Source organism: Psychrobacter sp. GW64-MNA-CIBAN-0177 (assembly GCF_040309585.1).
Taxonomy (GTDB): Bacteria; Pseudomonadota; Gammaproteobacteria; order Pseudomonadales; family Moraxellaceae; genus Psychrobacter; species Psychrobacter okhotskensis.
Genome location: NZ_JBEOOY010000003.1, coordinates 115,343 through 173,013, shown reverse-complemented (window position 1 = coordinate 173,013; position 57,671 = coordinate 115,343). Strand labels below are relative to the sequence as shown.

The 57,671-nt window shown below is 44.7% G+C and carries 46 protein-coding genes and 3 tRNA genes (1 of these 49 cut by a window edge); 11 read left to right on the top strand and 38 right to left on the bottom strand.

Annotated elements, in window-relative coordinates; translation table 11 throughout:
- The 11 genes from lpxA to rimO all read right to left on the bottom strand — a co-directional run.
- Positions 1-232, bottom strand: partial view of an acyl-ACP--UDP-N-acetylglucosamine O-acyltransferase gene (gene lpxA, locus AAEY79_RS03705; protein ID WP_352287291.1) — the 5' portion only. It extends 548 nt beyond the left edge of the window; only the first 232 of its 780 coding nucleotides appear in the window; the start codon lies at positions 230-232; its stop codon lies off the left edge, out of view.
- A gap of 175 nt (positions 233-407) precedes the next feature.
- Positions 408-917 (bottom strand): 3-hydroxyacyl-ACP dehydratase FabZ, encoded by a 510-nt coding sequence (fabZ, locus tag AAEY79_RS03700; RefSeq protein WP_173238943.1) that lies wholly within the window; start codon positions 915-917, stop codon positions 408-410.
- 98 nt (positions 918-1,015) lie between these two features.
- Positions 1,016-2,032, bottom strand: coding sequence for a UDP-3-O-(3-hydroxymyristoyl)glucosamine N-acyltransferase (gene lpxD, locus AAEY79_RS03695; protein ID WP_352287310.1), 1,017 nt, complete (start codon positions 2,030-2,032; stop codon positions 1,016-1,018).
- Between the two features lie 179 nt (positions 2,033-2,211).
- A complete protein-coding gene (bamA, locus tag AAEY79_RS03690) occupies positions 2,212-4,635 on the bottom strand; it encodes an outer membrane protein assembly factor BamA (RefSeq protein WP_101211695.1) in 2,424 nt (807 codons plus the stop codon).
- Positions 4,636-4,898: 263 nt separating this feature from the next.
- Positions 4,899-6,275, bottom strand: coding sequence for an RIP metalloprotease RseP (rseP, locus tag AAEY79_RS03685; protein WP_025650528.1), 1,377 nt, complete (start codon positions 6,273-6,275; stop codon positions 4,899-4,901).
- Between the two features lie 351 nt (positions 6,276-6,626).
- The gene (gene ispC, locus AAEY79_RS03680) at positions 6,627-7,835 is read right to left on the bottom strand and encodes a 1-deoxy-D-xylulose-5-phosphate reductoisomerase (RefSeq protein WP_025650529.1); all 1,209 of its coding nucleotides are present in this window, start codon (positions 7,833-7,835) and stop codon (positions 6,627-6,629) included.
- Positions 7,836-8,020: 185 nt separating this feature from the next.
- Positions 8,021-8,830, bottom strand: a complete 810-nt coding sequence (locus tag AAEY79_RS03675; RefSeq protein WP_025650530.1) for a phosphatidate cytidylyltransferase — start codon at positions 8,828-8,830, stop codon at positions 8,021-8,023.
- Positions 8,831-9,097: 267 nt separating this feature from the next.
- The gene (gene uppS / locus AAEY79_RS03670) at positions 9,098-9,850 is read right to left on the bottom strand and encodes a polyprenyl diphosphate synthase (protein WP_101211692.1); all 753 of its coding nucleotides are present in this window, start codon (positions 9,848-9,850) and stop codon (positions 9,098-9,100) included.
- A 322-nt stretch (positions 9,851-10,172) separates the two neighbouring features.
- Positions 10,173-10,727 (bottom strand): ribosome recycling factor, encoded by a 555-nt coding sequence (frr, locus tag AAEY79_RS03665; protein ID WP_352287286.1) that lies wholly within the window; start codon positions 10,725-10,727, stop codon positions 10,173-10,175.
- Between the two features lie 138 nt (positions 10,728-10,865).
- Positions 10,866-11,591: a UMP kinase gene (gene pyrH / locus AAEY79_RS03660; RefSeq protein WP_010200240.1), complete on the bottom strand. Its 726-nt coding sequence runs from the start codon at positions 11,589-11,591 to the stop codon at positions 10,866-10,868.
- A 257-nt stretch (positions 11,592-11,848) separates the two neighbouring features.
- A complete protein-coding gene (gene rimO, locus AAEY79_RS03655) occupies positions 11,849-13,459 on the bottom strand; it encodes a 30S ribosomal protein S12 methylthiotransferase RimO (protein ID WP_101211691.1) in 1,611 nt (536 codons plus the stop codon).
- 134 nt (positions 13,460-13,593) lie between these two features.
- Here rimO and AAEY79_RS03650 point away from each other — a divergent pair, with 134 nt between their 5' ends.
- The 3 genes from AAEY79_RS03650 (at position 13,594) to AAEY79_RS03640 (ending at position 17,283) form a co-directional block, all read left to right on the top strand.
- Positions 13,594-15,015 carry an ATP-binding protein gene (locus AAEY79_RS03650; protein ID WP_352287282.1) on the top strand — a complete coding sequence of 474 codons (1,422 nt, stop codon included), beginning with the start codon at positions 13,594-13,596 and terminating at the stop codon, positions 15,013-15,015.
- Between the two features lie 57 nt (positions 15,016-15,072).
- Positions 15,073-16,980, top strand: coding sequence for a sigma 54-interacting transcriptional regulator (locus AAEY79_RS03645; RefSeq protein WP_352287279.1), 1,908 nt, complete (start codon positions 15,073-15,075; stop codon positions 16,978-16,980).
- Between the two features lie 218 nt (positions 16,981-17,198).
- Positions 17,199-17,283: transfer RNA gene (locus AAEY79_RS03640), tRNA-Leu, on the top strand.
- Positions 17,284-17,365: 82 nt separating this feature from the next.
- Here AAEY79_RS03640 and AAEY79_RS03635 read toward each other — a convergent pair.
- Entirely contained in the window at positions 17,366-18,376 is a 1,011-nt protein-coding gene (locus tag AAEY79_RS03635; RefSeq protein ID WP_227691661.1) for a protein kinase domain-containing protein, read from the bottom strand.
- 67 nt (positions 18,377-18,443) lie between these two features.
- On the opposite strand from AAEY79_RS03635, the gene AAEY79_RS03630 reads away from it, so the two are divergent.
- Positions 18,444-19,442, top strand: coding sequence for an ATP-binding protein (locus tag AAEY79_RS03630; protein WP_227502409.1), 999 nt, complete (start codon positions 18,444-18,446; stop codon positions 19,440-19,442).
- Positions 19,443-19,468: 26 nt separating this feature from the next.
- On the opposite strand, the gene AAEY79_RS03625 is transcribed toward AAEY79_RS03630, so the two are convergent.
- From AAEY79_RS03625 to AAEY79_RS03590, 8 genes are all read right to left on the bottom strand, one after another.
- Entirely contained in the window at positions 19,469-20,581 is a 1,113-nt protein-coding gene (locus AAEY79_RS03625) for a ribonuclease Z (protein WP_201615775.1), read from the bottom strand.
- A gap of 43 nt (positions 20,582-20,624) precedes the next feature.
- Positions 20,625-20,888, bottom strand: a complete 264-nt coding sequence (locus AAEY79_RS03620; protein ID WP_025650539.1) for a hypothetical protein — start codon at positions 20,886-20,888, stop codon at positions 20,625-20,627.
- 92 nt (positions 20,889-20,980) lie between these two features.
- On the bottom strand, positions 20,981-21,649 hold the full coding sequence (locus AAEY79_RS03615; protein ID WP_350587935.1) for a glutathione S-transferase: 669 nt from the start codon (positions 21,647-21,649) through the stop codon (positions 20,981-20,983).
- 199 nt (positions 21,650-21,848) lie between these two features.
- Positions 21,849-22,919: an EamA family transporter RarD gene (gene rarD / locus AAEY79_RS03610; RefSeq protein ID WP_201615777.1), complete on the bottom strand. Its 1,071-nt coding sequence runs from the start codon at positions 22,917-22,919 to the stop codon at positions 21,849-21,851.
- Between the two features lie 272 nt (positions 22,920-23,191).
- Entirely contained in the window at positions 23,192-24,262 is a 1,071-nt protein-coding gene (gene rarD / locus AAEY79_RS03605) for an EamA family transporter RarD (protein WP_025650542.1), read from the bottom strand.
- A 250-nt stretch (positions 24,263-24,512) separates the two neighbouring features.
- Positions 24,513-27,362, bottom strand: a complete 2,850-nt coding sequence (gyrA, locus tag AAEY79_RS03600; protein WP_350587934.1) for a DNA gyrase subunit A — start codon at positions 27,360-27,362, stop codon at positions 24,513-24,515.
- Between the two features lie 302 nt (positions 27,363-27,664).
- Complete coding sequence (locus AAEY79_RS03595; protein ID WP_227502410.1) at positions 27,665-27,880, bottom strand: hypothetical protein; 216 nt, start codon at positions 27,878-27,880, stop codon at positions 27,665-27,667.
- A gap of 86 nt (positions 27,881-27,966) precedes the next feature.
- Entirely contained in the window at positions 27,967-29,601 is a 1,635-nt protein-coding gene (locus tag AAEY79_RS03590; protein WP_025650545.1) for a S9 family peptidase, read from the bottom strand.
- A gap of 424 nt (positions 29,602-30,025) precedes the next feature.
- On the opposite strand from AAEY79_RS03590, the gene AAEY79_RS03585 reads away from it, so the two are divergent.
- Positions 30,026-30,880 (top strand): methyltransferase domain-containing protein, encoded by an 855-nt coding sequence (locus AAEY79_RS03585; RefSeq protein ID WP_407074169.1) that lies wholly within the window; start codon positions 30,026-30,028, stop codon positions 30,878-30,880.
- 43 nt (positions 30,881-30,923) lie between these two features.
- On the opposite strand, the gene AAEY79_RS03580 is transcribed toward AAEY79_RS03585, so the two are convergent.
- The 7 genes from AAEY79_RS03580 to AAEY79_RS03550 all read right to left on the bottom strand — a co-directional run bounded on the left by AAEY79_RS03580 (position 30,924) and on the right by AAEY79_RS03550 (position 41,528).
- Complete coding sequence (locus AAEY79_RS03580; RefSeq protein WP_025650547.1) at positions 30,924-32,264, bottom strand: ABC transporter ATP-binding protein; 1,341 nt, start codon at positions 32,262-32,264, stop codon at positions 30,924-30,926.
- A gap of 126 nt (positions 32,265-32,390) precedes the next feature.
- Positions 32,391-34,085, bottom strand: coding sequence for an iron ABC transporter permease (locus AAEY79_RS03575; protein WP_352287273.1), 1,695 nt, complete (start codon positions 34,083-34,085; stop codon positions 32,391-32,393).
- A gap of 158 nt (positions 34,086-34,243) precedes the next feature.
- The gene (locus AAEY79_RS03570) at positions 34,244-35,368 is read right to left on the bottom strand and encodes an extracellular solute-binding protein (protein ID WP_101211684.1); all 1,125 of its coding nucleotides are present in this window, start codon (positions 35,366-35,368) and stop codon (positions 34,244-34,246) included.
- Positions 35,369-35,625: 257 nt separating this feature from the next.
- Positions 35,626-36,402, bottom strand: coding sequence for a 16S rRNA (uracil(1498)-N(3))-methyltransferase (locus AAEY79_RS03565; RefSeq protein WP_352287270.1), 777 nt, complete (start codon positions 36,400-36,402; stop codon positions 35,626-35,628).
- The gene (locus AAEY79_RS03560) at positions 36,399-38,093 is read right to left on the bottom strand and encodes a 3-deoxy-D-manno-octulosonic acid transferase (protein WP_352287267.1); all 1,695 of its coding nucleotides are present in this window, start codon (positions 38,091-38,093) and stop codon (positions 36,399-36,401) included. The genes AAEY79_RS03565 and AAEY79_RS03560 overlap by 4 nt, the downstream gene beginning before the upstream one ends.
- 131 nt (positions 38,094-38,224) lie before the next feature.
- Positions 38,225-39,778 carry a tetratricopeptide repeat protein gene (locus AAEY79_RS03555; RefSeq protein WP_352287263.1) on the bottom strand — a complete coding sequence of 518 codons (1,554 nt, stop codon included), beginning with the start codon at positions 39,776-39,778 and terminating at the stop codon, positions 38,225-38,227.
- A gap of 112 nt (positions 39,779-39,890) precedes the next feature.
- Complete coding sequence (locus tag AAEY79_RS03550; RefSeq protein ID WP_201565772.1) at positions 39,891-41,528, bottom strand: cardiolipin synthase; 1,638 nt, start codon at positions 41,526-41,528, stop codon at positions 39,891-39,893.
- A 375-nt stretch (positions 41,529-41,903) separates the two neighbouring features.
- Between AAEY79_RS03550 and AAEY79_RS03545 the strand changes: the two genes are divergently transcribed.
- Together AAEY79_RS03545 and AAEY79_RS03540 are read left to right on the top strand one after the other, a co-directional pair.
- Positions 41,904-41,979 (top strand) — tRNA-Val (locus AAEY79_RS03545).
- 52 nt (positions 41,980-42,031) lie between these two features.
- A tRNA-Asp gene (locus AAEY79_RS03540) sits at positions 42,032-42,108 on the top strand.
- 436 nt (positions 42,109-42,544) lie between these two features.
- Here the strand turns inward: AAEY79_RS03540 and AAEY79_RS03535 are convergent.
- Positions 42,545-44,818: a nitric-oxide reductase large subunit gene (locus AAEY79_RS03535; RefSeq protein ID WP_201576031.1), complete on the bottom strand. Its 2,274-nt coding sequence runs from the start codon at positions 44,816-44,818 to the stop codon at positions 42,545-42,547.
- Between the two features lie 535 nt (positions 44,819-45,353).
- Here AAEY79_RS03535 and AAEY79_RS03530 point away from each other — a divergent pair.
- From AAEY79_RS03530 to AAEY79_RS03520, 3 genes are all read left to right on the top strand, one after another.
- Positions 45,354-45,737, top strand: coding sequence for a DUF1971 domain-containing protein (locus AAEY79_RS03530; RefSeq protein WP_101211678.1), 384 nt, complete (start codon positions 45,354-45,356; stop codon positions 45,735-45,737).
- A gap of 279 nt (positions 45,738-46,016) precedes the next feature.
- A complete protein-coding gene (locus tag AAEY79_RS03525; protein ID WP_173238957.1) occupies positions 46,017-47,018 on the top strand; it encodes a D-cysteine desulfhydrase family protein in 1,002 nt (333 codons plus the stop codon).
- Between the two features lie 241 nt (positions 47,019-47,259).
- Positions 47,260-48,225, top strand: a complete 966-nt coding sequence (locus AAEY79_RS03520; protein ID WP_173238958.1) for an acyltransferase — start codon at positions 47,260-47,262, stop codon at positions 48,223-48,225.
- A 113-nt stretch (positions 48,226-48,338) separates the two neighbouring features.
- Here the strand turns inward: AAEY79_RS03520 and AAEY79_RS03515 are convergent, their stop codons facing one another.
- Positions 48,339-49,247, bottom strand: a complete 909-nt coding sequence (locus AAEY79_RS03515; protein ID WP_201576034.1) for a pirin family protein — start codon at positions 49,245-49,247, stop codon at positions 48,339-48,341.
- A gap of 463 nt (positions 49,248-49,710) precedes the next feature.
- On the opposite strand from AAEY79_RS03515, the gene AAEY79_RS03510 reads away from it, so the two are divergent.
- Entirely contained in the window at positions 49,711-50,181 is a 471-nt protein-coding gene (locus AAEY79_RS03510; RefSeq protein ID WP_201565724.1) for a hemerythrin domain-containing protein, read from the top strand.
- 57 nt (positions 50,182-50,238) lie between these two features.
- On the opposite strand, the gene modB is transcribed toward AAEY79_RS03510, so the two are convergent.
- From modB to glp, 9 genes are all read right to left on the bottom strand, one after another.
- On the bottom strand, positions 50,239-50,937 hold the full coding sequence (gene modB, locus AAEY79_RS03505) for a molybdate ABC transporter permease subunit (RefSeq protein WP_201565726.1): 699 nt from the start codon (positions 50,935-50,937) through the stop codon (positions 50,239-50,241).
- 238 nt (positions 50,938-51,175) lie between these two features.
- Positions 51,176-52,018, bottom strand: coding sequence for a molybdate ABC transporter substrate-binding protein (gene modA / locus AAEY79_RS03500; protein ID WP_201583311.1), 843 nt, complete (start codon positions 52,016-52,018; stop codon positions 51,176-51,178).
- An 18-nt stretch (positions 52,019-52,036) separates the two neighbouring features.
- Positions 52,037-52,528, bottom strand: a complete 492-nt coding sequence (locus AAEY79_RS03495) for a molybdenum cofactor biosynthesis protein MoaE (protein WP_025650562.1) — start codon at positions 52,526-52,528, stop codon at positions 52,037-52,039.
- A 50-nt stretch (positions 52,529-52,578) separates the two neighbouring features.
- Complete coding sequence (locus AAEY79_RS03490) at positions 52,579-52,860, bottom strand: MoaD/ThiS family protein (RefSeq protein ID WP_025650563.1); 282 nt, start codon at positions 52,858-52,860, stop codon at positions 52,579-52,581.
- A gap of 239 nt (positions 52,861-53,099) precedes the next feature.
- Positions 53,100-53,606: a cyclic pyranopterin monophosphate synthase MoaC gene (gene moaC / locus AAEY79_RS03485; RefSeq protein ID WP_025650565.1), complete on the bottom strand. Its 507-nt coding sequence runs from the start codon at positions 53,604-53,606 to the stop codon at positions 53,100-53,102.
- 62 nt (positions 53,607-53,668) lie between these two features.
- Entirely contained in the window at positions 53,669-54,397 is a 729-nt protein-coding gene (locus AAEY79_RS03480) for a molybdenum cofactor guanylyltransferase (RefSeq protein WP_201583314.1), read from the bottom strand.
- Positions 54,398-54,403: 6 nt separating this feature from the next.
- On the bottom strand, positions 54,404-54,934 hold the full coding sequence (moaB, locus tag AAEY79_RS03475; protein WP_025650567.1) for a molybdenum cofactor biosynthesis protein B: 531 nt from the start codon (positions 54,932-54,934) through the stop codon (positions 54,404-54,406).
- A 57-nt stretch (positions 54,935-54,991) separates the two neighbouring features.
- A complete protein-coding gene (gene moaA / locus AAEY79_RS03470; RefSeq protein WP_201583315.1) occupies positions 54,992-56,104 on the bottom strand; it encodes a GTP 3',8-cyclase MoaA in 1,113 nt (370 codons plus the stop codon).
- A gap of 122 nt (positions 56,105-56,226) precedes the next feature.
- On the bottom strand, positions 56,227-57,522 hold the full coding sequence (glp, locus tag AAEY79_RS03465) for a gephyrin-like molybdotransferase Glp (protein ID WP_201583317.1): 1,296 nt from the start codon (positions 57,520-57,522) through the stop codon (positions 56,227-56,229).
- Between the last annotated feature and the right edge of the window lie 149 nt (positions 57,523-57,671).

Sequence of the window (57,671 nt, the reverse complement as noted above, 5' to 3'; positions counted from 1 at the left end):
TATGCTCACCAGCATACTTTAAATCCTGTGGATCCTCACCAATGCTAGCAAACTGATAAAATTGATTATGGCTGCCAATACGCGTCAGTCTTGCCACGACGACATGGCGATGCAGCGTGGTATGTGCACCAATCGTTACTTCGTCACCGACAATACAATAAGGACCAATGATAGCAGTCTCATCAATCTGAGCGGACGGTGAGATGAGTGCTGTTGGATGGATCTGACTCATAATTTGGACCTTTGTATCATCTGATGCAAGTAAATAGTAAAACAAATACCACTAATGTAGCGTTATAAATTAAGCCAATACCCGTTCAGATTATAAGTGAGTTTTGCTATTAACAATATGGGCGGCAATCTTTACGCAGTTTAGCCAGTGGTTATCTCGAAATAATAACGATAAGCTACTGCTCTTGACGGGCAATCATCACCTGAGCACTCGCTGCAAGCTCATTTTCGACATGAACCGTACAATCAAACTTATAGATACCACGCTTTTGCATAACTGTTTTGGCTCGGATAATCAGCTGATCGCCAGGAATGACGCGGCGTTTAAAACGAACCTTATCCACCCCTGCAAACAGATATAAATAACCATCTTCGGCGGTCAGTCCCGCGCTAATAAAGCCCAATACACCTGAAACTTGCGCCATACATTCTACCATCAATACCCCTGGCATAATCGGCTCATCCGGAAAATGACCATTAAAAAACTCTTCATTAATGGTCACGTTTTTGATACCGGTAATGCATTCGCCAGGCTGGCAGGCAATAATCTTATCTACCAACATAAAAGGATAACGATGCGGCAAATAATGCTTAAGCGTATGATAAGTTAACGGCAACGTGAGACCTTGCTCTGCCAAGCTTTTAATGTCTTCATCCGTCGGTATATCGATATGGCTGCTGCTCATAATGACGCTTCCTTGCTCTATTTAAAAAACTCTATTTAAAAAGCTGTGTTTAAAGATGATCTGTTTAAAAATTTATGGCTAAAGGACTTGCATGAACGCTACTCATTACCAAGCTGACGAAAGCGCACAGCGGCACGGCGCCATTTAGCAGTCGGCATTGCCGCTGTTCCAGAAGAATATGACCCAGCGATCTTGATAGATTTGGTCACCATGGTCATTCCGGATAATGTCACATCATCGGTGATATTGATATGGCCAGTGATACCGACTGCGCCGCCGATGATACAGCGTTTACCAATACTTGTGCTACCTGCGATTGCTGTTTGGGCAGCGATTGCCGTGCCATCACCGATGTGCACGTTATGAGCGACTTGTACAAGATTATCAATAATAACATTATTACCAATCACTGTATCATCAATGGCACCGCGATCGATACAGGTTTGGCTACCAATGCGTACATGATCACCAATGATGACGCGACCGAGTTGCGCAATGCGTTCCCAGCCCGTGATGCTAGGATTGTTGGTGGGAGCAAAACCAAAACCTTCCGCACCCACACTCACTCCTGCATGTAGTCTCACATGATTACCGATGACACAATCATGCCCGATGACCACTTGTGATTTGATAACACAATCACGCCCGATATTAGTATTTGCTTCGATTACTACATGAGCATCCAGACAACTGCGATCGCCAATACTTACATTGTCACCGATAACACAAAATGGACCAATATTGATCTGTTCACCAAGGAGCGCACTATCAGCAATGACTGCACTAGGATGGATGCCACTACCTAGAGTTTGACGAGCAAATACCTGACTGGCACTGGCATAAGCCAAGTAAGGTGATGCCACTACCAATGCTATAGAAGTTGCTGGTACTTGGTCGCGATATTCAGCGGTGACCAACACAGCGGCTGCCTGACTATTGGTCAGGCTAGAGAGGTAATGAGGATCTGCCAAAAAGCTTAATTGAGCATCGTTAGCAGTGGTTAAACTACCAATACTATTAAGTGTTAGCTTTAACTGTGTATCGCTCAGTTCTGCCTTATTAATAATAGGCTGACGCTGCTCAATCCGCGTGATAAGTTGCTCAATCGTTATCATAGTTGGCATTAATATTAGTATGAATAAGAGAGTCGTCAAATTGAAGTATCAACTCAACGACCTGTGAAGATCTGGCTTTTTATTGATTGATGGTATTGGTTTAATATAAGCCATCAAACCAATCTAAAAAGTGCTGGCAACTTAAGAGGTACTAGATGACTTAAAGCATACTAAGCTCTTTAGAACGTACTACCAATCTGGAACTGTACTTTCTCAGTCTGATCACCTTCTTTGTCACCAATCGGTACCGCATAACTCAGTGAAATTGGACCGATTGGTGTGTACCACGTTATACCTGCACCCGCACTAAAGCGTAAGCTATTATCTTGCGTCAATAATGGCACGCCGGTATCAGTCCCGTTATTAGGGTTGATAAAGGTACGATCTTCTTTATCAGTAGTGTCAAATACCTGACCACCTTCGGCGAACAGTACTGGACGTACTTGATCTGCCCAGTCACCCTTAAATGGTACTGGTAAAATCAATTCACTACCGAAGCTGACTAAAGCATTACCACCAATTTCTTCATCTCTAAAGCGTCTGTCATCATTGATCGCATCAAAATAGCCTTGCGACTTAGGACCCAATGTCGATGCCTCATAACCACGCACCGAACCATAACCACCAGCATAGAAGTTCTCGTAGAATGGCAAATCATTACCATAACCGAGTTTGGTATAACCGCGTGCTATTACATCTTTATAGATAGGATAATATATGTTGCCGCGATAGATAAGCTTCTGGTAGCTGGTATCACCCAGACCAATCGTTGCATCGACCGTATGACTCATCCCTTTAGTCGGAAATACTGGACGATCTAGCGTGCTGTAATCCCAGCCAAATAGCAAGTTATAGGTTTGATAGTCATTTTTGAAGCCAGTACGACCCGAGTCGGCCCCTTCGTTATTGACGAAGTTTTCATACGTGCCGCCATCATCGATGATTTGCTGGACGTTTGACACGCCTAGGAAGCGACCGCCACGTACTGAAGTTTTATCGACGTTTAGACCGGCACTAACCCGCTTGGTTTCATCAACAGGATAGCTATAGTTCAGCGTGGCACCATAAGAGTCGGTGACATAGTTACTAACGTTTCTATCATCGAATTTGGTCTCACGATAATAACCACTTAGACCCTGCGAAACACCATTTTCCGTAAAGTACGGATCGGTATAACCTAAGCTATAAGAGTCGCGGGTTTCTGAACGCGATAGCGCTGCTTTAACACGGTTACCGGTACCCATGAAGTTATTTTGCGTCAAGTCTAACTGGAACGTGACACCGCCACTCTGTGAGTAACCGGCGGCAATCGTTGAGCTACCAGAAGGCTGCTCTTCAACCGTAAAATTTACATCCATTTGATCTGGCTGATTGGGTACTGGCTTGACATCGACGTTGACTGCTTTAAAGAAGCCGGTACGCATCAGACGCGTACGTGACAGCTGAATTTTTTCGCTAGAGGCAAGCGCGCCTTCTAACTGACGCATTTCACGACGCAGCACGACATCCTGAGTTTTGGTGTTACCCGTGAAGTTGATACGGCGTACGTAGATAGGGCGTGCTGGATCGATATAATAATCGACATCGACCATTCTCGTCTCGTCATTGATACGTGGTACCGGTCGAATTTGTGCTAAATAGTAACCTTCGTTACCATAACGGCTCTTTAAAGAGGCAGTCGTTGCATCAAGCTTGGCTTGTGAATATTTTTCATTGGGTGCAAAAGTAACCAGTTCTTTAAGCTCATTGGTCTCAAATGTCGGCTTGCCTAGGAAATTCACTTCCCCAAACTGATATTGCTCGCCTTCACTCAAGCTGACTTCGATAAAGACGCTGCGCTTGTCTTCACTGATATTAAGGACTGCATTGTCAACGTTAAAACGCACATAACCATCATTTTGATATAAGGCTTTTAAATTCTCTAAGCTGGCGGCCAGCTTTTCTTTAGCGTAGCGGTCAGACTTAGACAGCAAACGCGTCCATGACGATTCTTTGACAGCAAAAACGTCTTTAATCTCTTCATCACTAAAGTGCGTGTTACCAATGACATTGATATCGACAACTTTGGCCGGCTTACCTTCGATAAAGCGCACGTCAAGCTTGACGCGGTTGCCATCTAGCAGCGTCTGATCAACTTCGATATTACTGTTGTAATATCCTTGGCTAATATACTGCTGCTGCAGCTCGTTGGCGACGCCTTGCAATGTTGCTTGCTTAAGCACATCACCGACTGACAGACCAGCGTTGCCAAGCCCTTGCTCTAGACCTTCTTTTGGAATGAGCTTATTGCCTTCAAAATTGACCTCAGCAATAATTGGACGCTCGACGACGTCAAATCGTAGCTGACCGCCTTCGACACGGCTTTGAATATCGGCAAAGTTATCAGTCGCATATAGCGCCTTAATACTGGCTGCCAGATTACTGTCATTTACCGTATCACCTACCGAAATAGGTAGAACCGGATAGAGACTATCAGGAGTTAGTCGTTGTAGACCATTGAAACCGATGTCAGTGACCACAAATTCTGCAGCCTGTACTGGCATACTCATCATCGCTACAACTAACGGCAACCCAGCCGCGCTCATAAATAAAGGCGTACGCATAAACACTATCCGTCAATAAAAAACTTGCTTAAGTTAAGTTAAAAAGCGCATGTTGTCTAGCCCAATTCGAGTAAAGTGATTCACTCACTCGCGGGAGACTCAGGACACTTTATATAAAACGCATCATAAAATAAACTAAAAATTACGATTAGTACAGAGACAGCGATACAAAAGAGCGCAGCACGCCTACCAAGAATCAGCGCACGATACGCGCAAAACCATTAGTGTATCGCGGCTTACCCTTTAGGTTGCCCTGCGATTCATCAAAACAGCCGACTGATATCATTACCAATTGCTAACACCATGAAACCTGCCAGCAAGAGTAAGCCGATATTTAGCCCTACCATTTGTACCCCTTCCGACAGAGGCTTACCGCGTATCAGCTCTATGAGATAATACACAATATGACCACCATCTAACACTGGAATCGGTAAAAGATTGAGTACGGCGAGGCTCAGGCTAATCAAAGCCGCGGTGGACAATACCATCTGCCAACTGATATCAAAGCTTTGTTTGGCGACTTTAGCAATCGTAATCGGCCCTGATAAATTGTCTAGACCAATCATACCTGAGAGCATCTTGCCCATTGAGCTAACCGTCATCACTGCCAATTGTTCCGTCTTTTCAAACGACTTAACCAATGACTCACCCGGGCCATATACGATGGTGGTTTTATAGGCATCGGGAATGACAATCTCAGACTGCGCCACCATAGCACCAATCTGTCCAAAGTCATTACCTAGATTGTCTTTTTTACCTTGCGGCATAATCTGAAGCTGTACGGGTTTACCCTCACGCAATACGGTGAAATTAAGCAAAGTCTCAGGATTGTCACGGATGATACGGGTGACACTGATCCAATCTTTGATTTCTGTATCATTGATAGCCGTAATGAGATCACCAACTTGCAGACCTTGACGACTGGCAGCACCATCAGCACTCAAATCGCTAACGATTGGTTCAATCTGCGGCTGCCATGGTAGCATGCCAAAGCTGGTTAGCGCGTCTTTACCTTGCGATGCGCCTTGCATAAATGCTTGGACAGGTGCTTGATAAGTTTTCGTTGTATTGGAAGCCTGTGACTCTGATTGCAAGGTAATGCTGACATTATCAGTCTCGCCCATTCGTCCAGCAAGGCGATAATTGATACCTTCCCACGTTTGTACCTCATGGCCGTCAATCGCGACGATTTTATCACCAACGGGTAACTGCGCCATAGCCGCTGGTGTATCGGGTAATACTTCACCAATCTTCGTCGCCAACTGCTCTGATGGCGTCATAAATAACACCCAAAACAACGCAATCGCGATAACAAAGTTCATGATAGGGCCAGCGGCAACGATGGCAATCTTTTTTAGTGGATGTTGACGATTAAAGGCCAAATGTAGCTCATCTTTGGCTACCGCGCCTTCACGCTCATCCAGCATCTTGACATAACCACCCAACGGCAGCGCTGAGATACGATAATCAATACCGCTCTTTTTGCTCGTCCAGCCAAAAAGCTTGGGGCCAAAGCCGATAGAGTATGTCAGCACCTTGACGCCGCAGAGCCTTGCGACAATATAATGACCCCATTCGTGTAAGGCAATAAGCGGACCTAAGACAAATATTGCCGCAAGCAGCGTTAATAAAAACGTCATGATCTTTTCTCAGTGTTTTCTCTTAGCATCTTCTATTAATATCGTTTTTAAACTAGGGTCTGTTGAACATTCAAATGTGGTACTGGCAGCGTCTATTTTTTAGACAATACGCAGTGAAATTTTTGACGCCTAGTCGTTCTAGGGTAGATAATTTCGCCATGTATTGGCAAAAAATAGTCCTGCCCTGAAAGGCTGATGCTAAAATCACCCCAAACGTTGTTGTAAACCTAGCTAAGGTCTCGACATTATCGTCGGTTTACGCCTGATTTGATAAAAGGTTTGGGACGATTTTAGCAATCAGCAGTCCTGATATTTGAATGTTCAACAGACCCTAAGAAACTCTTGCTACGATTATGCCAACTTTGCCACAAGTTTGTCAGTAAGATGGCGCGCTATCTTATCAATTGTTAATATATCTTCTATGTCAGCCGTGTCGCTTAATGGTGGTACCTGTATATCATCTAAGGCTTGCTCATTAATATCGGCAATATCCGTCAAACGAATCTGACCGTCCAAAAATGCAGCGACGGCAATCTCATTAGCAGCATTGAGTACAATCGTTGCCTGTGTGCCTGCTTGCATAGCTTGACGGGCAAGACGCAAGCACGCAAACTTCTGCAAATCAGGCTGAATAAACTCTAGAGCACTTAACGCAAACAAGTCTAAAGGCTGTGAGCCGCTCTCGATACGATCAGGGTAACTGAGCGCATGGGCAATCGGGGTTTTCATATCTGGGCTGCCGAGCTGCGCTAAAAAGCTGCCATCGCTATATTCTACCATTGAGTGGATGATACTTTGTGGATGAATGACGACATTTATCTTATTTTCTGGTAGATCAAATAAATGACAAGCCTCTATCAACTCAAGCCCCTTATTCATCATCGTTGCTGAGTCGACCGATATCTTTTGGCCCATCGACCAGTTGGGGTGTTTGACCGCTTCAGCGACGCTGGCTTGCTGCATCTGGGCAAATGACTGCTGCAAAAATGGCCCGCCTGATGCGGTTAACCATAGCTTACGAACACCATGGTTTGGCTGATGAATTTGAGTGTTGTCTTGTTGAATAGCGAGCGGCAAACACTGAAAAATCGCATTATGCTCAGAATCGAGCGGTAGCAAGGTAGCATTGTGCATTTTAACGGCATTAATCATTACCTGACCAGCCATGACCAGCGCTTCTTTATTTGCCAGTAAAATACGCTTACCTGCCCGTGCGGCGGCTAAGGTAGAAGGCAGACCAGCTGCGCCAACAATAGCAGCGACAACGGTATCGGTTTGCGTATCAGTAGCAATATCGACCAGTCCTGCTGCCCCGCCTACCACATCGATATCAAGACCTGCTGCGCTAAGACGCTCAGCAAAATCATCGACTGCAGCTGTCGGCACGCTGACACGCTTGGGCAAAAACTGCTGGCAAAGCGCAAACAATTTGTCTAAGCGGTGATAGCCTGATAGCGCATAGACTTGATAATTAAGCGGTTGCGCCGCCAAAATTGCTAGCGTGCTATCGCCAATCGAGCCTGTTGCGCCTAGTACGGCGATGCGTTGTGTCATAACCATCAGTGCCCACAATATTGTTACTGTTAAAATTTAAATAAAAAATCAGGAAAGTTAATAAGGTATGAATGATAGAAAAGCATCGATGCTAGATTATGTCGATGCTTTATTATAATAATAATTAATAAGACTGAGCTATTGGCAAAAACCAATTCATTCACGTGTACCAATTAGCCTGCATTAGTTTCTTAAACGACGATGAAGCCCAGCTGCTGTATCGCCCAAAAGCCAAGCGCAAATATTGGCGTCGCAGATAATAGCGAATCAATACGGTCAAGTATCCCGCCATGCCCCGGTAATATCGTTCCTGAGTCTTTTACATCAGCGCGGCGCTTGAGCATTGATTCAAACAAATCACCGAGTACAGAGGCGAGAATAGTGATGGCTGATAGCGACACAAATGCGATTAACGGTACACCAGTTAATTGTAGTTTGAAGACACTAATAACAACAACCACGAGCAGACCAGTCACAAGACCGCCAGCCAGCCCTTCCATACTCTTATTGGGAGAGACATTCGGTGCCATTTTGCGGCGACCGAGCTTACGTCCAACAAAATAAGCACCACTATCGGCACACCATACCAGCAAGAATACGTAGAGTAGCCACCATGCTGATAGCTGCCACAAATAAAACATAGCAGTGATCGATGCTGTCAGAATCACAGCGCCCATCAGTGCTAGCTTCCTACCATACCAATTGGTATGGGTTGGGAAAACGCGCACCCAAGATAGTGCCATCAGCCATATAGCCAGTGAAGCCACCCACCAAAACAGCCAAGTCACTTTAAACATTAGCGACACTAAAGTCAGTACCAATACCAATACCACAAACACCGCAGGCTGGCGCCACTTTGGCATCAGCTTGGTCCACTCATGCGCCGCGATAATCACACCAATGGCCAATAATGGAGCAAACAAAATAGGAGTTTGGCTCGCAAACATTGCAATACCAACGATAATAACGAGAACAATTGCCGTCTTAATTCGTTGCCACATACTTGTCGAACCTTATAATAATGAAAAATGTCTGGTCAAAGAGTGCATTATAGCAGCTAATCTACATTAGCCTACTAATCGCGATCGAGGCTAATTAAAGCGCTTTGTCATTTCACAAGCAAGTAATACTAATGGCTTGGTAGATTTTTGAGCATCTATTCTTTGAACACAGTAATTATCTGAATCAATAAATGCCAGCGAGTATTCTACTGATTTAATCATGAGCCACTTGACAGTGAGCAATGTAATACTGATAAATGAATAACGCTAGCGCTGCTCTGTCACTATCTGCTCGCTGGTTTTGCCAAAGCGCCGTTGGCGCTGAGCGAACTCTGCAACCATCGCTGCCAACTCATCGGCGGCAAAGTCTGGCCATAGGGTTTGAGTAAAGAACAGCTCAGCATAAGCTGATTGCCATAATAAAAAGTTAGAAATTCGATATTCACCGCCCGTCCGCACCAGCATATCGACTGCGGGTGCATCCGCTAATTGCACATATTCGCCAAGCATTTCTTTACTGATATTTTCAGCACGCAACTCCCCTGCTGCTACTTGCTGCGCCAGTTGTTTTGCCGCATTGGCAATGTCCCACTGACCACCATAACTGATGGCAATTACCAGTGTCATAGCATCAAAATGAGCCGTTTCGGCTTCTGCATCTGCCATCAATGTCTGTAAATCATGACTCAACTGGCTACGATCACCGATGAAACGTAAGCGAATGCGGTACTCGTTCATACGCGGCATTTGCTCATGAATGGTCGATGTTAATAGTTGCATCAATAGCGCCACCTCACTGGGTGGGCGTTGCCAGTTTTCGCTAGAAAAAGCAAATACCGTTAGCACCTCAATACCCGCATCGACACAATACTCCACGATAGGATCTAGCGCATCTTTACCCGCCACATGTCCTTGACCTTTGCCGAGCGCATTGGCTTTACCATAGCGATTATTACCATCCATAATGATGGCGATATGGCGAGGAATGAGGGCAGGAGCCAAAACGGTGGGAGTAGACATGGGCGATACGACTTATTGTTGAGGTAGAATAATATGCTGAAGTAAAACAATCATAACGCGCTCTATCGCATTAAAAAAGCATAATGCCAAATATTCATAAACTTATCATAAACCAGTCTAGCAATTGGGCTAATGACGATTGGCAAATAATTAAAACAACTCTGTAATGCTTAGTGTTTTTATCATCACAGTCTATATAGCAATAGACAGCCAATAGTGATTGACCATTAGCTGTCTATTATTATGATATTGTCTGCATTAAAAGACTTAATTTTTAAGCGCTTGGTTTATTTTTATAAAAAAAATAAACCAAAGACGGTACTTATACGTCCATCAAATCGCTTTCTTTTTTGCTCAAGCGACCATCGATAGTTTCGATGTATTTATCAGTGATTTTTTGAATCTCATCACTAGCGCGGCGCTCGTCATCTTCTGAGATTTCTTTTTCTTTAGCCAGCTCTTTGATGTCATTCATCATATCGCGGCGAATATTACGGATAGAAACACGGCTGTTCTCAGCTTCTCCGCGCGCAAGCTTTTGCATATCGCGGCGCGTGTCTTCGGTCAATGCTGGCATCGGTACACGAATCACATCGGCCGTCATTGGGTTCAGACCCAAATCAGCCTCACGAATGGCTTTATCGATCGCTTGTACCATGGTACGGTCAAACGGCTGTACCAATAACGTGCGCGAGTCTTCAACGTTGACACTAGCAACTTGATTAAGGGGTGTAGGAGCACCATAGTAGCTGACCATCACCCCTGACAACATACCTGGATGCGCACGACCAGTACGAACTTTACTAAAAGTGCTCTCAAGCGCTTCCAAGGTCTTTTGCATACGCGCTTCGCCGTCTTGCTTAATCTCTTTGATCATCATGTATCCTTATTTATCGCTATCGACAAATCATTCATTATTGTTAGTTATAAAAATTTATTAAGGTAAAAATTATTAAGGTGTTTGCTGTTATATGAATTATCACTTCATATAGCAGTCATGCCAACGCTTGCTATATTAATGAAAAACGCGTGTGCCTTCGTTTTCGCCCATAATGACATTTAATAACGCATTAGGCTTGGTCATATCGAACACTTGTAGCGGCACGTTGTGCTCACGGCATAAGGCAATGGCAGTTAAATCCATAACGCCAAGCTTTTGTTCTAACACTTCATCAAAGGTCAGGCCATCATACTTAACCGCGTCGTCATGTAAGCTTGGGTCTTTATCATAAACCCCATCTACTTTGGTGGCTTTTAAAATCAAACCTGCTTCGATTTCAATACCGCGCAGGCAAGCAGCCGTATCAGTGGTAAAGAAGGGATTGCCCGTACCTGCGACAAAGATACACACTTCGCCATTTTTTAGGTAGCGAATCGCATTACGGCTGCTATAGCTTTCAGTAACTTCACCAATAGGTAAGGCTGACATCAAGCGTGTTTTAATATTGCGACGCTCAAGCGCATCACGCATTGCTAGACCGTTCATAACCGTCGCTAGCATACCCATTTGATCGCCAGTGACGCGGCCAACCAAGCCTTCTTTTTGCAGCTGGGCACCGCGATATAAGTTACCACCACCGACCACGATACCGACTTGCACCCCAAGCCCTCGCAAATGCGCGATAGACAAGCTCATCTTATCGAGCACTTCGGTATCAATACCCATGTCTTTGCTACCGGCTAAGGCTTCACCAGAGAGTTTCAGCAAGATACGAGAGTAACGCGGGTTTTTGTCAGACATGAGGTCACCTTATTTCGTTAAATTATAATTAAAATTATCGGTAAAACACAAATACAGTTAGCCTTGCAATTTACCTACCGCCCCATACTGGGTGATCAGTGTGTAAAAAGGCTAAATTGCGCTAATTGTAGCAAAAACTGCCTATCATTGGGCAATTTTCACTCACCTATTATCGTAGTCATTTAACCTGTATAGCGGTTGTCTAACTTTTATATTAGTCACCTAATCTTTTTAGCAGTCAGTTAAATAACAGTCATCTAACCTTTATAACTGGCAAACAAATCGTATTCGCTAGCATCGTCAATCGTTACGGTTAGGAACTGCCCGACTTTAACTTGCGCATTGATATCGTCCACATAGACATGACCGTCAATCTCAGGGGCGTCAGCGTAGCTGCGACAAATCGCAATCCCTTCTTCACTATCAATTTCATCGACCAACACCATCAAGGTTTTGCCGATTTTCTCTTGTAGCTTTTGCGCTGAGATGTCTTGTTGTAGTGCCATAAAACGCTCATAGCGTTCTTGCTTGACGGCTTCAGGGACGTGGTCTGGCAAATCATTGGCGACTGCGCCTTCAACTTCTGAATAGGTAAAGGCACCCACGCGATCAAGGCGCGCTTCAACCAACCAATCAAGCAAGCACTGGAAATCTTCTTCCGTCTCACCAGGGAAGCCAACGACAAAGGTCGAACGAATGACGATATCTGGACAAATCTCACGCCACGCTTTGATACGCGCCAAGGTGTTTTCGCTGTGCGCCGGACGCTTCATTGCCTTTAGGATGCGATGGCTGGCATGTTGAAAAGGAATATCCAAATAAGGCAGCAGCTTCTTCTCGCCCATGAGTTCAACGACTTTATCGACGTGCGGATACGGATAGACATAATGCAGACGTACCCAAATACCCAAATCGTTCAATGCTTGGCATAAGTCATAAAACTTCGACTTAAGCGGCATACCGTTCCAAAAGCTAGTCTTATACTTCAAATCCAGCCCATAAGCAGAGGTATCTTGCGAGATAATTAGCAGCTCTTTCACGCCAGCGTTTTTTAGCGCCATGGCTTCATTCATAACATTATCAATCGGGCGCGAGACCAAATCTCCGCGCAAGCTTGGAATAATGCAGAAGGTACAACGATGGTTACAGCCTTCAGAGATTTTTAGATAAGCATAATGGCTTGGGGTTAATTTGATACCCGCTTCATTGATTAAATTTATCTTTGGATCATAGTTTGCGTCCAAACTGCGGTTCGGCTTGGGTACATGCTGCGCCACTGCCGTAATCACTTCATCATACGCATGCGCACCGGTCACGGCTAGCACGGCTGGGTGCATGGCGCGGATTTTGTCCGCCTCTTTACCCAAGCAACCAGTAACGATCACCTTGCCGTTTTTGCTAATCGCTTCACCGATGGCGTCCAGTGACTCTTGCACTGCAGATTCAATAAAGCCGCAAGTATTGACCACGACCAAGTCTGCGCCTTCATAATCACTGGCAACCTGATAACCATCACGGCTAAGTTCTGTGATGATGCGCTCACTATCCACCAAGGCTTTTGGACAACCCAGTGACACAAAGCCAATCTTTGGTGCTGTGCTAACGGGTGCATTAGCAGTCGCTGCTGTTGTTTTATTTGATGTCGATGAAACCACATTGCTGCTTTGTTCAATGCTACGGTTTTGATTGTGATTGGCTTTATGGTGGTAAGGTTCACTACTATCCGTTGAGCTTTGCGCAGGCGTTGCTGGCGGCTTGGCAGGATTAAAAATAGTGGCAGTGTCTTTGGACATAGAAGCTGTTGGCGTGGAAGCTGGCTGTGGGGTGGTAATAGTCGTATTAAGCGACTCGGTAGAAGTTTTAGGCATGGCTGACCTTGCTAGAGAAAAATGGCTGTGCGCATTGTACGTTTTTTTTGCAAAAACCGCCAGTTTTGCCGCTCTAGTGTGTTGATTTATGGTTAAATATTAAATCTAGCACCTCTTTATTCTAGGCTTTAGTCATGACAGCTGATTTAACCACCAAAAAACCAACCCCGAACTTAGCATTTATATCTCAGCATTTATTCACCGCTATCTTGTGGGTCAGTGATGAGCTGGTCATTACGTGGCTAAATGCCCAAGCTGAGCAACTACTGGCTATTAGTAATGGACGCTTGCTCAATCAATCTATATTGACTCTGCTTGCGTCCGAAAAATTAAAGAGGGATGAGCGCACGGCTCTGACTCTGGATAACGACAATAATAACACCGACCGTGACAAGCCAGACAATCACTGCGCCTTGACCGAGCGATTTCATCAGGCAAAGCAATATCAACAGCCCTTTATCGACCACGATCACATCATCAATACCCCACTCAATGGCAATTTACCACTCTCAATCGATTATAGCGTGACGCCTGTCATCTATGAGCAGCAACCTTATTTTATTATCGAGATGTGGGGTAAAGACCGCCAGAGTCGCATCTCAGAAGAGCAACGTCAGCAGCAACAATACAACGTTGCCCGTCATATGCTGCGTTCGGTTGCCCATGAAATCAAAAATCCATTGGCAGGTATTCGCGGCGCGGCGCAGTTATTACAGCGACAATTTATCAAGTTCAGCGAAGCGACTACTTTGCATCATCCTCTGTCTGCTGTTATTAGCGACATAAGCTCTGGCACAAACTCAGCTTCGAATAGCGATAAGCAGTTGCAAAAGACAGCGCAGAAGCTCCGCAGCTATACCGACATTATCATCTCAGAGACCGATCGATTGACCCATCTTATCGGTCAATTTCTTGGCTCTAATCAGCTGCCAAATTGGCAAATGCTGAATATTCATGAGCCGTTAGAGCATGTCTTGTCTTTGGTCGTTAATCAATATCCGCAAGTGCTGCTACAGCGCGACTATGATTTGTCGTTGCCCGAGCTATGCGCTGATAGAGATCAATTGATTCAAGTGTTTTTAAACCTCATTAATAATGCCTGTGAATCGATGACTGAGCTTGAGCAAGCGCTGCAACAAAGCGCGCCAGCCGCCGCTCATCAATTGCCCTTAGATACTTTGCATAGTCATCTTGATATTGAGGCCAAGTATCAACCAAAACTGCATATTCAAACGCGCATTGCTTTTCAGCATACGATTGGCAGCCAACAGCACAAACAAGCATTGCAAGTCAGCATTACCGATAATGGCTCAGGGATAGATCCTGCGCTGATTGGACAGATATTTTTCCCGATGGTAACCAGCCGTGCCGCCGGTACTGGTCTTGGCCTATCGATTGTGCAAGATATCATCAGCTGTCATCATGGTATGATTGACGTCAGCTCGAATCAAACACAAGGCGCCAATGCAAACTATAATCCCAGTTATAATGACAATAACAGTCAGACACGCTTTACGCTGTACTTGCCTTTTAATCAGCCCGCAACCGATGCGTAAATACGACTGAATCTATCAAACAACAACCCTGAATCACTTGCTCATTAGGCCTGATACATGACTGCATATAACGACAACTTCAAAGCTAACAGTGACAATCAAGGCTCGAATGATAAAATCTCTGACAACCAAATATCTGATAGCCAAGCACTTAACAGTCAGACCATAAAAGTAACGGTCAATAACGCGCCTGCTGAAAACCCTGCGACCTTATGGCTCATCGATGATGATTCAGCGCTGCGCTTGGTGTTGGCAGATACTTTTGAAGACGCTGGATTGACGGTTGTCAGCTTTACCCAAGCACAAGCAGCATGGACACGCCTCAATGATATCTTGCAACAGCGCGAGTCAGCCACTCAGCTACCGGATGTGATATTGACCGATATCCGAATGCCAATGATGGACGGCTTGTCTTTTAGCGATTGGGTGCACGACCACTTTCCTACGCTACCAATTGTCATCATGACCGCGCATTCAGACCTGAGCTCCGCCATCAATAGCTACCAGACAGGAGCATTTGAATATCTGCCTAAGCCCTTTGACTTAGATGATGCCGTCGCTACGATTTATAAAGCGATTAATTTTCAACCGAATATGCCGATAGCCACTCACACAACCGCGTCTGCTACCAACAGAGCCACTGAAACAGCAAATGCTGTTCAAGCAAAGTCTGATATTCATTTAAAACCCAATACTGACGCAAAGCCGCAAACCAAATCTGCCAGCAAAGTTAACACGACAGGCGAAATAAATAAGACCGCTAAAAATAAAGCTGAAATTAAAGCTGAGACACCAGCCAATGACAACCCCAGCGGTATCATCGGTCAATCACAAGCGATGCAAACAGTGTTTCGTGCCATTGGCAGATTGGCGCACTCACCTATTACCGTTTTGATTACTGGTGAATCAGGCACAGGGAAAGAGCTGGTCGCTAGTGCTTTACATCAGCATTCACCGCGTAGCCAGCAGCCTTTTATCGCCCTAAATATGGCGGCTATTCCACACGATTTGATTGAGTCGGAATTATTCGGTCACGAAAAAGGCGCGTTCACTGGGGCCACGACGACGCGGCAAGGTCGTTTTGAGCAAGCGGATGGCGGTACATTATTTTTGGATGAAATCGGCGACATGCCGTTTAGCACCCAAACGCGGCTGCTACGGGTATTGGCCAACGGAGAGTTTTTCCGTGTGGGCGGACAGCAGCCAGTCAAAGTGAACGTGCGCATCATTGCCGCCACCCATCAAAACTTGGAAGAGCTGGTCAAACAAGGCCGATTCCGTGAAGATTTGTTTTATCGCCTCAACGTCATTCGCCTACCGCTGCCACCGCTACGGACGCGCCGCGAAGACATTCCTGCCTTAACCCGTTATTTTATGCAACGCGCGGCTGAGCAAATGAATACCGCATCCAAGCAGCTACAACCTGCCGCGCTACAGATTATGCAAGCCTTCGACTGGCGCGGCAATGTCCGCCAACTTGAAAACGTCTGCTTATGGCTGACGGTCATGGCGACTGGTGATACGGTCATGGTTGACGACTTACCGCCAGAGCTGCTTGAAGGGATGCCAGCGAACACAGAGCTGCAGACACAACAAACGTTGTCCTCGTCTGAATTTGCTCAAAACAATCATCAGCAACACAGTGCTAGCCTGCATAGCCGTCATCAAAATAACTTTATTCAAGACAACTCTATTCAGAGCAATCAAACTCAGAATGGTGCTAAAAACCCAAGCTGGCAGCAAGCACTAGCAGAGTGGGCTCAGCACGCACTGCAAACAGGCGAAACTGACATCTTGCAAACGGCAACGCCTGAATTTGAACGAGTGTTGCTCACAGCGGCACTCAATCACAGCGGTGGTAAAAAGATAGCGGCTGCCAACTTACTCGGCTGGGGACGTAATACGCTGACTCGCAAATTACAGCAACTTGATATGTCAGCAGCAGACACACAGACCAAAGAGTAATAAAAATGCAAAATCATTAAATTAAAAATTTAGTAAAATCAGTTATTTATCATAGCAAGCAAAAATAATCGTTAAATAATTAAAAATAATTGCGAAAAGGGCTTGTCAAACCATTCAAACTCTATATAATAGCCAACCACTGAGACGCACTACCGAATCAGTTAACTATCTATGTTGTGTTTGAATTTAAACGCCAATAATGATAGAGTAACGAAAATGGGGCTGTGGCGGAATTGGTAGACGCACCAGATTTAGGTTCTGGCGCCGCAAGGTGTGAGAGTTCGAGTCTCTCCAGCCCCACCATTTTCGGATAGTACATCTTAGACCAAATATCAAAACCTGCTTTTTAGCAGGTTTTTTTGTGTCTGAAATATGGCATTTATTATCACAAACGCTCTAAACCCTCCAACATCTCATCCATAATCTGATACCTTTTCTCCACCCGCTTCGCCAATGCTCTATCAACAATACATTGATAATAACTATACTCTAGTGGCAGTCTTGGAATCGGTTGTTGACAATGTTGTGTCGCCCACTCGTTTAATACATCGCTACTTTGAGTATTTATCTTAAACGGTCGCTCGCCCATTAATATCTCATACAGCATTATGCCAAACGCATAAATATCGCTTTGCACCGTTGCGCCCTGCCCCTGCCAACGCTCAGGTGCGAGATACGCTGATGTGCCTGCAAGATGATGTAACTTTTTGGCGGCATGAAAACGCTGCGCTAAGGCAAAATCTGTCAATAACAAATCAGGCATTACCCTGCTATTATCCGCACTATTTGGCAACAGACCATCTAGCAGAATATTACTGGGTTTAATATCATTATGTAGCCAGCCAACGTTATGTAAATTAGTGATGAGATGAGCAGACTGCACGATAAAATGATGCTTTTGTTGAACGGTCAATAACGAATGATTATTAGCATTGATCCGCCTTGCTAAGCTAGCATTGAGATAATAAGGCATGACAATTATCGTTAGCTGCTGAGAGTGGTTTAATGCGGGAATGGTTGAGTTGTCATAGGCTAGGATGGGCGGAGCAATAGCGGTCAGATTATTTTTTGTTAAAGAAGCTAAAGATGTCAAAACCTTAGCTTCATGATTTAAATCAGCGAAATTTTGATCAGAACCCTCATTTAACTGCCATTTAATCATCACCCTACCGAACTCTGAATGCTGAGCGCGCGTTAAGCCTTGATAGTCCGTCTCGCTACCCTTACTTTGCTGGCTACTAATACGCTGATGCACTATTTCACGATAATGCTTTGCTGACAACGCTTGAGTAATTAGTGGCAATACTTGCTGAGCGTGCGCTTGCAACGCTTGTATATTCGACAGATTACTGGCACTATTTTCCATAGTATTTTTTTCATCTGACCAGTTTCTCATGATATGGTGATACCTTTATCAAACCGCTATTCCTAATGTAAACGCACCTTTAACCGTTAGAGTCATTATGCCGCAATCAGCCAATACATCTCAGCCTTTTCCTTCATCTGAAGCCTCTGATCCGTCTGCTCATTACGCCCTGCCCGCGCCTTTGTTAGCGCTGCTCAGTCAATATCTGCAAGAGCAAGTCACGCCAGCTATCGAGATTGATCCTGCTCAGCTCGCTTATCGCTGGGTTGGTGGCCGCACCGGACATTTAAAGCCGTTGGCAGTCAATCTGTTTTTGAGCTTGGACGACTTGCATGGTATCGATACGCAAAAGGCAAAATTGGTACAAAACACGCGCCAGTTCTTAAAAGGTTATCCCGCCAATCATGTGCTGATGACGGGTACACGCGGTGCGGGTAAATCATCACTGATTCGCGCATTGCTACAAGCTTATCATAGCGAAGGCTTGCGCATTATTGAGATTGCTCGGGATGACCTACAAGTGCTAGACAAGATTCGTGCAGCGATCAATGAGCTGCCCGCAGATTGTAGTTGTCGCTATGTGGTGTACTGTGACGACTTGGCGTTTAACGGTCAAGACGAGAGTTATCGGGCGCTAAAAAGTGTGCTTGATGGCGCGCTCGACTCTGAGCAAGACAAACTGCTGGTCTATGCCACCAGTAATCGCCGTCGTCTCCTACCGCAGATGATGAAAGACAATCTTGACATTTATAATGGGCAGACAGATGAAGTCAATCCCTATGAAACGATTGATGAAACCGTGTCGTTATCGGATCGATTTGGCTTATCATTGACCTTTCATCCCATGGATCAGACGACTTATTTACATATTGTTCAGCATTATCTGAATTTAGAGCAACAGAAAATTTCAGCCAGTCTTGATGATACTGATACTGCCCTTGATTTGGCAGGTGAAAATCTGCCTGATACTATCAGGGCCGATGCCTTGCGCTGGGCATCGGAACGTGGTGGGCGCTCGGGACGGGTCGCTTATCAATTCAGTCGCTATTGGAGCGGAAAAACGCAATTGGCTATCGTAGATTCAATTGACGACTAATAATCTGGCAAATAACAAGCTATAAATCACGTTTCATTATCGCGTGCAGAGCCTAGATACTGCACGCTGTTATCCTCTTGACTGCTTGCCAAATCAGCAGCACCATCGACTGTATATTGAGCGAAATCCGCTGCCAGCCATAGATTACCTTGATACGCACGTTGCGCATCTAAGCGAATATGTCCCATGTTTGCCGTATTGCTATTTGGGTTATCAAAGCTTTGATAACGCGCGCTAAAATGGGTCAAAATTAGATTCTTAAGTCCGACATCTTGGGCAAACTTGCCCACCAATTGCGCACTACTATGCATAGGATCAAAGTCTGGATTTTTGGTTTGAATCTTGGTTAAAACTTCTTGAATATAAGTGGCTTCATGCACCAACAAATCAGTATCGACCAGCGCAGCGCTGAGACAAGCTGGCGTACCATTGTCCCCTGCTACTACCACCCGTGTACGCTTCACCGCATTATCGACATAATCTGCTGAACGAAGCTGGCGACCATCTTCGGTCATGACATCTGTACCTTGCTGCAGTTTGCCCCACAGTGCACTTGCTGGAATGCCGTCTGCGGTCAACTTGTCCGTATTAAGCGTGCGCTGACTGATGTTTTGCGTGATACCAAAGCCGTATGAGGCGACACGATGTGATAGCGGGGTGATATCAATATCAAGCTGATGCTGGCTGCCGAAACTGAAACTGACCTTGCCCTCATCTTCACTGTCTTTTGATAATACATCTTCTATCGCCATAAAGTTGATGGCAAAGGGAAAGTATAGCTCGGTCGTCAAAGTAATGGCATCGAGGAGTTTGGCGATGGCTTTTGGTGCAATAAGCATTAGTTGTTCGTGGCGTCCAGACATAGCCGCGCTCGCCAGCAATCCTGGCAAACCATAGCAATGGTCGCCATGCACATGGGTAATACAAATGGCGGTTAATTGATGTAAGGAGAGCTTGGTCTGCAGCAATTGTTGCTGCGTGCCTTCACCGCAATCAATCAAAACCCAAGGACGCGATTTTTTAGGCTGCGGGCTAGCGCCAGATAGATAAGGATTCAGGCACTCAATTGCCAGCGCCGTGACATTGCGCTGTTTGGTTGGCACTCCTGCTGAGGTACCTAAAAAAGTCAGTTTGAGCATGATTTAGCACTCATAGTACAAAATTATTAATAAATGATACGGCTTATGACAATTGGCACATCATGGTTCGGTCGCCTGCTACCATCTGTCCACCATTAGCACTGCATTCATTAACCATGTTGGACTCGTAGGATTTCCAACCACCATAAAAGCTCGCTACACACAACAAAACGACCAGCAGTTTTTGTGACCAGGCTTTTATCGACACCTGCTGGCGGTTGATTTCTTGACGAGCAAGCGATGGGTTAGCATTGCCATCGGTATTGGCATCGATATTTTTGTTATCAGATTTATTCAAGTCAGTCATTACTGTATCCTAAAAAGGTTTTGTTTACGAATAAACAAAACCTTTGGGCAAAATATCAAATCAAGCATTTATAGAAGTATAAACGCTGGCAATTAAAACGTCAGACGACCACCCTTTTCTTCTGCGCGCTTAAAGGCATCACGTTCTTCACAATGCTTGAGCCAATTTAAGATGTTGGTATATTTACTCTTATCCAATCCTGGGCCAGCATTGGCACCTACGACTGCTAGATGCATCTGAATGTCAGCGGCGCTAAAGTCTTCACCGGCAAACCAATGATTGTCTTGTAGATGCTGCTCCATCATGTCGAGTATCTTATTTAAGCTATTGGTGATCATGCTTTTTTCGACTTGGGTTCTGATGCTTTTGCTAACCGGCTTAATCAGCATCGGCGATTGCTCAACCACTTTGGTGAATACTAAGCGCATGACCAGCGGCGGCATAACTGATGCTTCAGCGAAGTGTAACCAAAATGTATAAGCTTCCCATGCGGCTTCATTATCATCCGCAGGCTTGAATTGATGCGCTTTATCATAATGCTTGAGCAGATACTCGATGATAAACCCTGACTCAATCAGCGGGCGACCGTCAACTTCCAATATCGGTGCATGACCGAGTGGATGCACTTCTTTTAAGCTATCAGGCGCACGATAAGCTTTATTGCGCTCGTAGCACGTCAGTTGATAATCGGCTTTGAGCTCCTCTAGTAACCATAAGATACGAAACGAGCGTGAGTTTGCTAAATGATAAAGGTGTAACATAAACCATCCTAGTAATTGGTAATAAATGATTGTGAGTCCGCTATACTATTTTAGATATCATGTGCCAAATTAGGTCGAGCGTGATAATACTGCTATTGATAATAGCGCACTTAACTCGGCTTTGACACCACAACTGTGTAGAGCGGTTACGAAAAACAGTGTCTATCAAGTCAACTTTGGGGTTTACGACGACCCCTGCTTATTTGGCGTGCAGTACGTCTATTTTTCGATTCATTTTGTCTATTTTTTGCTGATACTTTCTGATTTTGCGAAAACGGTGCGCGGCCAACACCCCTTTGATACGGCGATTTTTTAGGCGACGGCGCGGCGGAAAGCTGCCCACTTGTGGCTCATTGTAGCCATGCAGACGGTCATCACGTTTACGTCCCCAATACCCCAAGGCACTATCGACAATCATAATCATCAAGGCGGCAAAAATCATACCGTACATAAATAAGGAGCCGCCCTCATCCACGCTTTGATGCAAAATAGTAATAGAAAATACGAATAAAAATATCGGCTCAAGGTAGCATAAAGTGCCAAACAAAGAGACCGGCAATTTTTGACTGGCGACCATGGTCAGCGACATGGCTGCGGCGCTGATAATCCCTAATAACGGTAAGAAATACCACAGCTTACTGGTATCAAAGGCTACTTCAAACCCACCGCTCATATACAGAGCAATAATGACAACGGGTGACAGCAAGATCAGATCAGAGACCAAGCCAGTAATCGGCGGTACCGCTAATTTACGACGTAATAGATAATAAGGCGGATAACCCAAGCAGACAAATAACGTCGCCCAAGATATGGTGCCATACTGGAAAACATCATAAGCGATACCAGCGCCTGCGCATGAAGTCGCTAGCCACTGCAACACACTCATGTCTTCATTATAAAAAAACCGACCCACCATAATCATGATAAGCGGGTATAAGAAATAACCTAGCGTCACCTCAAGACCCAAATCATTGATGGGCGCCCACATAAATATCCAAATTTGCGCGCCCAAAATCGGGGTTGGCAATACAAACAAAAACCACTCTTTTGGGGTTTTTAAGGTCTTTAAATAGTCAAAAATATGTTGCCATTGCTTTAAGACACTGATTAACAATAGCAGACTTAGTAGCATCATTAGCACGCGCCATGACGCCACCTGCGTACCTGATAATGGTTGCATCAACAGACCAAACAAAAATAACAACGAGTATAAAAAATTTGCCGCCACCGCAGCGATAGCGCCTTGCGACGTTTGATTCGTAGTGAGCATAATTAACGACAGCCTGTACAGATTGGCGCACTTCCTTGGCAATTTTGAAAAAAAACAAAAGCCCCAGACGCGAACGTCGGAGGCTTTTGTTGCTAAGAGCTACGATAACTTTATCGTGCTTATATAATGAGCAGCATTATGTCAAAGTCATTCTGGATAAGCAATACAACTGTAAGACTAGTCTATCAAACGTGTGATTCAGTTAAGCCAATTATCGACATAAAGATGCTCATAACAACCGCCCACTTCACTGATTTTTATATCATACATACTTACATCGAGTCTAGCTGCTCAATTTTTTGCTTAAGCTTATTCATCTTATGTTGGTAACGACGAATTTTGCGGAAGCGATGCGCCTGTAGCACCCCATCGATACGGCGCTCTATCAAACGGCGGCGCGGTGGAAAGCTGACCACTTGCGGCTCTCGGTAACCATGCAAATGATTGTCACGCTTACGGGTCACATAGCCCATAGCACTGTCTAACAGCATGACCAGTAATGCCAGCGTAATCATGCCATACATAAACAGCGAGCCGCCTTCATCGAGACTTTGACTCAATACCGTGACGGATAATACAAACAACAGCATCGGCTCTACATAGCTCAATGCCCCAAATAACGAGACCGGCAACTTACTACTGGCAATCATCGTCAGCGACATTGCAAGCGCACTAAAAGCACCCAGTAGCGGCAATAAATACCAGAACTTAGCCTCCTGAGCAGCCATACTAAAACCACCGCTGACATAAAGCATGATGAGCACCACTGGCGTCAGTAAGGTCAAGTCAGACAATAAGCCAGTAATCGGTGGCACGGCAAGCTTGCGCCGCAGTAGATAGTAAGGTGGATAGCCCAAACATACAAACAAAGTCACCCAAGATATCGTGCCATATTGCACTATGTCATAGCCGATACCCATTGCGGCAAATAACGCTGCGGCCCACTGCAGCGCGCTCATATGCTCATGGTAAAAGAAGCGTCCGACTACTATCATCACCAGCGGCAATAAAAAATAGCCCAAGGTGATATCAAGACCAAAGCCGTTGACCGGCGCCCACATAAATAGCCAGATTTGCCCACCCAAAATCGGGGTTGGCAATACAAATAACAGCCACTCTTTTGGGGTTTTCAAAGTCTTTAAATAATCAAAAACGTGCTGCCATTGCTTTGTGAAACTGACCAATAATACCAAACTGAGCAGCATCATGAGCACACGCCATGAGGCTACCTGTGTGCCTGACAAGGGCAGCATAAACAGCCCAAACAAGAACATCATGGAGAATAAGAAGCTGGATGATACCGATGCTAGGGTTCCCTGAAAAGTTTGATTGGTCGTAAGCATAACAACAGCCTTAGAAAATAAAACACTTTGTTGGCATTATTTATAAAACCACGTAGAGTTATTAAGAGTTAAAAATAGAGTTGTGCAACACATTTCAAAAAACAGAATCTCAAAAAATAGAATTGCAAAACGAATAAATCAGAATGACGAATTAAACGAAGCAACAAAAAAAAGCCTCCAACGATAACGTCAGAGGCTTTTTGATAGAACAGTTATGAAAACTAAACTAAAAAGCTAGGCACTGAAACATTTATTCGTCATCGTCTGTGTTTTCGTTGTCAGTACTGTCATTATCCAAGGTAGGATCATTGGCAATATCGATAACATCGTTGACATCAGTCGTCGCTGTGTCGCCAGTTGCCGCATCAATATCTATCTGCTCTTGACCTTCCACATCAAACGTACCGTCTTCTCTCATGGCATCGATTAGCTCGTCGTCACTTTCTTCATGATCAACACGCGCCATCGCCACCAGTTTTTCATCTTTTGACAGACGAATCAGCGTGACACCTTGCGTATTACGACCAGAGCTGGCCACATGCTGGACTGGCGTGCGCACTAATGTGCCTTTGTCAGAGATTAAGATAATGTCGTCTTCAGGATCAACCTTGGTCGCCCGTACTAATGCCCCATTACGCGTGCTAGTTTTGATAGCGATAACACCGCCACCGCCACGATTTTGCGTATTGAACTCATCGATCAAGGTACGCTTACCAAAGCCATTTTCACAAGCAATTAAGATTTCGAGTACATCATCTTCAATGACAACCAATGATTTGATAAATTCATCAGCAGCCAGACGCATACCACGGACACCTTTAGCGGTACGGCCCATAGCGCGAGCATCATTTTCATCAAAACGAATGGCTTTACCACTTGAAGCAAATAGCATGACTTCTTGGCTACCGCTAGTGATACGCGCGCTTACCAACTTATCACCGTCTTCTAAACCAACGGCAATCAAGCCATTCGAGCGAATATTGGCAAATTGCTTAAGCTCGACACGCTTCACTGTGCCATTGGCCGTTGCAAAGAATACAAAAGGTGGCTCTGCTTGCGTGCTATCCTCTAAATTATTATCTTCTGATAAGCTGTCATCGCCGTCTACTAGAGCGCTTGTTAATGACATCTCATCTTTTACCGACAATTCTTCTACGATTTTTGGAATAGGCAAGATGGTTGTCACGGTTTCATCAGGATTTAATCCGATTAAATTCACTAATGGACGACCACGGGCACCGCGACTGGCAATCGGCACTTCAAACCCACGTAGGCTAAAGACGCGACCGGTATCCGTAAAGCAAAGTACGGTGGCATGCGTTGAGGTCACAACTAAGTGATCAATCACATCGTCTTCTTTCATTGCAGTGGCTGACTTGCCTTTACCACCACGTTTTTGTGCCACATAATCATCAATTGGCTGCGTTTTTGCATAACCGGTACGAGAAACCGTCATTACCACGGTTTGCTCAGGGATAAGGTCTTCACGATTAAAGTCCATACGTGAGTCAATAATATCGGTACGACGCTCATCACCAAAGTTTTCACGAATCTCAATCATCTCATTTGAGATAATGGACATCAGCTTATCGAAATCACCAAGAATAGATTCTAAGTGCGCGATTTCACGCAATAAGTCTTGGTATTCTTCAGTTAATTTGTCCTGCTCAAGACCCGTCAAACGATGCAGCTGCATGTCTAAAATCGCATTGACCTGCTCAAGTGACAAGCGATAACGCTCCTCGCCTTCGATCAGACCAAACGGCGCTTTAGGATCTTCACCATCGATAAACTCAGGACGTACTGATTGACTACCAGCAGCCGTAAGCATCGCCACGACGCTACCTGAACCCCATGTATTATTTAGCAGGTTTTCACGTGCCAAGCCACGGTTTGCAGAGGATTTAATCGTCGCAATAATCTCATCAATATTCGCAAGTGCAACGGTTAAGCCTTCAAGCAAATGACCACGAACGCGTGCTTTATTAAGCTCATAAATGGTACGACGCGTGACCACTTCTTGACGATGGCGGACAAAGGCGGCAATTAACTGACGTAAGGTCAAAAGCTTAGGCTGGCCGTTATCCAATGCCACCATATTGATACTAAAGCTAGATTCAAGCGGTGTCTGCAGGAACAAATTATTGACGATGACTTCGGCTGTTTCACCGCGACGTAAATCAATGGCTATACGCATACCGTCTTTATCAGACTCATCACGAATCTCAGTAATACCTTCGATTTTTTTGTCACGTACCAGCTCGGCGATACGCTCAATCAGCTTGGCTTTATTGGTCTGATAAGGCACTTCGGTAAAGACAATACGCTCACGGTCACGGTTGACACCAGTATCACTCATCGCTTCAATAATATAGCGGCCGCGCACATGCAGGCGGCCTTTACCAGTGCGGTAAGCATCTAAAATACCAGCGCGACCATAGATGATACCGCCCGTAGGAAAGTCAGGACCAGAGATATGCGTCATCAGCTCTTCGGCTGATATTTGTGGGTTTTCGGCATACGCTAAGCAGGCATTAATGACCTCGGTTAGGTTATGCGGCGCCATATTGGTCGCCATCCCGACCGCAATACCAGTCGCACCATTGACCAGCAAGTTAGGAACACGCGCTGGCAACACGCTTGGCATACGCTCAGAGCCATCGTAGTTGTCTTCCCAATCGACGGTATCTTTGTCCAAGTCAGCCAGCATCTGATGGGTCAGCTTGGTCATACGTACTTCGGTATAACGCATGGCAGCCGGTGGATCATCATCAATCGAGCCAAAGTTACCTTGACCATCAACCATCGGGTAACGCAAGCTAAAGTCCTGCGCCATCCGTACAATCGCATCATAGACCGCACTATCGCCATGCGGGTGATATTTACCGATGACATCACCGACCACACGCGCCGACTTCTTATAAGCTTTATTATAGTCATTAGACAATACGTGCATCGCATACATCACACGGCGATGCACTGGCTTGAACCCATCACGCACATCAGGCAGCGCGCGCGAGACGATCACGCTCATCGCATAATCCAAATAGGACTGCTTTAATTCATCCACGATGGCAATAGGACTGATCGAGTCGCTCATATACACTCCTTCACTCACATACTTTCGCTATAGGTTGCGCGCCTCAAAAGTGCTTACGCTGATACAAAAATATAGCGGCACAAACGCGCAACTATGATTGCTTTATCAACGCTGAAAAGCACCATCAGACGGGCAAAACCATAGGAAAATGGCGATACGGTTTTTGTTAAAAGTAATGTTTAATAAAAGAAGCCATTTTAGCACAAATTTGTTGATTTAGGGGGTTCTGACTGTCATAAAAATCAAGCAAAACAGCTCATTAGCGCTAATTTTTTAATCTGGTAATATCTACCAAAACGACTTTAACGACATACTTGTTTAGACTGGCTAATTTTGCCATTTTTGCATACAAACTTGCCCTCTTTTGAGCAATGCGAGATGCCGCCCATCTTACCAGAGCAAGGGGTATTTTTTGCTTGTGCTTGGCTCATAGAAGACAGTACAAAGGTCAGGGCCAGCAAAGATAGCATCATTGATTTCATCGTTTTATTCTTCCAAAAGCTCATTGGTTTACCCATAAAAAACTGCACCCACTAGGATGCAGTCTTTTAGTCTATGGTATGTCTTTACTCTTTACGCTTAAACCCTTTATGCCCAAATATTCTTAAGATTGGTTAAAATTTTGCGCAAAGAACTCACGGGTAGCTTGCGTACAGGCAGGACTGACTAAGCCACCATGATAGTTGCTATAAAAAGCCAGTAAGCTGTTTTGACCTTGTGCTTCGGCATCTGCCTTCACTTTAGCCACACTACTACTAAAGTTGGTTTGCACACTGGTGACCACAGTGTTGGCATTCCACTTGTTCATTGATGCCTGACCAATCATTGTAAGGCTCGGCTGGTCTGGACGACTATCCGCATTATCGGTATCTACATCTAATACCGTCACATTAAGTTTAACTGCAGGATTGTTGGTACTGGCTGCTTGCAATAATTTTGCCATAGAGCCGGTGTTTATATCATAATAGACGGTCGGATCTTGATTACCACCGCAGATGAGTGTTGGCATTTTTGGCACATAGCCACGTAGGTCGTTGTCTTTTAGCGCTTTACGCAGATTATTCTGCGGATTGGCAGCAGGTAAATCATTGCCATTTTCTGCAAATAGCCCATCAGGATTGTTGATGGTATCCGTCACATAAGCCGCGCGGAAATCAGATTTTATCAAGTAATCATTGTCATCATAACCACCCAAAAATGAGAATATAGAACCTTTGGACAAACCATCCAATACTGGATTCGTCGGCGTCTTTTGAAACAACGCATTGTTTGGTAATTTACCAGCCGCTACCAATTCGCCAAATGGTGAATCACTTGGTAATTGCGCACTGGCATACTTATCCAAAAAGATATCGGATTTATCTTGATAGATATTGCCGTACTTTTCTTGCAAGCCAATACCAAGCAAGGGCGCAAACCGAGAAGCGCCAATATTGACATTGCCTCTAAAGATGTCATCACCAAAGGCCGCCAAGGCATAAGGGCCGGAAGATGGTGCTATCGCCGTAATAGGTTTGTTTTGTGACTCTAGCAATCTAGCGGTTGCCATAACCACATAGCCACCCTGCGAGTAACCAGCGAGAAACAATTTACCTGAGTCATCAATCTTGAGGTAATTGGCATCGTTGGCACGTTTTTTTCTGTCAATGATTGAGCGGGCGCTGTCTAAGGCGTCGACCATATCCGTAGACTGTTGCTGGGCAACCAGATAAGGGTGATAATCAAGCTCTGATTCATCGTAGCCTGCATAGTTTGGCGCTACGACGATATAACCTTGGGCAGCAAAGTTCGCAGCGATTAACGTCGATTCGCCAACCGCCGGATTGTTTAGGTTGCCTACTTGATTAAAGTCATAAGACTTCTCAGTGGTCGTACCATGGGCATATAATAATACTGGACGGTCGCCTTGGCATTCAGCCGCATCGCCAGTCGGTACCATCAATGCCGCTGTCGCTGTGGTATCTTCATCGGCAGCACCTTTGGTATCATAGCTGACCTTTTCTATAGTCACGCCGCATTTGGCCGCTGGCGTTGCGCTATTACCAAAGCCACTGTCTATTTGGCTCGTACTAAAACTTTTTACAAACTTTGACGTGGCTGACGAGGTATCTGAATCAACAGCGTCAAAATCGTTATCGTCGCCACAACCGACGAGTAATAAACTACTCGCAATGGCAACTGAGAGCAAACAACGTGACATGACAGGCTTATTTATAATAGAGGAAGAGGCGATAATCATAATTGCTATCCTTAGCAGTAATAAAACAGAAGAGTGCCAAGCGTCCTTGGCAGTAGATAGGAGTCGTTTGACAGTGTTGATTTAATCAGAGTATTTGATGACAGTTAATGCATCAGCAATGTGTCTGATACCTTACTATATATACCGTAAAAAGTGAGCAAAAGCTACCGGAAAACATGCTCTTGAACATCACAATTGTCCTCGCAACGCTAATACTTTTAGCCATGAGGTTCACGATACCAGAGAGGTCAGCACTCCTGCTTACATGTCATAGGCTTTGTTTACATGATTTTGCCTTGATACTATCCACCCAACCCCTACTCCTTAGACAGTGTAAACCCTTATGCCAAGTGATATGAAAAACAGTACAAACGACAAGCAAGCAATAACAGAATCTCTGCAACACTCTATCCAAGCAGAAGAGATGCGCAGTGATCGTAGCTTCGATGCGATTGCCGATCATTTTGAAAAAAAGGTCTACGGTGGTCTTAAAGGCGACATTCGGCTGGCAGTATTGCGCCGTGATATCTTTGACTATACGGCGCAGATGAGCAAAGAGCTTGGGCGGCCTTTACGGATTTTAGATGTGGGTGCGGGGCTGGCTCAGATTGCGATTGAGCTTGCCGCTCAAGGCCATAGCGTGGTCATCAATGACATCTCTGCCAATATGTTAGAGAAAGCAAAAGCGAGCACCGCAGAAATCGATAAGAATCTACATATACGCTGGTATGTTTGCCCGTATCAAGCGCTTGAGGACAAATTGGCGATAGATAAACTGGCAATAGACAACTGGCAAAATAAAGGCAGTGGGGCTGATAATACTGAAAACGCAGCTAAGTTTGATTTGATAATGTCACACGCCCTACTCGAATGGCTCGCAGAACCAGCCGCTATCATGGACTTTTTTGACCGCCAATTGGCTGAGCATGGCGCACTGTCGCTCTGCTTTTATAATCCAGCGAGCTTTGACTATCGTAATCTGATTATGGGTAATTTTAATCTGCTCGATAACACGGATTATAAGGCTGACAATAAAAAAAGCCTGACCCCTAATCATCCAGTCGCCAAGGAAGAAGTCGAGTCTTGGTTAGAAGCTCATCATTACCAAACGATTCTAACCAGTGGCTTGCGCGTGTTTCATGATTATGCGCCGCTCAAACGCGGCGGTCACAACGATCCTGATGCAGTCATACGCATGGAGCTACGCTACTCACAACGAGAGCCGTATAAATGGCTAGGTCGCTATCTGCATATCATGGCAACTCGGCAAGTTGCTTAAGTGGAATGATAACGAGCATCTAAAGTAGCGTTTGTTAAAGCGACTATCTGGCTTCTGCCACGCGCTCGGACCGATCGTACTCTGACCACGTCGTCGCATTGATGTCTTTTTCATCAAAGACAACGACATGCTCAAGTATGGGCAAAATCCCAATTTGCGAGCCAATCTCATGATTATGATGACTGGCGACCAAGGACAAAACCGTCTGCCCATCATCGAGTTGCAAGCGATACAGATAATTAGCACCGCGAAAGACACGCCCCACTACTAAAGCGGTTCGGGGACTGTCATCATCATGAATAATATCGTCAGGACGGACCAGCACCTTAATCGGTGTGCCGTTGGGATAGTCGTACTCGCAATACTGCGGCTGTCCCGACTCATCATAGACTTCCATACGACGATAGATATCACCAAGTGCAGTCTCAACGTGACCTTCCTTGATGATGCCGTCTATCATTGCGCCTTCGCCGACGAACTCAGCAACGAACGGACTGACTGGCTCATGATATAGCTCGCTTGGTGTCGCCCATTGTACCAGTCGACCTTTATCCATGACCCCTACTTTATCTGCCAGCGCAAAAGCCTCGTTTTGATCATGAGTCACCAAAATAGCGGTAGTATTGGTACGTTTGAGAATATCGCGGACATTCATGGCCAATGACTCGCGAAGCACCACATCCAAATTAGAAAACGGCTCATCGAGTAGCAAAAGCTTGGGCTTCGGTGCTAACGCGCGTGCCAAAGCAACGCGTTGTTGCTGACCACCTGAGAGCTCATTGGGGCGTTTATTAGCATGCTCCGTCAATTCAACGAGGCTTAGCATCTCAGCCACGCGGGCTTTTTTGTCGGCTGCTGACCATTTATTGAGACCAAAAGCGATGTTTTTCGCCACGCTTAAATGCCCGAATAACGCATAATCTTGAAACACCATGCCCATGCCACGCTTGGCTGGCGCGACGGCGAACGAGGTCGTCGGTGTCTGTTCTGTCAAGCGTTGGTTATTTAAGCCAATCGTGCCGCGCCGACTTTGCTCTAGCCCTGCAATGGCTCGTAATGCTGTGGTCTTGCCGCAGCCGCTATAACCCAAAAAGCAGCCAATCTCACCTTGCTGCAAGCTTAGCGATAGTCCATTAACGATGATGGTATCGTCATAACCGACAATTAAATCTTGGACGCTAAAGTAAGGATTGGTGGCGATATTGGTCTCAGTATGTGCGCTAGAATGACCATCATGCTTAGCGATATTATTATGCTGTACTTGATAGGCTTCATCTGTTGATACTGGTGATTTTTTTACATTGCCAGCACGCACTTCCATTTTAGCCGTAGCCGACTTAGGATTGGCTGGGTCTGTTGAGTCTTTAATCAAGTCAGTATACATAGACGGTACCAGTAAGCTATTAGTGAATAAAACCAATAAATAAAACGGTAAAAATTATGGTGCTAATGAATCCTTGAGCGCGAGCAACTCTGTCTTTAACTTATTAAATAATAAACTGCGCTCAACTTACCTGTGCTTATCACTTTGACGTAGCAATATCCAAACAGGGATAAGACCGACCAGCACAATCAGTAAGCTTGGCAATGCTGCCCTGCCCCACATGCCTTCGCTGGTCATCTCAAACACCCGCACTGCTAGCGTATCCCAGCCCTGCCGCCTTGTCATCAAGGTGATTGGCATCTCTTTCATCACTTCGACAAAGCCCATCAGTAATGCCGTTAGCACCCCAGGGCTGAGTACGGGCAACATCACTTGTCGCCAGCGCTGATAAGGGCTGTCACTGAGCAATTTAGCCGCCGCTTCTTGATTGACAGTCAGTCGTTGTAACTGCCGATCGACTGGCTGAAAGCTTACAGTCATAAAGCGCGTCGATAAAGCAAGGAGCATTACAATCACACTACCAGACAGCACTTGTTGCGAGGTTATACCAAAAGCAATCAGCTGATTGTCAAGCCAAGCAATCGGAATAAATATGCCAACAGCTAATACTGTTCCCGGCACCACATAGCCTAGATTGGATAAAGTGGTCATGAGCTTGGTTGATTTATCAGGATATTGGCGCTTAATCCACGCAATGATGACTGCCAAGCAAGCAATAAAAATGGTGGTCATGCTCGCAATCATGAGACTGTTGGTGACAAAATCAATATAACGAGCGTCAAAATCTTGGCGGAAGTTTAACGCCGTCCAGTAGATGAGCTGCAAGAACGGTATTAAAAAGGCCAGCAAAAACACCAGTGTGCACAGTAACGTCATAGCCAATTTAGCAGACGTGCTGGCTTCAAAACGTTGATTATTGCCTTGAGTCACTGTATTGCCGCGTTTGCCTTGCCAATACTGCTCAAACAATACCACGATAAATACCACACCGATTAACAAAGCGGCCAACTGGGCGGCTGTCGTTAGACTAAAGAAGCCAAACCAAGCCTTATAAATAGCCGTCGTAAAGGTATCAACATTGAAGACTGAAACCGCGCCAAAATCTGCAAGCGTTTCCATACTGGCAAGTAACAAGCCGCCAATGACCCACGGCAAGGCCTGTGGTAATGCCAAGCGAAAAAACACGCGACTGCGGCTTAAACCAAGCATTTGACCCGCTTCAATCGCCCGCCTGCCTTGTGATAAAAAGGCCTGACGCGCCAGCAAATAAACGTAGGGATAAAAAGCCAGTGACAACACCAAGCCTGCGCCCCAGACATTGCGTACCGACGGAATAGCTGTATCGATACCCAGTTCTCGCAAACCTGTCTGTAGCGGTCCACTAAAATCAACAATACCAACGGTGACAAATGCCAGCACATAAGCCGGTATCGCGAGCGGTAGCATCAGAGCCCACGAAAAAAAGCGCTGTCCGGGAAAGCGATACATGCTGGTGAGCCAAGCAAGTGCAGTGCCGATACTGCCAGAAATGACCGTCACCATGACCAATAAAATCGCGGTATTTTTGAAAACTTGCGGCAATACATACTCGCGCATATGCGTCCAGATGTCTGCCACTGGCTGCGTCCATGACAGCAGGACGATGAGAATTGGTACCAGCATAAACAACGAAATCAGTCCTAGGACTGATTTTGAGAGGATACGTTTGCGAACGGCATGGTCTTGACTAACAGCTTGGTTACTATGGTTACCATTATTGCTATTGTTATTGTCGTTGACTGTTTCATCTTGACGAACAGACGCGTCTGGCGTTGTGATCATATCATTATTACCGTGTCATACGCATAGAGATCCTAACTTAGCCAGCGCATACCCAAATAGCACGTTCACACTGTCAAACTCATTTAGCCTACTAAACGTAGTGCTGCATTTGTCTTTTGGCTACTGTGCTTTTTAGGTATGGCAGGGTTTAAGAGGCTCTATTTATAACCTGCTTTGTCCATCATTTGAATCGCTTGGGTTTGCAGCTCGCCAAACTTTTGCACGCTGATGTCGTCTTTTTTGAATTCGCCCCATGATCTGAGCATATCTGACTCATCGACGCCTTCTTTGACTGGATATTCTTTATCAGAGCTGGCGTAGAGACCTTGGGCTTTATCCGACGACAACCATTCCATCAATTTAAGCGCGCCATCAGGATTGTCTGAGTCTGTGACCACACCCGCCCCAGAGATATTCACGTGAGTACCAGTAGTGCCTTGGTTTGCCCAAAAGACTTTGACAGGGAAATTCGGCTGCTCATCGAGCAAGCGACCGTAGTAATAACTATTAGACAAGCCCACTTCACACTGACCGGCAGCGATAGCTTTTAGCATGCTAGTGTCATCACTGAAGACGTCAGTTGCCAAATTATCTACCCAACCACGAATGACGGCTTCGGTTTTTTCTTCGCCTAAGTTTTCAATCATACTGGCAACCAATGACTGGTTATATACAGAGTTTGAGGTGCGCAAACAAAGCTTGCCTTTCCATTTTGGGTCGGCCAAATCTGCATAAGTGGATAACTGGTCGGCGCTGACTTTACTTGGGTCATACATGATAGTACGCGCACGTAATGACAGACCCGTCCACTGACCTTTTGGATCACGATATTTTGCAGGCACATTGGCCTCTAAAACCGTCGATGCCACTGGTTGGAGCAAACCTTGCTCAGCCGCTTGCCATAAATTACCTGCATCTACAGTCAATAGCATATCCGCTGGCGTATTTTTGCCTTCCGCTTGCAAACGTGCCATCAGCGGACCACTCTTATCGGTCACCAGTTCAATATTGACGCCCGTCTCTTTCGTATAGCGGTCTAGCAAGGGCTTGATCAGCTGCTCGTTACGTGATGAGTAGATCGTAATCGTCTGTCCCTCAGCACTCGTCGCGCCATCATTCGCCACTTCTTGCTCGCTACTCGCTGCTGAGCCTTCCGCCTCAACGCTCTCTTCCGTCGTAGAGGAATTGCTACAACCTGCAAGTCCTAACATCATGCCAAATACGGCAATAGGTAAAGTAAGCTTGGTAGAAGGTAAATTTGCGCTGAAAGCTTTCAATGACATAGTTTTCCCCATTAATGGTGCTACAGATAATTGAGATAAAAAATCGTTATCAATCACTAATAATCAAGATTAATAACCGCATAATATCTGAAAACAACATACTAATAGAAATGAGATTAATTATCCATACATTTATTTAACTGGATAAACTGGTATTTATTTGGCTAAACCCTTGCTTTTACAACGCAATTTTTGACTTAATTTCTGCTCAGCAGTTGTTTATTTAATCCATCTTTATCGCTGCTATTGCCCCAAACTTATAATAACCACTGACCTAAAATTGCATTGACTGCTGCTTCAGTACGTAATATGCGTGGACCTATATGCACTGCTTGACAGCCTTGCGCGGTAAGTAGCTCAACCTCATAGTCAATCCAGCCCCCTTCTGCGCCGATACAGACGAGACTGGGTAATGAGGCGCTATTAGATAAGTTGGTGTCTGCAAACAATGTTTTATCTTGACGTGGCTTTGCTAGTCTGTGCTGCTGTACATATTGCGAAAATGACAGATCGCTGTAAGGATGCGCGACAATAGCGCGGTTAGTGATTAGACTTGCCAGCTCATCCTCGACAAAGGGTTTAAAGCGCTTTTGCAAAGTAATGCGCGGGGCAATGCTATCCACCCCTTGTTGTAAGCCTTCTAATACGAACTCATCGAGGCGACTCAACATCGGACTTTGCCAATAGCTCTTTTGTGTACGGTAGCTATTGATAAGGATAATATCACGCACACCAAGCGCCGTCATATCCATTATCAAGCGGCGCAGCACTTTTGGACGTGGCAATGCCAAGATAACAGTCAGATTTAACTTAGCAGGTGGCACAACTGACAATTGGACATCACCTAGCTGAATACAGCGAGCAGCAATCTCCTCAATAATCGCCGTACCAAGATTACCACCGAGTTGCCCGATTTTCAGCGTGTCGCCCACTTTTGCTGCCAATACATGATTGACATGGTTGATTTGCAACAGATTATTGATTATCGCAGAATCTTGCGAAAAATGTTCGGTAGGTAGTAATAGACAGTTCATAGCGTCTCTTGGCTTGCATGCTGCTCAATTACCTTTTCAATCATGGCAAACTGGCGCGTTAATACTGCTTGCTGCTGTACGGTCATCTGCTCGCCAGCTTGCCCTGCCTGTTTGGCTAATAGCGGATGGCTAAGCCAAGACTGTAGTTGATCATAAATGAGCGCCGTATCGTTAGCAGCCAATGAGGATTTTTTGCGCGAGGATTTTTGCTTACCCTTTATCTCTGAACTACTGATATCTGAGCTACTGATAGCTGAATTGGCGATATTTTCATTATTGGTAGCAACATCATTGGCAGCAACATCCTCTATCGTCGTTGGCTTTATCGTAATTGGACGATAAAACGCATTGTTAGGTTGATATAACGCGCCGACACTCGCCAGCTTATCGACCACGCTTTGACATGATTGAGTATGAGGTCCCATTAGCACCGGCGTTGCCACACTCGCTGGCTCAACTGGGTTGTGTCCGCCTACATCGACCAAAGAACCGCCCACCAACGCCACATCCGCCAATGCATACCATGTCATCAGCTCGCTCATGCTATCTGCCAAATAGACTTGCGTGTCCGCATTGATTACTTCTTCGTTACTGCGCCGTGCCATTATCAACGTGCTGTTTTGGATAAGTGTCGCTACTTCATCGAAGCGTTCAGGATGTCTGGGCACGATAATCAATAGCGTATCTGCCAGCGCTGGGTTGGACAATAGCTGCTGCTGTAATGACAGAGCGATGCTTTCTTCACCGCTATGGGTGCTGGCCGCGACCCAAATAGGACGATCAGCTATGCCCAACTCGACGGCAATACCGCTCTTTTGCTTTTGTATAGTGGCACGCTCATGTTCTTTCTTAGCAGCGCTGCTATCAATCGCTTGTACATCATCAGTTTTGCTATCAATCGTTTCATTATTAAGCATTGGTCTATTAATGACCCACTTGAGTGAGCCCGCCACCCGAATTTGCGCACTATGAGCACCCAGCTGGCGAAAGCGTTTGGCAGACTCATTGTCTTGCGCAATAATTAACGTCAGATTTTTCATCATACTGGCGCTGACAGCAGCGATTTTTTGATAGCTTGTAAATGAACTGGCTGATAGACGACCATTGACTAAGATGCTCGGAATACAATGCTCGGATAGCTTGGCTAAAATATTCGCCCACAGTTCGGTCTCTACAAATAAGGCCGCGACTGGCTGCACATGCGCTAAAAACGTCTCAATAACAGCAGGGCTATCTACAGGTACATAGCTATGGCTAAGCCGACCTTGAGCAATGTCAGCAGCGAAACGGCTGGCACCGCGGGCAAAACCTGTCTGCGTGGTATTGGTCAGCCAAATCTGATAACCCTGCGCCAACAGCATGTCAAGCAACGGCGCTACTGTATTGGTTTCACCTAAAGACACCGCGTGGCACCAGATAACGTTATTATCCATCTCAGCTTTATGGTGCATTTCAGCTTTGATATCCGCTGTTGGCGCTGCAGGATAGTGCTTGCCAAAACGCTGCGCCACTTCTTGCTGATAGTTATCGCGCTTGTGTGAGCGTCGCCAGACTTGCAGACGATATAGCGGCTTGAGTAAGCCAATGATACATTGATAATAAAAGGGTGGTTGATACACAGCTCGACTGGATAACGCGTTAGATGGAGACGCGGTAGTAGAGGGCTTGGATGGCGTAGGAGAAGATGGCATAGAACAGCCCAGATTAGTAATGAATCAGATAATACCATTCTCAAAAAACTGATGGTAAAAAACGCGACAATTCTACCTGAATTTTCTGCTTAATAATAAGCTTTTACGCAGTATGAGCTAACAAAAATCGTTTAGACAATAATTAATATTAGCACTGCCATTATTGTGACTATCGCCAGCAACAGCTGATAGCGCTTGATACTGTGTTGCTCTTGCTTTTGTGTCGTTATCAACGCTTGCGCTTGCTGCCACTGCGCCACCAAACTGGCTGCTTCCACGTGACCGTTTTGGGCAGCTTGCTCTAGCCAATACTTACCATTATTGATATCTTGCACTATACCAACCCCTTGGTAATACATCCTACTGAGTAAGCGCTGCGCTCGGCTGTCGTCTTTGCTGGCGGCCTGCTTAACCCATTCAACACCTGCCTCTGTGCCAGTGATTTTATCCGTAGCTAACCCTTCACCGAGTAGCTCATACATCGCTAGACGTAGCATAGCAGCGGTATTATCAGCATGCGCGGCTTCTCGTAGTTTTAACAACGCTTGCTCTTTTGCTGCCAAATGACGCTCTGAAAAACTAACTTGTGCACGTGGTTTGCTTTGCTTGGCAATGTGCTGTTCAAACTGCTCTAGCACTTTACAAGCTTGCTGGTATTCAGCATTACCAGCAGTTTGTGGCTGTTCAATCTCATCTAATTCTATCAATAACTGGCTAAAAATTTCTGGGGTTGGCGAAGGTTTGACAGGGACTGACGGCGAGCGATCTGACTTGGTTTGCGTTAATGCCGGTTCCAATTTAGACAGCTCAGGCTTTATCTCACCTTGTTGTTCATTCGATAAGTCTTTATTGCTTAGTCGATCCAATATTTGTGGAGCAGTAGCTTCATTCAAAGCATTTTTATTCAAATCAGCTCTATTTAAAGCATCTGCTGATGTAGCCGTTATATTCTGCTTTACTAAAGAGTGTTCACTAGTAGCGACTGTCTGAGAACTACTCTTCATGCGAATCGGGCTTAAACCTGCTTTTAAATTTGTATTGGGATTCGAAGCTGTATGGGACGTAATATCAGCTTTATTATTCTGATGGCTCGTTGCAGACGTGTGATTATTGCCAGCGCTTGGCAATCTGGCACTGACCGCTTGATACAAGCCACTAGCAACTTGCCCGCCTTGTACAGCGACAAACGGCCGGTCAATATGACCGAACAAACGCAACCCTACTGGTTCTAGGGCAAAAAATATCGGTGAGTTGACACTGTCATTAATATTGGCATTGTTATTGTCGCCATACAGTACTGCCATATGCTGATAAAAGTCATCGGCGCTCAGTGACCATGTTGGATAGCGTTTGCGCAGCTCGAACTGACCATACCAATGCGCTGTGGTTTGCCAGTGCCGTGCCAATACTTGGCCTGCATAAAACGCTAAAAACATCATGAAATTGCGATAACGTTCATCCGTTAGCAGCGTCTCTTCATCCCAATGACCCGCTTTAATCAAATCGCGACGTATCTGCGACAGCAAGGTGTCTATCCGTTGCAAGCTTGCCAGCGACTCATCCAAAACGCAATCACGTAGCTGAGTTTCGTAGGCAATGCCGCCTGCGACCGGACGATTCGCTAAGAAATCTTGCCAATAGCCTGCGGCGATATAATCAAGTGGCGTTAAAGGCGATGCAGACATAAGGCAAGCGTGTCCTTTTACAGTTCAATAGGTCATGAATAGGATGACATCGTTATGATGGCGACAGTAATGCAATGTGTAGATAGTTTACCTTAACCTAAAAGTTAAGGCGCTACAATAAAGGACTAAACAAGCGTACCACATTATCGAACAAACGCTCATAACCTGCACGCTGCTGCCATTCGGCTAAAGTCAAAAAATGACAGCTTTGCAGATAAGTCTCTTGGCAGTCAGTGATTTGAGCGACCATTTCTGGGGTATAAATCGCCAAGCTGACTTCCATATTGAGATAAAAGCTGCGCATATCGATATTTACCGTACCGAACAAACAGTAATCATCATCGATGACCACAGTTTTAGCATGCAGCAGCCCGCCTTTAAATAGCGCAATGGTCACACCTGCCTCTAGTAACTCCTCATAATACGCTTGGGATGCATGCTGTACTAAAAACGAATCAACCTTTTCGGGAACGATAATCGTCACCTCTACCCCGCGCTTAGCCGCGATCGTCAGCGCACTTGATAGCGCCTCATCAGGCACAAAGTACGGCGTGGTAATACAAATACGTTTGTTGGCGCGATGAATAACCGTCACCAATGTATTGTAAATAACATGCGCCGTCACCTGTGGTGCAGAAGGTATCAACTGCGCGACCACGCCTTCTATTATAGGCATCTGAGGTATGACTATCGACGTTGAGCCCGTATGTAGCGGCTCATCAGCGGCGATACTATCACCTAAGAACTTCACCCGGCTATTGATGTCATTGATGGTCGGATCCATCACATATAGTTTACGGGTATAGTTATTTATCCGCTGGTTTAGCTCGTCTAGATTGTTTTTGTTTTCAGCACCGATATCGGTAACCACCACCTTGGCCATCGCCGTCGCTATACTAATGGTACGATGGCTAACGCTACGTATCGCCACATCGATCCACTGTCCGACGTTTTTGTTTTGTTTAAAAAACTTAGGATCGACTAAATTAAAGCTGCCGGTATAACCAATGTATTCATCAATGACCACCATCTTGCGGTGGTTACGCAGATCTGAACGTTTAAATAAGGTCTTGAACAAGCCTACTGGTAGCGACTGATGGACAAAGGCACCCGCGCGCTCTAACATTCGGTGCTCATTGCTGTTAAAAAAGCTGAAACTGCCAACACTATCCGCCAATATATGACACTCGACCCCGCGCTGTACGGCAGCGACCAATGCCTCTATCACCTCTACCACCTGCCCCTTCGGATAGATAATATAAAACTCCATCAAGATGATGCTCTTTGCTGACTCAATATCATCGATCAAACGCTTAAAAATAGCGTTGGGCGCGGTTAATAGCTGCATCTGATGATCGGAGAACACCCCAAAGCCTGTCCAGCGCGTCCCTATTTGGCTGACACCGCGATAGTTGTCGGGCAACAAATCTTGCCCCTTGTCAAAGACCAAATGCTCCCGCTTTGCCATATCATTCATCAGCAGGCTGGCTTGATCCACGCGTTCACGATAGCGGCGTCCGATCATTGGCTCACCCAGCAATATATAGGCAATAAATCCTACCACAGGCAAGGTATAAAGCACGGCAACCCAAGCAATCGATACACCAATATTGCGCTGTACCGATACAATCCGTAGCGTCATTAATATCATGAGCACGACATGTAATATCAGTCCCAATTCTGCAAAGTCGCCAAAAGACCATGTCGTAAAGTACTTTTCAATAGCAAAAGTGTCTATGCCCGCCTCCATCAACCAATCAATTAATACCAATCAAATAATTCAATACATGCACGTGCCACAAAGCATTATCAGTATAATAGCTTTTAGCACACACACAATAGGTAACTGTGTAGCCACTATATGGGCTAAACAAGCGCTACAATGACGACCATAAAACTAGGATAATCATCAATTTATAAAATACTTAAAATAATATTTGACAGGCAGGTGTAAATCTATATAATACACACCCACAGCAAGGGGCTTTAATTAAGTTCTATGTTGTTGAAAGTTTTTATGATTCTAGAGCGTGACACCTTTAGATAGTAGAACTTTTAAGAAATCCTATTTAAAGGATTTCTCTTGCGAAGCTAAAATTGCAGTGCAATTTTTATACGCTTCTCAGGGTGATTAGCTCAGTTGGTAGAGCGTCTGCCTTACACGCAGAATGTCGGCGGTTCGAATCCGTCATCACCCACCACTCTTTTTAGCGAGTGTCTCTGTAATAAGAGAAGATGCTAAAAACGACCTAAGCAGCGGTAGTTCAGTTGGTTAGAATACCGGCCTGTCACGCCGGGGGTCGCGGGTTCGAGTCCCGTCCGCTGCGCCATATTTAAAACGAATTCGGATGTTAAATCTGAGCAAGTTTCGCCTCAAACATAACTTTGTTTGAGGTTTTTTTGTGTCTGAATTTCCACTTAAACCTTTTCTTTATAAGGGTTGGATGCTTTCTCTCTTTTCACCTTTACCAAAAAATCTACTCTTCAAAAATGCATGAATGATAAGTTTTTGCACATGCACTCTATCTTGTGGAAGTCGGTGACCAATTTCTCAGGGACCAAACGGTGACCATTTTGTGACCATGATGGTTAAAGTTTGGTGGTAGTGACCCTTAATTTAGCAAATCTATGTATGAAGAGGTTTAGTGAAAAATCCATAACTTCGTGATAAAACCCTTCTAAAAACCAGTTTCAAAATAATAAAAATCCCCGCTACTAGACAGGGATTTTTACTCAAACACTATCTTCAATACCTACGCCCTATCATCAATCGTTCACTGGTTTGTTCGGCTGATAATTAGAGTGTGACGGTTTTGCAAACGCCAGTTTGACCACCTGCAATGCCACACAAATAGCACCAATGATAAAGATGACATCGGCAAAGGTACGGACCCAACGTAACGTTTGTAACAAGTCTTGTTGTAAGAAGCCCTCACTACGCGCGTACCATAAACCTTCGGTCATGGAAGCATGCGCTTGGAAGATACCGATGGGTAGCAAGCTGGTCGCAATCATCAATACCAAGCCTATATTTAATGCCCAAAAGCCAGTTTTGATGAGCTTTTCACTAAAAATATAGTCTGGACGAATATATCGCATTACCAGTAATACAAAACCAATCGCTAAAAATCCATATACCCCGAACAGTGCAGCATGTGAATGCACGGCAGTGGTATTTAATCCTTGTAGGTAGAATAATGATACCGGTGGATTAATCATAAAGCCAAACACCCCAGCCCCTAACATATTCCAGAAGGCGACCGCGACGAAGCACATGATAGGCCATTTTAATTTATTCATCCATGGCGCTTGACGCTGCATAGACCAATGCTCATAGCCTTCATAACCTAAGACCACTAATGGCACCACTTCTAACGCACTGAATGATGCACCGATTGCCATCACCGGTGTGGTCGTGCCGGAATAATACAAATGATGGAATGTGCCTGGTACACCGCCAAGCAGGAATAGCGCGGCAGAGGCAATAGAGCTGGCTGTGGCGATTTTCTTATTCACCAAGCCCAAGTTATAAAAAATAAAAGCAAGCGAGACCGTAGCGAATACTTCAAAGAAACCCTCTACCCATAAATGCACAACCCACCAGCGCCAGTATTCCATGATGGTTAAATGGGTGCGCTCACCATAGAACAAGCCTGCACCATAAAATAAGCCAACACAAACGACGGAGGCAAAGAAGATAGCGAGTAAGTTTTTATCACCTTGTTCTTTAAAGGCAGGTAAACAACCACGGGTCATTAATAACAGCCAAAACAGTACGGCAACCCATTTTAAAATCTGCCAAAATCTGCCTAGGTCAATATACTCATAGCCTTGATGTCCAAACCAAAAGTTATATTTTGCGGGTAATATATCCGCTAAAGCAAAATACTGACCGGCGAAAGATCCCACTACCACGATAATTAATGAAAACCATAATATATCGACGCCTAGTTTTTGATATTTAGGATCTTTACCACCATTGATAAGCGGTGTCAAAAATAGCCCTGCCATCAAAAATGCAGTGGCAATCCAAAATAAGGCCGACTGAATATGCCAAGTACGCACTAGCGCATAGGGGAAAAAGTCTGCAACCGGAATACCATAAAACTCTTGACCTTCGACCGTATAATGTGCGACAAAACCGCCGATAAACACCTGAAATACAAACAGTGCCACCACTAAAAAGCCGTATTTTGCTAGCGCCTTTTGAGAAGGGGTTAAAGCAACTTTGGTTAATGGGTCAACGTCTGGCGTTATCTGCTTGACGTCTTCTTCTTGACGTAAGAAAGACCATCCCCAAATTAAAAACCCTACCCCAGCGATTAAAAAGACAATACTGGCGATAGACCACATAATATTTTCTGACGTCGGTACGTTATCGATAAGCGGCTCATGCGGCCAGTTATTCGTATAGGTAGCATCAGTGCCGGGACGTTCAGCAGAAGCAATCCATGCTGTCCAAAAGAAAAAATTGGTCAGTTTTTGTCTATCAGCAGCATCCGTTATGGTGTTGTTCTTCATCGCAAAGTTCTCTCGAGACTCTTGCAATGCAGGGTCATCACCATACAAGCTCATATAATAAGGCGCTATCTGATTGATAGCGGCAATCCGCGTGTCTGATAGCACGACTTGCTCGCTATCATTGACCACGCTACCACGATATTCTTTTTTCAGCTGCGCGTTCAATACCGCTTTTTGATCATCAGATGCGTCAGAAAAATTACTGCCATATAGCTCTTGTGATCTGATATCCAACCACGCTACCAGCTCTCTATGCAGCCAGTCCGCGGTCCAATCTGGCGCTTGATAAGCACCATGGCCCAATACCGAACCAAGCTGCTGACCGCCTGTGCGCTGCCATGCAGACTGACCATCTAAGATATCCTCTTCTGTTAATAAAACCTGACCAGTAGTATCGACATACTGATCTGGTATTGGTGGTGCTGTGCGATAGATTTCAACACCGCCCCACCCTAAAAATATAAATGTCACGATTAGCACGGCCAGTAAACCGAACCAATACTTCTTGTACTCACCCATGTCTCGCTCCTCCTTGCAAATAGGTCATAACCCTTAAAAATATATTAATAATGAATGTTTAAGGGTGTTTTAAGGCATCACTTATTTAAAATATAGTTGAATCACTATAAAAAAATACAGTGCTGCTGGGATGAATTTTGCGCAGCCTCTGTCAGCGCAGACACAGCACGCAAGTAAAATTTATACCAGTAGCACTGGTAATATTAGCGTATCGATTTTATGTCGAATTGACTATATGATTCCTATACTGCTAATAAGTCATGCGGTTAAATAGCTAACACCTAAGGTTATTTCAATAATCAGCAACACTGCTGTCTCAGTAATCGCAGTCCACCAAAGCCTTAAAAATAAATTATAACATTCATTTTAAATGAATGTTATAATTTATCTCAACAACATTTGATTTAATTTTAAAAACTATTCAAGCTGATCGTATAATTGTTGAAACAAGTCAATGCTACATCTGCTAATGCTAAGCTTAATGATTATTAAAATTTGATAAAAATCACTTTGTTTACTCAATCAAGGAGTTCTCATGAACCATATAATCATCCCCAGTCATTGGAAAGTAAAACGCTCTACCCATTTCTTTACCAAGGATAAAGTACCCAAAGCCCTACTCACTCACCACAATACTGCGGAGGGCGTGTATGGTCAGATTTGTGTCATGCAAGGAGAGGTCACTTTTTACGGATTTGCCAATGAAGCAGCCACCGAACCAGAGCAAACCATCGTCATTAAAGCGGGACAGTTTGCAGTTAGTCCGCCACAGTATTGGCATCGAGTAGAGCTGAGTGAAGATGCTCAGTTTAATATTAATTTTTGGACAGAGGGCGATACGGCTAATAAGTCACTGTTTAACGCCTCTAAGATTCACAGCAAACCTATCGAAGCCTTGTTTGATAAGCCAAATGAATAAAATTGGTCTGATACCTATTTTTCTAGAAATTGAAGATAAGACAGTGTTTTTACTTAATGCCTATTCTCTATGGATTGAAACGGTCTCTATGGATTAAAACGGGCAACTTGGGCTAGGACGTGTCATCAATGAGCCGACCTATCTATCAAAATTATATATTTAGTGCTCTAAAAACAGCTATTCTGATAGCTAAATATTGTATGGTATTAATATTCAATAATTACTATCATGGGATAGCTTCCAAGCTCATAATTTCTCTACCCATAAAGCGAATAACACATGGACTATAACCACATACCCAGACAATCATTAGGCTTCTTCCCCACCCCTTTGATAGAGCTCACCAGATTGAGTGACAAACTCGGCGGCCCTACTATCTTTATGAAACGAGATGACAATACAGGATTGGCATTGGGTGGCAACAAAACCCGTAAGCTTGAATTTATAATGGGTGACGCCCTTGCTCAGGGTGCTGATTGCGTGATTACGGCAGGCGCTGCACAATCTAATCATTGTCGCCAAACTGCTGCTGCCGTTGCAAGCTTGGGACTTGACTGCCATTTAGTATTAGGTGGAGAAGAACCTGAGCAAGCAAGTGGCAATTTATTATTGGATAAGATTTTCGGGTGTCATATTCATTGGGCAGGCGCTCATCGCAAAGGGGAAGACATTCCTAAAATCGTCGAACAGTTAAAAACACAAGGCAAAAAACCCTACGTCATCCCTTATGGTGGTTCCAATGAATTGGGTGCTTTGGCCTTTGTAGAAGCCTTTAAAGAGTTAGAGTCGCAACGTACCAGCATGGACGTCTCATTTACTCATATTGTTTTTGCCTCTAGCTCTGGTGCGACACAAGCCGGCTTGATGCTTGGCAAGAAAATGCTCAACTCGCCTGCGCAAATCGTGGGTATCAATATCGATAAAGGCGAAACAGACAAAGTGCCATTTGATCAGTATACCGTCGCGCTTGCCAATAGCACCGCTGCCCTTATCGCAGCCGACCATCAATTTTCAGAGAGCGATTTAATACTTAACTCTGATTATGTAGGCGGCGGTTATGGCGTGGTTGGTGCTTTGGAAAACGAAGCCATTGAGATGACTGCGCAAACAGAGGGAATCTTGTTAGATCCTGTTTATACGGGTCGTGCGATGGGCGGGTTAATAGATATGATTCGCACAGGTAAAATTAAGCAAACGGATCGTGTGTTATTTTGGCATACGGGCGGTGCTCCCGCTTTGTTCGCTTACTCAAGTGCGTTAGAGATTACTCAAAAACGCTAGAAAATATCGTCAGCAAGTGGATAATGATAGCTCAATTCTTCTCAAGTCCAGTTTATACGCTCATAAAAACCAGATATAGTCAGTACCCTATAAATCAGATATGGTCTCAGGCTCGTTTAGTCTACTATTTGTAGTGCTTTCACCCGCCTTCCTTGTATCCAAATTATATTTAACCGACTATGGTTAACGCGCGTTCAGTGAACTGGAGTCATTATCAGTTAGTAGAATAAAAGGATTTAATATGCGACTGTCATCATTCATGCAAAAAATGCACAAACGCAACCCTAAACTTGGCAAAGTTGCCTCGCTTGCAACGGCCACAGGGGTACTTGCTGGTAACAGCCTAATCGTTGCACTACCGGTATGGCTAATGGGTGCTACTAAAGTCGTGACCGGTGCCGCGATCGCTGATGACACGATGATCAAAGTGACTAACTATTGGATAAATAGTAATAACGCCTTAATCGATAATATCTTGCCGGAGAAAGACTGGCGCATCAGCCTACCTGACGACGTCAATACCCAAGGCAAGTATCTACTGATGAGCAACCATCAGTCATGGGTAGATACCAGTATCGTGCAATACATTAGTGAAAACCGCTTGCCATTAACGCGCTTTTTTACCAAGTTTGAGCTGATATACATTCCTGTTATCGGCCAAGCGTTTTATTTTTTAGACTTTCCTATGATGCGTCGCCATTCTAAAGAGGCAATTGCTAAAAACCCAGCTTTACAAGGCAAAGATATCGAAGAAGCCAAACGCGCATGCGCCCTACTCAAAGACAAACCTTTTACCTTATTGAACTATTTAGAAGGCACGCGCTTTACCCAAGACAAGCATGACAAACAGCAGTCACCTTACAAGTATCTCCTCAAGCCACGTGCGGGCGGTTTATCATTAGCAATTAATGCGTTGGGTAAAGAGATGGATGGCATCTTGGATATGACCATCGTATATCCTGATGGGGTGCCGACTTACAGTGATCTGTGGAAAGGCAATATCAAACGCTTAGGTGTCGACGTACGACATGTCGAGATACCTGATGCGCTCTTTGATGCGGTCAAAAATGGCGGTTATGAGAATGATGAGGCCATCAAGGCGCAGATGTTTGCTTGGATAGAAGAGATGTGGCAGCAAAAAGACAAGCGCATTAGCGCTATGCTGGCTGAATTTGAAGCAACTCCTGCTAGTGGAAGTGCTGAATAAAAAACGTAAATAATCCACCCTATCATTCTTAGTATTCAATAAAGAAGCCCGCTAAAATTAATTTAGCGGGCTTTGCTACTTTATCATTAACGCGTTGATACTCACAATCACGCTTAAGCAGGTTGTCCAAACTTGCCATTGTGAAAGTCATTGACCGCCTGATGTAGCTCGGCTTCAGTATTCATCACAAACGGCCCCATGCGAGCGACTGGCTCGTTAAGCGGCTGGCCTGCGATTAACAAAAACCGCGCGCCATCATTAGCGCTATCCACAGTAACAGTATCACCTTTGGTTAATACAGCAAGGTTTTTGGCACGTACCGTATTATTTTTGCTGACATTTCCTTCAGCATCTCGTACTTGTAACTCACCCTCTACCACGTAGATAAAGGCATTGTGCTCGCTTGCCAAAGCCTGCTCAAAGCTGGTATTAGCCGGTAAGGTAACATCCAAGTACGTCGGATAAGTATAGTTATTGATAACAGGTCCAACCGTACCTTCGCTAGTCTCACCAGCGATGACGCGAATTTCGGTGCCATTGTCGCGGCACTCAAGTGGCGTCGACTCTGGTGGAAACTCTTGATAATTCGGCTCACTCATTTTAGCGCTGGCAGGCAAGTTGACCCATAGCTGAAAGCCTTTTAACAAGCCCTCTTCTTGTTCTGGCATCTCTGAATGCAAGATGCCACGCCCAGCGCTCATCCACTGCACACCGCCCGGCTCGATGACACCTTCATTACCTGCATTGTCTTTATGACGCATACGACCATTGAGCAGATAGGTCACGGTCTCAAAGCCGCGATGCGGATGGGTAGGAAAGCCTGCCACATAATCATCAGCATCATCGCTCTCAAAGCAATCTAACATCAAAAACGGATCCAACGTATCCAGATGCGGCGTGCCAATAATACGCGTGAGCTTCACGCCAGCGCCATCAGAGGTTGGCATGCCAGGTAGTTGATGCATCACGGTACGGTGTTGTAGTGGGGTAAGATTATCATTGATTTTATTTGTAGTAGTCATAATCATCTTCCTATGTTTTTGCTCGGTTGTCTTTATTCGATAACACTATTATAGGTGTTGACGACCCGCAAATAAACAGGGGTAAACGCAAATTATAGTTCTTATTTTTAGAACAATACTTGTCGTTTGGAGCAGTTTCTCAAAATTATTAGGCCTTTTTAAAATAGAGCCAATGCAAAGACGACTCTATAGTCAATTTTACATAAAATCGATAAGCTGATATTACCAGTGCTATTGGTTTTATAGTAATTCAATTATATTTATATAATACTAGGGCGTGTCCTCATTTGAAAAGTAGAGATAAAAATGAAATAACAACCTGCCTTGATGCTTGTGTATGCTGATAGTAACAGCATCATGATTTTTAGAATGACAGTATTAAAAATAAAAGCTTTTGAAATAAAAGCTTTTATTTCAAAAGTATTTTACCTAATCGTTTGTAGACTTATGAAGGGGTCCAATTATGAAACGTGCCAATCAATTACAGCCATTATCTCGCCAGCATCACCTTGGTCTCAACTTGTCTCGTCATGCGAAAGAATGCGCTGACACGACTGACGAGATTGCCAAGCACTGGCATAATCTCACCGCTTATATCGACGATATGCAATATCATTTTCAGATTGAAGACAATTTAATTGCCAACGCCCTAGAGCCTTATCGAGCATCTCAACCTGAAGTAGCATCGGTATTAGAGACGCTTACTGGTCAGCATAAACGCTTGCAGACCCTGATAGATACGGGACAAAAAACAGCGAGTCAGTCTATAACGACAGAACAAGTTAGAGAGCTTGGCACGTTACTATACGACCATATTCGTTTTGAGGAGCGCGAACTATATCCTGTCGTAGAAAAGTATCTAACAGAGGATGAGCTAGATGCTGTTTATCAAACAAGCCCAGACAGTATTAAGCGCTCAGATGAGAATCGCTAGAAATTATAGTGTTTCAAAAATGCTGTTTGCGTCGCTTCTATCGACGTTAATCGAGCATCAGCGTTGATTTAGCTTATTGACAGTGGCAATCAAGGCGACCATGATCACACCAATGATAATAAGAATGCCGGACATCATATGTGCAGCTTCATAATTCAGTGCCTCGACTTGCTCATAGATAGCAATCGAGACGACTTTGGTCTCACCGGAGATACTGCCACCTATCATCAATACCACGCCGAACTCGCCAATGGTATGGGCAAAGCTAATTAAGCTGCCAAGAATGATACCAACGCGCGCTTGTGGCAATGCCACTTTCGTAAATCGCCTGAGACGACTGGTTTCTAATAAATGTGCCACTTCGATGACGCTTGGTGGAATGCGTAAAAACTGAGCGTAGACAGGCTGAATATAAAAGGGCAACGAGTAAATAATAGAGCCGATGACAAGCCCTTCAAAGGTAAAGATGAATGGGCTGATGTTATGCTCAGCGAGCCATCTACCGATACCGACGTTGGGGCTTAATAGCAGTAATAAATAAAAGCCAATCACGGTAGGCGGTAATACCAACGGCAACGCGATAACGCCCATTAGTAAGACTTTAAAACGGCTAAGTACGCGGCCACGGCTGGGTTTGGCGAGCCAATAAGCAATAGGCGTGGCAAACAGTAATAAGCACAAGGTAGTCACACTAGCGAGCTTAATGCTCACCCACAATGGACTGAGCATGTCTGCCATAAGAGATTGGGCTATCATAACGTCACTGCTCTTTCTTGGTCGTTGCTAGCCGTTACTGATCGTAACAAGTAATATAGTCAAAATATCCTAAAAACGTGACGGTATTGCTGATGTATCGATATTACTTTTCACTGGCCATATCATTTACAAAAATTAAAGTAGCAAGGAAAAATAGTACAAGTACTACACCTGATAGGTTAAGCGATTTTGACACAGCTAATCATATTTTTGGGTTTGATATAAGGATAATGCTTGGTTATTTAACCATTAAATAGCCGGCTTGCGAGAAATAGTGTTGTCCTGCTTTTGAGCGCAAATAATCAGTAAAATCTGCGGCGATGGGTGCGTCACTGATGACAATTCCATCTTGCAAAATTGCTGGATAAGAGGCTGGTGCTAACGTGATAAATCGTTCAGGTTTGGCCTTAATTGCTATAACTTGTGATTGTGCGACAAAACCATAATCCACACTGCCCGTATGCGCATATTGAAATGCTTGGCCAATATTTTCGGCCTGTATCAGGCGTTTTTGCTTATTTAGGCTATCGTATAAATTTTGCGATTTTAGATAGGTTTGTGCAGAGGCGCCATAAGGGGCAAGTTCGGGGTTAGCAATGGCTATTTTGCCGTTAGCATCATTTATAAGTAAGTCACTCAATGCTGCCGGATCAGATTTGTCCAACGACTTAGTCAGGCTATATAAGGCTAACTGACCTTGCGTATAAGTAAATGGTGTATAACTCTCATTATTTTTATCGTTGTCTACGACTCTTTCAGCCGCCAGTTTGGCAGGGAATTCTTGATTGGCAGATAAGAATATATCGTAAGGTGCGCCTGCTTTTATTTGCGCGTATAACTTGCCTGACGAGGCATAAGTCACATCAATATCCTGCGCCACTAAATTTTTATCTACTTTATAACCATCAACAATTTGAGGCAACACATCCGATAAATTGGCAGCAGCAGCAATACGTAGGGTTTGGGTTTGCTCAGGTGTCTGGCTAGCAGAATCCGTGTCAACCGTATTTTCTGCTGTGCAAGCGCTTAACGCTACTAGTAAAAACGCAGAGATAGGTGTCACCGCCATCAACTTAGCCATTACTAACCATCCTCGTTCTTAACCATTGTTACTAAGCCACTTGGAAACATCATTGTCGTAGTATTCTTGCTTCCAAACCGGAATATCTGCCTTAATTGTATCGAGTATCCAGCGGCAAGCATCAAAAGCGGGATAACGATGGGCAGAAACCACACCAACCCACACAGCGACATCGCCTATCTCTAAAGCACCGATACGATGAATGGCAATGGCATGAGTGATTTCAAAACGCTTTTTAGCTTCTTCGATAATTGCGCGACCTTGATTCAGCGCTAAGTCTTCATAACCATAATAGGTCAAGCGTTCAACACTAGTGGCATTATTATGATTACGCACTCTGCCTTCAAAGCAAACAAAAGCACCGCAGCTATCATCATCGAGGGTATTTTTTAGTCGACCTTCATCAATCGCTACGTCTAATAACGCAAAGCCATCACGCTCAGCGATTAGGTAGGCTTCATCGATACTACGCTTGATACTCATTGAGTGGCTGTGGACGTTATCTGTCATTTGATGTCTCTATTTGCTGTCTTTTTAATTAGGAAGCGATCTACTAAAATTTAACCACCCGCAACTGGGGTGATAAATACCACACTATCACCATCATAGATCTGGTCTGTCCATTTAGCAAAGTAATCATTTACCGCCACGCGTAGCTCTGCCTGCGGGCGACTAAAGCGATGCTTTTGACTGAGTTGTTCGTATAGCTCAGTCAATGAGGTCGACTGCTCAACGCTGACCGCTTCTTCTTGGCAGTTGGCTTCATCCGCTAAGCTGGCGAAATACAAGACGTTGATAGTCATCGTTGCTTCAGTGTTTGGTGCTACGTCAATATTACTCATAAAAACCTTCCATTCTGTGCAAACTATCGAGCGTTATACCTATAGTCAGTTAAAAGTAATATCGACACATCACGCACTGCTGATATCTATTTTTTTTGCTTGCTATGCCTGCGCAGACAGAGGCTTCAAAAAATTGATATCAGCAGTACCGTAGCGATTTTAGGATATTTTGACTATATATTACTGCTTATCTGGTAATGCTCATCGTTATAAAAAACTTCATTATTCTAAGTGTGATTTTAAGCATGACGATAGTCTGATTTTCCACCTGTTTTTGTCACCAAATGAATATTATCAATAACGATATCATGCGATAGCGCTTTGGTCATATCGTAGATGGTCAAACAAGCAATGCTAACGGCGGTTAAGGCTTCCATCTCGACCCCAGTTTTATGCGTGACTTTGACAGTGCCGCTGACGATAATGGCATTTAGGTCGTCATCATAAGCAAAGGCTAGACCAATCTTGTCTAGCGGCAATGGATGACACAGTGGAATCAAATCGTGGGTGCGCTTGGCGGCCATAATACCGGCGATATGCGCCGTCTGAGTAATGCTACCCTTTTTGGTCATACCATCAGCAGCTTTGATTTGCGCATAAATCTCGCTTGGGAAACGCACTTGTCCGACTGCATTGGCTTCTCGCGTCGTTGCCGTCTTGCCACTGACATCAACCATGGTAATATCGCCGTTGCCGTCTAGATGCGATAAGCTAGATTGTCTGCTTTCCTGATTATTGCTATTCATTGCTAATGTCTCTTGATAAGGTCTCTTGATAAAGTCTCTTGATAAAGTCTCTTGATAAAATTTTATAAATCGCTTAACACTGCGCAGGCACGTTGAAAATCTTCAGGGGTATTAAAGTTGGTCAGATGCTGCCAATTTTCTGTCAAAGGCACCGCTTGCGTAAGAGGCTTGATAAATGACATGACACGGCGTTGACCGCTATCAACATAAGCCTTCAGATCAGGCTCAACACTTAATTGATACAGCCCCAATAATGGATATAGATGGCTATCATCGGTTAGACAAACCACTTTTTTATCGGCCGCTTGACTAATCACTGGTTGTAATTTTTGCCACAAATCAGTTGCCGGTATTAAGCTATCGCAGCTAATAACGAGTAACCATGAGGAGCCGGATTTTTGGTTTGGCGTTGTATCAGTGAGCTTAGCTAATGTCTGCAGAGCTGATTCAATAGCAACCAAAGCCCCGCCATTATCGCTCTGTTTGTCATCTTTCATAGGAGTGTAATCAGTAATATGCATAATTGGAGATTGTATATTACTAACAGTTAAATCTAAATCAACCGTAAAACCGCGCTCATTGTCTGCAATCATAATCAGTATATTGAAATCAGCGGCATTTGAATCAGCCGCTGTTAGTTCAAGGGCATGACGCACATGATAGTCTAATAGCCGCTCACCTGTCGACAGAGTGAGCTCCGCTTTGGGCGTGCCCATACGCTTGGACGCACCACCCGCTAAGATGACTACGCCTCCCAAGCTATTTAGATGTGGTGCAGTATCAACCATCATTGAATATCAGTCATGGCTAGGATTTTGTGCCAAAAAGTGCGGCACAAAATTGCATGGACGAGTACGGCTATCGAACTGCTCTTTTAAGATATTTTCCCAGCCAGTACGACACGCGCCTGATGAGCCCGGTAAGCAAAATATACCGGTGCCATTTGCCATGCCAGCAACCGCTCGTGATTGTACCGTAGACATGCCAATTTCATCTTTTGAGATGAGACGAAACATTTCACCAAAGCCATCGATCGACTTATCAAACAGTACTTTTACCGCTTCTGGCATGCTATCTCTGATAAAAAATCCCGTACCGCCCGTCGTAATCACTGCATGAACCTTTGGATCTGCAATCCAACCACTGATCACCGCTCTTATCTGGTAGATATCATCAGAGATCAATTGACGGTCTGCTAAATGATGCCCTGCTTCGGTTAAGCTGTCTACCAAGTATTGTCCTGAGGTATCTTCTGCAAGTGTTCGACTGTCAGAGACGGTTAATACGGTAATATTAAGCGGTGTAAATGCTGTAGCGGGTTTGCTCATAGAGTTTCCTCGAGAAGGTGATGTTAATGTTTAAAAAAGCGTAACGTGCTTATTAATTTAACCGCCAATGATTGACAGGTTATGCATAATGCCGCTATTGGCATCATGCAAATGATGGTGCTCAGGTTTAATCGGCATAAAGCTATATAGATCATTGACTAAACCTTGCACATCGTTAGTCTGTAGATGCTGACGAATATCATAGTTGCCTTGATCGAATAAGCACAGATGCACTTTGCCTTGACTGCTCACCCGCAGGCGATTACAGGTATCACAGAAATGCGCCGCGTAAGGGGCAATCATACCAATGCGTCCCATATAATCAGGATGGCTGTACTCTACCGCTGGACCATCACTACTGCCGCGCTCATGTGGCTGCCAGCCATGCTCTAATAAATAATCGGTAATAATATCGGACTGGGCATGCTGAGCAAAAAACAGATCGCTATTGTCGCTGGTCTGCATGAATTCAATAAATCGATAAGTCACTTGTCTATCTTTGACATAATCAATGGCATCTATCAGATTTTCAAAGGCAGTTTCTGCCATCAACACACTATTAATTTTAAGCTTAATATCCGTGGTTTGCAGCAACGTATCCATGTCAGCAAGTAGTTGCGGTAAGCTATCAAAGCCTGTCATCTTATGGAAAGTAGCGGCATCAAAACTGTCCATGCTGATATTTAACTGGTCGAGCCCAGCTGCTTGCCAACTGGCTAAATGCTTACCCAGCTTATAACCATTACTGGTCATTGCCACCGTTTCAATGCCATCAGTTTGTTTGATGGTTTCAATAATCTCGACGACATCGCGACGGATAGAGGGCTCACCGCCAGTGATTCTAACTTTTTTGGTGCCGACTTGAGCAAAGCCGCGTATCAGTGTGGCAATCTCAGGAACACTAAGCTCATCATCAGGACGTTTGCCTTGATAGCCGTTCGGCAAACAGTATTCACAGCGAAAGTTACAGAAGTCGGTAATAGACAAACGCAGATAGGTAAGACGTCGAGCAAAACCATCAGTTAACGGTTGAGAGTGCTCAATATCTTGCTCGGTAGGTGCTGCTACAGACGGGGCTTGATAATTATCAAAAGCCGTAGCGGCTGTTAATGTAGACATACTAGGCGAATACAGTTGTGCATGGCCTATCTTAATGTTGTCATCACTCATATTTTCCTACCATCAGTAGTGCTTGTGGGCAGCATTACTTTATTATTCGTGTTTGGCCTACCATTGTATGATTTATTTTCAGTTTTTTTGTAGTCATCTTATAGAGATTTAGAAAACTGTCACTACGCATGTAGCCAAGGGAACGGCTGCACAATGACGCTATCACCTGATGCCACATTACCACTGTCTTTGTCCAAAACAACAAAGCAATTCGCTCGGCTAAGCTGTTTGATTCTATGTGATTGCTGACCTAAGAAGCACTCAACTTGATAACTGCCAGCGTCGTTTTGTGTGAGAACACCGCGCTGAAAGTCCTTACGACCAGCTGATTTTTTGATATCGTTTGTGAGCGTTGCTTTGACACTCAATTGCATGGGTCGCTCTGCTAAATCAGCGCCTGACATTTGCCACAATGCTGGTATCACAAACTGTAACGCCCCAACGACCGTCGATAATGGATTGCCCGGCAGACCAAAATATAACACGGGCTTAGCTATATCTTGGTTTAATTCACCAAACACAAACGGCTTACCCGGCTTCATCGCGACTTTATAGTGGTTAATTTGACCCAGCTGTTCAATCACGGTAGTCAAAAAATCATAATCACCAACCGAGACGCCAGCCGTTGATATCAGGACATCGCAGTCTTGCATCGCTTTATTGACAGCGGCAGTCGTCTGCTCTAGATTGTCAGGGATAATGCCGTAATCACGAATGGTCACTGGCAGATCAGCCAGCATGGTTTTGAGTGTAGGCGTATTAGAATTATATATTTGCGCCAAGCTTGTCAGCTCATTGCCAATAGCAACCAGCTCATCACCAGTTGCTAACAGGCCTACCGTCAATGGCTGAAACACCTTGATTTGGCTGACGCCCAAATTAGCCAATAAGCTAATATCAGCAGCATTAAGACGTTTACCTACCTTCAATACGGCCTCGCCCGATTCGATTTCTTCACCTTGTTTGCGAATATTGTTATCGATCTGAGCCGTTTGCGACAGCGTCACCGTGTAAGGTTTTGATTTATCGATTGTGTCTCTAATAGTGGCAAAGTTAGTATTCTCTTGCATGATGACCGTGTCACAGCTATCTGGAACGACGGCGCCAGTAAAGATACGTACACCTTGTTCCGCTGTTAACTCGCCAGTATAAGCACTGCCCGCTTGTGATTCGCCAATGATTTGAATGCTGCTGTCGTTTGATATATCGCTGCCATGAGCGATCGCATAACCATCCATCGCTGATAGATTCTGTCTTGGTATATCGAATGTTGCGGTGATATCTTGCGCCAGTATTTGATTACGACTGTCTAGCAGCTCACAGGTGTTGAGCACCCTTGTTGGCAATGGAAAGTCATTATTATTATAAGTATCTACGCGCAGCTTTATCGCTGTCTGTAACGCTTCCATCGTAATCATAGGGGAACACTCAGTTTGTCGGTTGTTATTAGTATTACATTATAGTGAGGCATTGCTAACAGTTTATCATCTGTAGCCCGTATTTTTTGCTATCAGCGTTAATTGCATCTCTTCTACTTGTTGTAGTCGATTTTATATATTTTCAATGC

Coding starts and splice junctions, on each gene's coding strand:
- fabZ (WP_173238943.1), bottom strand. CDS start 917: ATGAGCAGCAGCCATATCGATATACCGACGGATGAAGACATTAAAAGC.
- lpxD (WP_352287310.1), bottom strand. CDS start 2,032: ATGATAACGATTGAGCAACTTATCACGCGGATTGAGCAGCGTCAGCCT.
- bamA (WP_101211695.1), bottom strand. CDS start 4,635: ATGCGTACGCCTTTATTTATGAGCGCGGCTGGGTTGCCGTTAGTTGTA.
- rseP (WP_025650528.1), bottom strand. CDS start 6,275: ATGACGTTTTTATTAACGCTGCTTGCGGCAATATTTGTCTTAGGTCCG.
- ispC (WP_025650529.1), bottom strand. CDS start 7,835: ATGGTTATGACACAACGCATCGCCGTACTAGGCGCAACAGGCTCGATT.
- AAEY79_RS03675 (WP_025650530.1), bottom strand. CDS start 8,830: ATGTGGCAACGAATTAAGACGGCAATTGTTCTCGTTATTATCGTTGGT.
- uppS (WP_101211692.1), bottom strand. CDS start 9,850: ATGTCTACTCCCACCGTTTTGGCTCCTGCCCTCATTCCTCGCCATATC.
- frr (WP_352287286.1), bottom strand. CDS start 10,727: ATGATCAAAGAGATTAAGCAAGACGGCGAAGCGCGTATGCAAAAGACC.
- pyrH (WP_010200240.1), bottom strand. CDS start 11,591: ATGTCTGACAAAAACCCGCGTTACTCTCGTATCTTGCTGAAACTCTCT.
- rimO (WP_101211691.1), bottom strand. CDS start 13,459: ATGCCTAAAACTTCTACCGAGTCGCTTAATACGACTATTACCACCCCA.
- AAEY79_RS03650 (WP_352287282.1), top strand. CDS start 13,594: ATGACAGCTGATTTAACCACCAAAAAACCAACCCCGAACTTAGCATTT.
- AAEY79_RS03645 (WP_352287279.1), top strand. CDS start 15,073: ATGACTGCATATAACGACAACTTCAAAGCTAACAGTGACAATCAAGGC.
- AAEY79_RS03635 (WP_227691661.1), bottom strand. CDS start 18,376: ATGAGAAACTGGTCAGATGAAAAAAATACTATGGAAAATAGTGCCAGT.
- AAEY79_RS03630 (WP_227502409.1), top strand. CDS start 18,444: ATGCCGCAATCAGCCAATACATCTCAGCCTTTTCCTTCATCTGAAGCC.
- AAEY79_RS03625 (WP_201615775.1), bottom strand. CDS start 20,581: ATGCTCAAACTGACTTTTTTAGGTACCTCAGCAGGAGTGCCAACCAAA.
- AAEY79_RS03620 (WP_025650539.1), bottom strand. CDS start 20,888: ATGACTGACTTGAATAAATCTGATAACAAAAATATCGATGCCAATACC.
- AAEY79_RS03615 (WP_350587935.1), bottom strand. CDS start 21,649: ATGTTACACCTTTATCATTTAGCAAACTCACGCTCGTTTCGTATCTTA.
- rarD (WP_201615777.1), bottom strand. CDS start 22,919: ATGCTCACTACGAATCAAACGTCGCAAGGCGCTATCGCTGCGGTGGCG.
- rarD (WP_025650542.1), bottom strand. CDS start 24,262: ATGCTTACGACCAATCAAACTTTTCAGGGAACCCTAGCATCGGTATCA.
- gyrA (WP_350587934.1), bottom strand. CDS start 27,362: ATGAGCGACTCGATCAGTCCTATTGCCATCGTGGATGAATTAAAGCAG.
- AAEY79_RS03595 (WP_227502410.1), bottom strand. CDS start 27,880: ATGGGTAAACCAATGAGCTTTTGGAAGAATAAAACGATGAAATCAATG.
- AAEY79_RS03590 (WP_025650545.1), bottom strand. CDS start 29,601: ATGATTATCGCCTCTTCCTCTATTATAAATAAGCCTGTCATGTCACGT.
- AAEY79_RS03585 (WP_407074169.1), top strand. CDS start 30,026: ATGCGCAGTGATCGTAGCTTCGATGCGATTGCCGATCATTTTGAAAAA.
- AAEY79_RS03580 (WP_025650547.1), bottom strand. CDS start 32,264: ATGTATACTGACTTGATTAAAGACTCAACAGACCCAGCCAATCCTAAG.
- AAEY79_RS03575 (WP_352287273.1), bottom strand. CDS start 34,085: ATGATCACAACGCCAGACGCGTCTGTTCGTCAAGATGAAACAGTCAAC.
- AAEY79_RS03570 (WP_101211684.1), bottom strand. CDS start 35,368: ATGTCATTGAAAGCTTTCAGCGCAAATTTACCTTCTACCAAGCTTACT.
- AAEY79_RS03565 (WP_352287270.1), bottom strand. CDS start 36,402: ATGAACTGTCTATTACTACCTACCGAACATTTTTCGCAAGATTCTGCG.
- AAEY79_RS03560 (WP_352287267.1), bottom strand. CDS start 38,093: ATGCCATCTTCTCCTACGCCATCCAAGCCCTCTACTACCGCGTCTCCA.
- AAEY79_RS03555 (WP_352287263.1), bottom strand. CDS start 39,778: ATGTCTGCATCGCCTTTAACGCCACTTGATTATATCGCCGCAGGCTAT.
- AAEY79_RS03550 (WP_201565772.1), bottom strand. CDS start 41,528: ATGGAGGCGGGCATAGACACTTTTGCTATTGAAAAGTACTTTACGACA.
- AAEY79_RS03535 (WP_201576031.1), bottom strand. CDS start 44,818: ATGGGTGAGTACAAGAAGTATTGGTTCGGTTTACTGGCCGTGCTAATC.
- AAEY79_RS03530 (WP_101211678.1), top strand. CDS start 45,354: ATGAACCATATAATCATCCCCAGTCATTGGAAAGTAAAACGCTCTACC.
- AAEY79_RS03525 (WP_173238957.1), top strand. CDS start 46,017: ATGGACTATAACCACATACCCAGACAATCATTAGGCTTCTTCCCCACC.
- AAEY79_RS03520 (WP_173238958.1), top strand. CDS start 47,260: ATGCGACTGTCATCATTCATGCAAAAAATGCACAAACGCAACCCTAAA.
- AAEY79_RS03515 (WP_201576034.1), bottom strand. CDS start 49,247: ATGACTACTACAAATAAAATCAATGATAATCTTACCCCACTACAACAC.
- AAEY79_RS03510 (WP_201565724.1), top strand. CDS start 49,711: ATGAAACGTGCCAATCAATTACAGCCATTATCTCGCCAGCATCACCTT.
- modB (WP_201565726.1), bottom strand. CDS start 50,937: ATGATAGCCCAATCTCTTATGGCAGACATGCTCAGTCCATTGTGGGTG.
- modA (WP_201583311.1), bottom strand. CDS start 52,018: ATGGCTAAGTTGATGGCGGTGACACCTATCTCTGCGTTTTTACTAGTA.
- AAEY79_RS03495 (WP_025650562.1), bottom strand. CDS start 52,528: ATGACAGATAACGTCCACAGCCACTCAATGAGTATCAAGCGTAGTATC.
- AAEY79_RS03490 (WP_025650563.1), bottom strand. CDS start 52,860: ATGAGTAATATTGACGTAGCACCAAACACTGAAGCAACGATGACTATC.
- moaC (WP_025650565.1), bottom strand. CDS start 53,606: ATGAATAGCAATAATCAGGAAAGCAGACAATCTAGCTTATCGCATCTA.
- AAEY79_RS03480 (WP_201583314.1), bottom strand. CDS start 54,397: ATGATGGTTGATACTGCACCACATCTAAATAGCTTGGGAGGCGTAGTC.
- moaB (WP_025650567.1), bottom strand. CDS start 54,934: ATGAGCAAACCCGCTACAGCATTTACACCGCTTAATATTACCGTATTA.
- moaA (WP_201583315.1), bottom strand. CDS start 56,104: ATGAGTGATGACAACATTAAGATAGGCCATGCACAACTGTATTCGCCT.
- glp (WP_201583317.1), bottom strand. CDS start 57,522: ATGATTACGATGGAAGCGTTACAGACAGCGATAAAGCTGCGCGTAGAT.